General features: G+C 75.6%; 40 protein-coding genes and 4 pseudogenes (1 of these 44 running past the window's edge). 18 read left to right on the forward strand and 26 right to left on the reverse strand.

Translation table 11 applies throughout. The features are described 5' to 3' along the window. From LG943_RS17710 to mtrA, 4 genes and pseudogenes are all read right to left on the reverse strand, one after another. Window positions 1-310: pseudogene (locus LG943_RS17710) on the reverse strand (ComF family protein); the annotation flags it as partial. A 99-nt stretch (window positions 311-409) separates the two neighbouring features. Next, window positions 410-2,323: an LpqB family beta-propeller domain-containing protein gene (locus LG943_RS17715; protein ID WP_270073417.1), complete on the reverse strand. Its 1,914-nt coding sequence runs from the start codon at window positions 2,321-2,323 to the stop codon at window positions 410-412. Beyond that, on the reverse strand, window positions 2,320-3,981 hold the full coding sequence (mtrB, locus tag LG943_RS17720; protein ID WP_270073474.1) for an MtrAB system histidine kinase MtrB: 1,662 nt from the start codon (window positions 3,979-3,981) through the stop codon (window positions 2,320-2,322). Before mtrB ends, LG943_RS17715 begins: the two co-directional genes overlap by 4 nt. Before the next feature lie 96 nt (window positions 3,982-4,077). Beyond that, window positions 4,078-4,755, reverse strand: coding sequence for an MtrAB system response regulator MtrA (gene mtrA, locus LG943_RS17725; RefSeq protein WP_067963433.1), 678 nt, complete (start codon window positions 4,753-4,755; stop codon window positions 4,078-4,080). 448 nt (window positions 4,756-5,203) lie between these two features. Between mtrA and LG943_RS17730 the strand changes: the two genes are divergently transcribed. The 5 genes from LG943_RS17730 to LG943_RS17750 all read left to right on the forward strand — a co-directional run bounded on the left by LG943_RS17730 (window position 5,204) and on the right by LG943_RS17750 (window position 11,370). Beyond that, window positions 5,204-6,715 carry a glycerophosphoryl diester phosphodiesterase membrane domain-containing protein gene (locus LG943_RS17730; RefSeq protein ID WP_270073418.1) on the forward strand — a complete coding sequence of 504 codons (1,512 nt, stop codon included), beginning with the start codon at window positions 5,204-5,206 and terminating at the stop codon, window positions 6,713-6,715. Continuing rightward, window positions 6,712-7,371, forward strand: a complete 660-nt coding sequence (locus LG943_RS17735) for a DUF4129 domain-containing protein (protein ID WP_270073419.1) — start codon at window positions 6,712-6,714, stop codon at window positions 7,369-7,371. The genes LG943_RS17730 and LG943_RS17735 overlap by 4 nt, the downstream gene beginning before the upstream one ends. Further along, on the forward strand, window positions 7,368-8,573 hold the full coding sequence (locus LG943_RS17740; RefSeq protein WP_270073420.1) for a DUF4350 domain-containing protein: 1,206 nt from the start codon (window positions 7,368-7,370) through the stop codon (window positions 8,571-8,573). The genes LG943_RS17735 and LG943_RS17740 overlap by 4 nt, the downstream gene beginning before the upstream one ends. Window positions 8,574-8,688: 115 nt before the next feature. Continuing rightward, window positions 8,689-9,684, forward strand: a complete 996-nt coding sequence (locus LG943_RS17745; protein ID WP_270073421.1) for an AAA family ATPase — start codon at window positions 8,689-8,691, stop codon at window positions 9,682-9,684. Window positions 9,685-10,068: 384 nt separating this feature from the next. Further along, on the forward strand, window positions 10,069-11,370 hold the full coding sequence (locus LG943_RS17750; protein WP_270073422.1) for a DUF58 domain-containing protein: 1,302 nt from the start codon (window positions 10,069-10,071) through the stop codon (window positions 11,368-11,370). Window positions 11,371-11,483: 113 nt separating this feature from the next. On the opposite strand, the gene LG943_RS17755 is transcribed toward LG943_RS17750, so the two are convergent. After that, on the reverse strand, window positions 11,484-12,479 hold the full coding sequence (locus LG943_RS17755) for a stage II sporulation protein M (RefSeq protein WP_270073423.1): 996 nt from the start codon (window positions 12,477-12,479) through the stop codon (window positions 11,484-11,486). 219 nt (window positions 12,480-12,698) lie between these two features. Here LG943_RS17755 and LG943_RS17760 point away from each other — a divergent pair. After that, window positions 12,699-13,502, forward strand: a pseudogene (locus tag LG943_RS17760) (RDD family protein); the annotation flags it as partial. A 226-nt stretch (window positions 13,503-13,728) separates the two neighbouring features. Here the strand turns inward: LG943_RS17760 and ahcY (LG943_RS17765) are convergent. Both ahcY (LG943_RS17765) and ahcY (LG943_RS17770) read right to left on the reverse strand, forming a co-directional pair. Beyond that, window positions 13,729-14,991 (reverse strand): adenosylhomocysteinase, encoded by a 1,263-nt coding sequence (gene ahcY, locus LG943_RS17765; protein ID WP_270073424.1) that lies wholly within the window; start codon window positions 14,989-14,991, stop codon window positions 13,729-13,731. Window positions 14,992-15,037: 46 nt separating this feature from the next. Then, window positions 15,038-16,474, reverse strand: a complete 1,437-nt coding sequence (gene ahcY, locus LG943_RS17770) for an adenosylhomocysteinase (protein WP_270073425.1) — start codon at window positions 16,472-16,474, stop codon at window positions 15,038-15,040. Between the two features lie 140 nt (window positions 16,475-16,614). Between ahcY (LG943_RS17770) and LG943_RS17775 the strand changes: the two genes are divergently transcribed. Then, complete coding sequence (locus LG943_RS17775) at window positions 16,615-17,097, forward strand: MerR family transcriptional regulator (protein ID WP_270073426.1); 483 nt, start codon at window positions 16,615-16,617, stop codon at window positions 17,095-17,097. 67 nt (window positions 17,098-17,164) lie between these two features. Here the strand turns inward: LG943_RS17775 and LG943_RS17780 are convergent, their stop codons facing one another. Continuing rightward, on the reverse strand, window positions 17,165-19,255 hold the full coding sequence (locus LG943_RS17780) for an acyltransferase family protein (protein WP_270073427.1): 2,091 nt from the start codon (window positions 19,253-19,255) through the stop codon (window positions 17,165-17,167). Between the two features lie 466 nt (window positions 19,256-19,721). Here LG943_RS17780 and LG943_RS17785 point away from each other — a divergent pair, with 466 nt between their 5' ends. Beyond that, entirely contained in the window at window positions 19,722-21,359 is a 1,638-nt protein-coding gene (locus tag LG943_RS17785) for a hypothetical protein (protein WP_270073428.1), read from the forward strand. A gap of 106 nt (window positions 21,360-21,465) precedes the next feature. Here LG943_RS17785 and LG943_RS17790 read toward each other — a convergent pair whose 3' ends face one another. The 5 genes from LG943_RS17790 to LG943_RS17810 form a co-directional block, all read right to left on the reverse strand. Next, window positions 21,466-22,770, reverse strand: coding sequence for a serine/threonine-protein kinase (locus LG943_RS17790; RefSeq protein WP_270073429.1), 1,305 nt, complete (start codon window positions 22,768-22,770; stop codon window positions 21,466-21,468). Window positions 22,771-22,801: 31 nt separating this feature from the next. Beyond that, window positions 22,802-23,992: an SIS domain-containing protein gene (locus tag LG943_RS17795; protein WP_270073430.1), complete on the reverse strand. Its 1,191-nt coding sequence runs from the start codon at window positions 23,990-23,992 to the stop codon at window positions 22,802-22,804. A gap of 57 nt (window positions 23,993-24,049) precedes the next feature. Continuing rightward, window positions 24,050-24,226: a Trm112 family protein gene (locus LG943_RS17800; RefSeq protein WP_270073431.1), complete on the reverse strand. Its 177-nt coding sequence runs from the start codon at window positions 24,224-24,226 to the stop codon at window positions 24,050-24,052. A 33-nt stretch (window positions 24,227-24,259) separates the two neighbouring features. Beyond that, on the reverse strand, window positions 24,260-25,621 hold the full coding sequence (locus tag LG943_RS17805) for a phosphomannomutase/phosphoglucomutase (protein WP_270073432.1): 1,362 nt from the start codon (window positions 25,619-25,621) through the stop codon (window positions 24,260-24,262). 235 nt (window positions 25,622-25,856) lie between these two features. Continuing rightward, window positions 25,857-26,708, reverse strand: a complete 852-nt coding sequence (locus LG943_RS17810) for a TetR/AcrR family transcriptional regulator (protein ID WP_270073433.1) — start codon at window positions 26,706-26,708, stop codon at window positions 25,857-25,859. Window positions 26,709-26,817: 109 nt separating this feature from the next. Between LG943_RS17810 and LG943_RS17815 the strand changes: the two genes are divergently transcribed. Together LG943_RS17815 and LG943_RS17820 are read left to right on the forward strand one after the other, a co-directional pair. Next, window positions 26,818-28,077, forward strand: coding sequence for a DUF418 domain-containing protein (locus LG943_RS17815; protein WP_270073434.1), 1,260 nt, complete (start codon window positions 26,818-26,820; stop codon window positions 28,075-28,077). An 84-nt stretch (window positions 28,078-28,161) separates the two neighbouring features. Beyond that, a complete protein-coding gene (locus tag LG943_RS17820) occupies window positions 28,162-28,779 on the forward strand; it encodes a GNAT family N-acetyltransferase (RefSeq protein WP_270073435.1) in 618 nt (205 codons plus the stop codon). Here LG943_RS17820 and LG943_RS17825 read toward each other — a convergent pair. Further along, complete coding sequence (locus LG943_RS17825; protein ID WP_270073479.1) at window positions 28,776-29,036, reverse strand: hypothetical protein; 261 nt, start codon at window positions 29,034-29,036, stop codon at window positions 28,776-28,778. The genes LG943_RS17820 and LG943_RS17825 overlap by 4 nt on opposite strands. A 54-nt stretch (window positions 29,037-29,090) precedes the next feature. Beyond that, window positions 29,091-29,519 carry a DUF3499 domain-containing protein gene (locus tag LG943_RS17830; protein ID WP_270073436.1) on the reverse strand — a complete coding sequence of 143 codons (429 nt, stop codon included), beginning with the start codon at window positions 29,517-29,519 and terminating at the stop codon, window positions 29,091-29,093. A gap of 270 nt (window positions 29,520-29,789) precedes the next feature. On the opposite strand from LG943_RS17830, the gene LG943_RS17835 reads away from it, so the two are divergent. Then, window positions 29,790-30,215 (forward strand): metallopeptidase family protein, encoded by a 426-nt coding sequence (locus LG943_RS17835; RefSeq protein ID WP_270073437.1) that lies wholly within the window; start codon window positions 29,790-29,792, stop codon window positions 30,213-30,215. A gap of 53 nt (window positions 30,216-30,268) precedes the next feature. Here LG943_RS17835 and LG943_RS17840 read toward each other — a convergent pair whose 3' ends face one another. The 5 genes from LG943_RS17840 to LG943_RS17860 all read right to left on the reverse strand — a co-directional run bounded on the left by LG943_RS17840 (window position 30,269) and on the right by LG943_RS17860 (window position 38,156). Next, window positions 30,269-30,529 carry a hypothetical protein gene (locus LG943_RS17840; protein WP_270073438.1) on the reverse strand — a complete coding sequence of 87 codons (261 nt, stop codon included), beginning with the start codon at window positions 30,527-30,529 and terminating at the stop codon, window positions 30,269-30,271. 278 nt (window positions 30,530-30,807) lie between these two features. Next, entirely contained in the window at window positions 30,808-32,280 is a 1,473-nt protein-coding gene (locus LG943_RS17845; RefSeq protein WP_270073439.1) for a DUF5719 family protein, read from the reverse strand. Window positions 32,281-32,283: 3 nt separating this feature from the next. Further along, complete coding sequence (locus tag LG943_RS17850; RefSeq protein ID WP_270073440.1) at window positions 32,284-35,592, reverse strand: glycosyltransferase family 2 protein; 3,309 nt, start codon at window positions 35,590-35,592, stop codon at window positions 32,284-32,286. 329 nt (window positions 35,593-35,921) lie between these two features. Further along, entirely contained in the window at window positions 35,922-36,209 is a 288-nt protein-coding gene (locus LG943_RS17855) for a WhiB family transcriptional regulator (RefSeq protein WP_040272150.1), read from the reverse strand. A 273-nt stretch (window positions 36,210-36,482) separates the two neighbouring features. After that, window positions 36,483-38,156 carry a hypothetical protein gene (locus tag LG943_RS17860; RefSeq protein WP_270073441.1) on the reverse strand — a complete coding sequence of 558 codons (1,674 nt, stop codon included), beginning with the start codon at window positions 38,154-38,156 and terminating at the stop codon, window positions 36,483-36,485. A gap of 314 nt (window positions 38,157-38,470) precedes the next feature. On the opposite strand from LG943_RS17860, the gene cofD reads away from it, so the two are divergent. The 5 genes and pseudogenes from cofD to LG943_RS17885 form a co-directional block, all read left to right on the forward strand. Further along, window positions 38,471-39,445, forward strand: coding sequence for a 2-phospho-L-lactate transferase (gene cofD, locus LG943_RS17865; protein WP_270073442.1), 975 nt, complete (start codon window positions 38,471-38,473; stop codon window positions 39,443-39,445). Continuing rightward, window positions 39,442-40,758: a coenzyme F420-0:L-glutamate ligase gene (locus LG943_RS17870; protein WP_270073443.1), complete on the forward strand. Its 1,317-nt coding sequence runs from the start codon at window positions 39,442-39,444 to the stop codon at window positions 40,756-40,758. Before cofD ends, LG943_RS17870 begins: the two co-directional genes overlap by 4 nt. A gap of 272 nt (window positions 40,759-41,030) precedes the next feature. Beyond that, complete coding sequence (locus LG943_RS17875; protein ID WP_408648608.1) at window positions 41,031-41,708, forward strand: lytic polysaccharide monooxygenase auxiliary activity family 9 protein; 678 nt, start codon at window positions 41,031-41,033, stop codon at window positions 41,706-41,708. Between the two features lie 231 nt (window positions 41,709-41,939). Continuing rightward, window positions 41,940-42,698 carry a DUF1266 domain-containing protein gene (locus tag LG943_RS17880; RefSeq protein ID WP_270073444.1) on the forward strand — a complete coding sequence of 253 codons (759 nt, stop codon included), beginning with the start codon at window positions 41,940-41,942 and terminating at the stop codon, window positions 42,696-42,698. A gap of 433 nt (window positions 42,699-43,131) precedes the next feature. After that, window positions 43,132-44,136, forward strand: a pseudogene (locus LG943_RS17885) (chitinase); the annotation flags it as partial. Between the two features lie 226 nt (window positions 44,137-44,362). On the opposite strand, the pseudogene LG943_RS17890 reads toward LG943_RS17885, so the two are convergent. From LG943_RS17890 to LG943_RS17905, 4 genes and pseudogenes are all read right to left on the reverse strand, one after another. Further along, window positions 44,363-46,972: pseudogene (locus tag LG943_RS17890) on the reverse strand (bifunctional FO biosynthesis protein CofGH); the annotation flags it as partial. Window positions 46,973-47,105: 133 nt separating this feature from the next. Then, window positions 47,106-48,305: a glycosyltransferase gene (locus tag LG943_RS17895; RefSeq protein ID WP_270073447.1), complete on the reverse strand. Its 1,200-nt coding sequence runs from the start codon at window positions 48,303-48,305 to the stop codon at window positions 47,106-47,108. 1,727 nt (window positions 48,306-50,032) lie between these two features. After that, window positions 50,033-50,734: a class I SAM-dependent methyltransferase gene (locus LG943_RS17900; protein ID WP_270073476.1), complete on the reverse strand. Its 702-nt coding sequence runs from the start codon at window positions 50,732-50,734 to the stop codon at window positions 50,033-50,035. Window positions 50,735-51,002: 268 nt separating this feature from the next. After that, the gene (locus LG943_RS17905) at window positions 51,003-51,857 is read right to left on the reverse strand and encodes a hypothetical protein (protein ID WP_270073448.1); all 855 of its coding nucleotides are present in this window, start codon (window positions 51,855-51,857) and stop codon (window positions 51,003-51,005) included. A 175-nt stretch (window positions 51,858-52,032) separates the two neighbouring features. Here LG943_RS17905 and LG943_RS17910 point away from each other — a divergent pair, with 175 nt between their 5' ends. Continuing rightward, complete coding sequence (locus LG943_RS17910) at window positions 52,033-52,977, forward strand: alpha/beta fold hydrolase (RefSeq protein WP_270073449.1); 945 nt, start codon at window positions 52,033-52,035, stop codon at window positions 52,975-52,977. A gap of 163 nt (window positions 52,978-53,140) precedes the next feature. Then, window positions 53,141-54,091 carry a lysylphosphatidylglycerol synthase domain-containing protein gene (locus tag LG943_RS17915; RefSeq protein WP_270073450.1) on the forward strand — a complete coding sequence of 317 codons (951 nt, stop codon included), beginning with the start codon at window positions 53,141-53,143 and terminating at the stop codon, window positions 54,089-54,091. Window positions 54,092-54,339: 248 nt separating this feature from the next. On the opposite strand, the gene LG943_RS17920 is transcribed toward LG943_RS17915, so the two are convergent. Together LG943_RS17920 and LG943_RS17925 are read right to left on the reverse strand one after the other, a co-directional pair. After that, window positions 54,340-56,061: a hypothetical protein gene (locus LG943_RS17920; RefSeq protein WP_270073451.1), complete on the reverse strand. Its 1,722-nt coding sequence runs from the start codon at window positions 56,059-56,061 to the stop codon at window positions 54,340-54,342. 275 nt (window positions 56,062-56,336) lie between these two features. Next, on the reverse strand, window positions 56,337-57,671 hold the 3' portion of the coding sequence (locus tag LG943_RS17925) for a hypothetical protein (RefSeq protein WP_270073452.1). 510 nt of this gene lie beyond the right edge of the window; the window shows 1,335 of its 1,845 coding nt (coding positions 511-1,845); the start codon falls outside the window, past its right edge — the gene reads right to left on this strand; its stop codon occupies window positions 56,337-56,339.

The following is a 57,671-nucleotide window of genomic DNA, read 5'->3' on the forward strand; positions in this document are numbered from 1 at the left end:
CGGCCACGGCCGCGGCCAGCCGCGCGCCCAGCGGGGCGGCGAGCCCGCGCGCCCCGCGCTCCTTGAACTCCAGCAGCAGGGCGCGGTCCAGGCCGCGGTGGCAGCCGGCGGCCCACACGGGCGGGCAGCCGGCCCGCCGCCGGCAGCGGTGGGCGCGGGCGCCGACGGCGGCGGCGCAGGGCCGGCACAGCCGGGGGCCGGGCCGGGCGCACGCGGCGCAGCGGTCGCCCAGCAGCAGCGCGGCGAGGCCGGCCAGGGCGGTGCGCGGGTCGAGCGGGCGGGGCGGGTGCGGTGCGGTGGTCTGGTCCATGGCCCCAGGTTGGCCGCGCGGACAGGTGCGCCGCCACACCGATCGCGCGGCTGTGGAAAACCGGGCGGCCGGCGCGGTGCGGACGCGCCGCGCGCCCGCTCAGCCCGGGTAGACCGGGTTGGTGCCGTCGATGACCCGCTGCCAGGTGATCCGGTCGTTGGTCATCCAGATGTGGTCGTCCTCCACGCTGGACAGCAGCGGCAGCCCCGGCGCGGCGGTCACCGCCACCATGTCGGTGCCCGGCGGAGCCCCCGCGCTGGTGGTCTCGGTGCTGCCGTCCAGCGACACCAGGTACCCCTGGTCGGCGCCCCGGCCGTCGCGCCCCAGCACCACCAGTTGGTCGCCGCCGCGCCAGGAGACGTCGGAGACCTCGTCCAGCTCGGTGGCCAGCGGCAGCGCGCCGCCCAGGGTGACGCCGCCGCGCGAGTGGACCACCCGGCCCACCGCCAGCTCGGGGGCGCCGCCCCGGCCGTCCTCGCTGATCACCGCCGCCCGCGTGCCGTCGCGCGACATCCGCAGCCGGGTCACCGCCACGTCGGCCAGCTCGGGCGCGCTGACCTCGACGGGGTCGGTGCCGCCGCGCAGCATCCACAGCCGCGTGCCCGCGTCGTTCGAGCCGCCGCTGGGCGAGGGCGAGGCCGGCGGGTCGCCCGGCTCGGTGTCCTCCTCGACGGCCTGCTCGTCGTCCTCCTCGTCGGCGTCCGAGCCCCGCGAGACGTCCTCGGCGACCCACAGGTTGCCGTAGCCGTCCCAGGACAGCGCGGTGTAGTCGCCGCCGGACAGCACCGTGGCGTACTCGCTGTCCTGGCCGGTGCCGGCGACCACGACCGCGTCGTCCTCGGCGCTGATCCCGGCCACCTGGTCCTCGTCCAGCGACACCGCGTGCCGCTCCAGCGGGACGTCGCCGGACCCGGCGGCGCCCGCCACCCGCGACTCCTGCGGCAGGCTGTCCAGGGCGTCGCTCTCCAGCGCCCACATCTGGCCGTCGCGCACGAAGTAGGCGCGCAGGTTGCCGGTGACCCCGGAGGGGTTGACCGACTCCCAGTCGCCGCCGCCGGTGAGCAGGTTCTCGCCCTCCTCGCCGGGGATCTCGATCTCCTCGCCGCCCACGCGCAGGATCAGCTCCTCGACCTCGGGCAACTGGCGCAGCGTCCACACCAGTTGGGCGCCCATGCCGAAGCGCTCCTCGGCACCGCCCGCCGGGGTGTCGATCTCGACGGTGACCGTGCCGGAGTCGTAGGCGACGTCGGCGTCGGCGTCCTCGGGGAAGGCCGACTCCACCGCCGGGCGCAGCCAGCTCGTGGGGCCGTCGACCAGCATCTTCACCAGGCGCGGGGCCGAGCGGTCGCTGCTGACCGGCAGGAACACCGGGTCGGGCACCAGGGTGCTGCGGTCGCGGTTGAAGAAGTACAGGTTGAGCGGCCGGTAGGCGAGGTCGACGTCGCTGCGGCTGAGGATGAGCTGGTCGGGCGGGTTGGAGATGCGCCACTCGCCGTCGTCGTTGCGCACCAGGTCGAAGGTGACGTCGATCAGCTCGCCGTCGGCGGGCAGGTACTGGCCGCCGCTGTCGATGGTGGCCATGCGGGTGCTGAGCAGCCGCACCCGGGCGGTGTCGCCGCCGCCGTCGGTGAGCCGGTCGATGGTCAGCTCGTCGGCGTCCTCGTAGACCAGCACCGGCCCGCTGGGGTTCCACTCGCCGCTGGGGCGGGCCGCCAGGTACTCGCGGGCGGCCCCGTGGTTCTCCTCGAAGCTGCCCATGCCCTTGAGGAAGCCCCGGACCAGGCCCTCGGGGGTGATCCCGGGCTGGGGGCCGGGCGGCAACTGGCGGACGTAGCGGCCGTCGGAGGCGGTGGCGCCGGTGTCGCCGCCGGCGCCCTCGACCACCGGCCCGCCGCTGGGCACGGTCGCGCAGCCCGACAGCGCGGCCAGCGCCAGCGCGGCCGCGAGACCCGCGCGCACGCGCGGGCGGGCGGACCGGGTGGCGGGTGCGGGGTCGTGCCGGTCGGATCTCATGCGCCCTCCCCCGCTCCCGCGGCGGTGCCGGCCGTGCGCTCGCCCAGCGGCGCGGAGAACCCGCGGGCGCGGCCGATCGCCATCTCGGGCGGCGCCAGCGGCAGCGGCGAGCCGCGCAGCTCGGCGCCGGCCCGGCGCGGCAGCGACAGCCGGAACTGCGAGCCCTTGCCGGGCATGCCCCACGCCTGGAGCCAGCCGCCGTGCAACTGGGCGTCCTCCTTGGCGATGGACAGGCCCAGCCCGGTGCCGCCGGTGGTGCGCGCCCGCGCGGGGTCGGCGCGCCAGAAGCGGTCGAAGCACAGGTGCTCCTCGCCCTCCTTGAGGCCCACCCCGAAGTCGCGCACGGCCACGGCCACCGCGTCGCGGTCGCCGGCGGCGGTGACGATGACGTCGCGGCCCTCGCTGTGCTCGATCGCGTTGACGACGAGGTTGCGCAGGATGCGGTTGATGCGGCGCGGGTCGAACTCGGCCACGCACGGCTCGGCCGGCAGCCGCAGCACGACCTTGATGCCGCGCTTCTCGGCGATCTGCTCGGCGTCGCCGACGGCCTTCAGCACCGCGTCGCGGATGTCGACGGTCTCCAGCGACAGGGTGACGGCGCCGGCGTCGTGCCGGCTGATCTCCAACAGGTCGGTCAGCAACTCCTCGAACCGCTCCAACTGGCTCTGGAGCAGCTCCACCGAGCGGCCCATGGTGGGGTCGAGCTGGTGGCGGTCCTCATACAGCAGGTCGCCGGCCATGCGGATGGTGGTCAGCGGGGTGCGCAGCTCGTGGGAGACGTCGGAGGCGAACTGGCGCTGCACCTGGGACAGCTCCTCCAGCTCGCGGATCTTCTCCTGGAGGTTGCCGGCCATGTCGTTGAAGGAGATCGCCAGCCGGGCGAGGTCGTCCTCGCCGCGGACCTTCATGCGCTCGGTGAGGTCGCCCGAGGCCAGGCGCTCGGCCGAGCCCGCCGCCGCCCGCACCGGGATCACCACCTGGCGGGTCACCACGTAGGCGATCACCGCCAGCAGCAGGATCAGCGCGGTACCGACGAAGAAGACGGTGTTCTGCACCAGGTCGAGCATCTGCTGCTCGTGGTCCAGCGGGAACAGGTAGTACAGCTCGTAGGAGTTGGACAGCCGCGCCCCCACCGCCAGCCCCGGCTGGCGGGTGTCGCCGCGGATGATCTCGGTGAAGGTGACGTACTGCTTCTCCAGCTCCAGGCTCTGGCCGACCTCGTCGCGCAGCCGCTGGGGCACGCTGGCCTCGTCGACGGTGGCGTAGCCGCTGAGGCCGCCGATGTCGGGCAGGATCACCACCTCGTACAGCCCGGTGGCGCCGCTGTGGTTGGCCAGTTCGGCGGTGATCTCGGCGACCTGGCCGTCCTGGTCGGCGCTCTGGTCTCCGTCCTGCATCATGTTGACGGCGGTGGTCAGCCCGGCCTTGTGGTCGTTGAGGGCGGCCTCGCGCTTGGCGTCGAGCAGCCCGGTGAGCACCTGCTGCACCAGGAAGAACCCGAGCACGGCGGTGACCAGCGCCGAGATGAGCAGGGTGGTGGTGACCACCCGAAGTTGCAGCGAGCGCCGCCAGCGGTGGTGCACGCCGCGCACCAGCGCCCGCGCGGCCCGCTGGGCGGCGAGGTAGCAGCGGACGGGCAGCCCGGCGAACCGGTGCAGGGGCGAGCGCGCGGCGACCGCCCCCTCCGGGGGTCCGCCGCGTCGGCACCACCGCCGCCGCTCACCTGCCGCTCACCCGCGCCCTGATGTGTCGGCTCAGGCGGTCCCGGCCTTGTAGCCGACGCCGCGGACGGTCACCACGACCTCGGGGTGCTCGGGGTCCTTCTCGATCTTGGCGCGCAGCCGCTGCACGTGGACGTTGACCAGGCGGGTGTCGGCGGCGTGGCGGTAGCCCCAGACCTGCTCCAGCAGGACCTCGCGGGTGAAGACCTGGCGCGGCTTGCGGGCCAGGGCCACCAGGAGGTCGAACTCCAGCGGGGTGAGGCTGATGGGCTCGCCGTCGCGGCGCACGGAGTGGCCGGCGACGTCGATGGTGATGTCGCCGATCTGGAGGACCTCGGGCGCGGGCTCCTCGGTGCGGCGCAGCCGCACGCGGACCCGGGCCACCAGTTCCTTGGGCTTGAACGGCTTGACGATGTAGTCGTCGGCGCCGGACTCCAGGCCCAGCACGACGTCGACGGTGTCGCTCTTGGCCGTGAGCATGACGATGGGCACGCCGGACTCGGCGCGGATCTGGCGGCAGACGTCGATGCCGTCGGCCCCGGGCAGCATCAGGTCCAGCAGCACGAGGTCGGGCTTGGTCTCGCGGAACGCCTCCAGCGCCTTGTCGCCGTCGTGGACGAACGACGGCTCGAAGCCTTCGCCGCGAAGGACGATGCCCAACATCTCAGCGAGAGCGAGGTCGTCGTCGACGACCAGTACGCGTCCCTTCATAGGTGTATCCGGCGCGTAGCGCCCTGCGGCGCACGGTGTCGCGCCTTCTCCTTTCTGGACACTCAAGCGGCGGAAACTTCGGACACTTTCGCCGGGTCCCTCGTGGGAGCCGTCCTCCCCGTCAACCTTGCCATCCGCGGGGTCGACCGCGCTCTCCCCCGGCCGCCCCGTCTCCCCGGGCGGGCCGCCGCTCGACGGTGGAGGCGCCCACTACCCTGCCGCCCGCGCCGCCGCCGCGTCCAGAGTGGGTCCGGGCGGGCCGCGGCCGTGGTCGGCGCCGAGTTGGCCAGCAGATAACAGAAAGCATACAAAAAGAATGAACCGGAGCGGCGTTGCGAAAGCGTGCGGGACCAGGCCGCTCACCGGCACCGCCCGTGGTGTCCCCGATGTGGCATAACGTGGGTGTCAGCCACCCCCGGAGTACGACCGCCTCGGAGGACCGATACGGATGGATCACGACGACCCCCGCCGGCCCGTCCCAGGTCCCCCTGAGCAGCCCGAGCAGCCCGAGCAGCCCGGCGAACCCGCCGCCGGCCCCGCACCCGGCGGCCCCGGCGCCGGGGAGCGGCCGGCCCCGGGCTGGGCCGCGCCCGGCGCGCCGACCCCGGCCGCCGGATCGCCGTGGGCCGCACCCGGCCACACCCCGGGCCACCAGCCGCCACCGTACCCTCCGCCCGGCGGGGACGCTCCGCACTCCGGTGCGCCGGCCGGCGCACCCGGCTGGGCCGCGCCCGGCGGGCCGCCCCCGGCGGGCGGCGGCCCCTCCGCCCCCGGCCCCCACGCCTACGGCGCACCCGGCCACGCCCCCGCCCACCCCGGGCCGCCCGCCTGGGGCCGCCCGTGGGCGCCCCGCCCCGGCGTGGTGGCGCTGCGGCCCCTCACCCTGGGCGACCTCTTCAACGGCGCGTTCGGCTACGTGCGCGCCAACCCCCGCACCGCGCTGGGGCTGGCGCTGATCGTGTCGGCGGCGGCCAACGTCATCACCGCCATCGGCATGGGCGGCTACCTCTCCGACTACGGCCTGCTGGTCGAGGAGTCCCTCCAGGACCCCTACGCCGCGCCTTCCTCGGACTTCCCGATCGCGCCGTGGACCATCGTCACCATGTACGGCGGCGCCCTGTTCTCCTACGTCGGCCAGATCGTGCTCACCGGCCTGCTGGCGGCCGTGGTGGGCATGGCGGTGCTGGGCCGGCACGTGTCCATGTCCGAGGCTTACGCCCTGGTCCGGGGCCGCCTGGGCGCGGTGTTCGGCGTGGCCGGCCTGCTGTTCCTCATCGGCCTGGGCTGGAGCCTGCTGTTCCTGGGCGTCATCGTCGGCGCGGTGGTGCTGGGCATGGGCGTCGACCCCGTGGCCGGCGTGCTCACCGGGTTCGTCGGGGTGATCGCCGTGGTCGCGGTGGCCGTGTGGGTGTTCGTGCGCACCTCGCTGGCCATGCCGGTGGCGGTGCTGGAGCACGTCGGACCGGGGCGGTCGCTGGCCCGCTCCTGGGGGCTGACCCAGCGGAGCTGGTGGCGGGTCTTCGGCATCACGGTCCTCGCCCAGATCCTCGTCTCGATGGTGGCCAACCTGCTGGCCACGCCGTTCACGCTGGGCGGCACCGTGGTCGCGCTGCTGGGCGGCGGCGCCGCGTGGGCCACCGTGGTCGCCGCCATGCTGTCGTTCCTGGGCACCGTGCTGGCGATGACCCTGTCCTCGCCCTTCGTCATCGGCGTCACCACGCTGCTCTACATCGACCTGCGGATGCGCCGCGAGGGCCTCGACCTCCGGCTCCAGGCCGCCGCGCAGTCGGGGCAGCACACCGGCCCCGAGGTCTACCGCACCGACTACCAGCCCGCCCACGACCAGCCGGCGGCGCCGGGCGGCCCCTACGGCGGCGCGCCCGCCCCCCACGGCGGGTACCCCTCGGGCGGGTATCCCACGGGCGGGTACCCCTCCGGCGGCTACGGGGGTCCCGCTTGACCGGCGCCGCGCCGGTCCTCGCGGCGGCCGCCGCGGTCGACCGCGAGGAGGGCGCGCGCCTGGCCCGCGAGGAACTCGCCAAGCCCGCCTACCGCGAGGCCGAACCCAGCCTGCTGGAGCTGGTCCTCCAGTGGATCGACGACTGGATCGCCGACATCCTCGACATCGGCATGGACGTCCCCGGCGGCTGGTGGGTGCTCGCGCCGCTGCTGGCGCTCCTCGCCGTGCTGCTCGTGGGCCTGGTCGTGTACCTGCGCCCGTCCCTGCGGCGGCGCCGCGCCGGCGCCGCCGTCGACACCGGCGCCCCGCTGACCGCCGCCGACCACCGGGCCGCCGCCGAACGCCACGCCGCCGCCGGCGACTACGCCGCCGCCATCCGCGAACGGCTGCGCGCCATCAGCCGCGACCTGGAGGACCGGGCCGTGATCACCCCGCGCCCCGGCCGCACGGCCACCGAACTCGCGGCCGAGACCGCCGTGGAGCTGCCCCACCTGCGCGACCGCCTCTACGCCGCCGCCACCACGTTCAACGACTCCGCCTACGGCCAGCGCACCGCCACCGCCGAGGGCTACCGCCTGCTCAGCGACCTCGACGACCGCCTGCGCGAGGGCCGCCCCGCCGCCACCGCCGCCGCGACCGAGGGCGGTGCCGCGTGAGCGCCCCCGCCTCCCCCGCGACCCTGGCCCCGCCCACCCCGCCCGGCGAGAGCGGCGCGCCCGTCTCGGCGGGCGCCGCCGACCTGTGGCGCCGCGCGCGCGGGCCGCTGGCCTTCCTCGGCGGCCTGGTCGTGCTGGCCCTGCTGCTGTCGCTGGGCGCCCAGGGCAACCGCACGGGCCCGCTCGAACCCGAGGACCCCGCGCCCGAGGGCGCCCGCGCGCTGGTCCAGATCCTCGACTCCCACGCCGGCGGCGACGTCACCGTGGCCCGCAGCGCCGCCGACGCCGTCGAGGCCGCCGGCCCCGACACCGTCCTGGTCGTGGTGGGCTCCCACCGGCTGCCCGCCGACCAGCTCGCCGACCTCGCCCAGACCCCCGGCGACCGCGTCCTGGTGCGGCCCACCACCCTGGCGCTGGAGGCCCTGGCGCCGGGCGTGCGCGTGACCGGGCGCGTCGACGGCCGCGTGCTCGCGCCCGAGTGCCGCCTGCCGGCGGCCCGCGCCGCCGGCACCGCCGACCTGGGCGGCGAACTGTACGCCGCCGACGGCGCCCGCGCCTGCTACCCCGACCCCCAGGGCGAGGGCCACGGGCTGGTACAGGTCGCCACCGACCACGGCACCGCCACCGTGCTGGGCACGCCCGAGCCGCTGACCAACGCCCGCCTGGACCGCGAGGGCAACGCCGCGCTGCTGCTGTCGCTGGTGGGCGGGCGCGACGTGGTGTGGCTGCGGCCCGAGCCCGTCGCCGAGGGCGGGCAGGCCGACATCTGGTCCCTCACCGCGCCGTCGCTGCGCTACAGCCTGATCCCGCTGACCGCCGCCCTGCTGCTGCTCGCCTTCTGGCAGGGCCGCCGCCTGGGTCCGCTGGTGGTCGAGCGGCTGCCGGTGGTGGTCCGGGCGTCGGAGACCGCCGAGGGCCGCGCCGGGCTGTACGCCGCGCGGCGGGCGCGCGACCGGGCGGGCGCCGCGCTGCGCTCGGGCACCCTGCGCCGCCTGCGCCCGGCCCTGGGGCTGGCCGCCGACAGCGCACCCGAGGCCGTGGTCACCGCCGTGGCGGCCCGCAGCGGCGACGACCCCGCCGGGTTGCGCGTCCTGCTCTACGGCGCCGCCCCCGGCGGCGCGGCCGACCCCTACACCGCCGACGACCACGGCCTGGTGCGGCTGGGCGACGACCTGGACCGGTTGGAGGGCCGTCTGCGGTGAGCCCCGCACCCGCGCCCGTCCGCCGCCGCGGCCCCGCCCCGCCGCCGCGCCCCCCTGCCGCCGCGCCGCCGCGCGCACTGCCCAAGCCGACTTCGCTGATCGAGGGAGACCACCAGTGACCGCCTTCACCGCCGAGGGGCCGGGCGAGCCCGAGCAGGCCGCCGAGCAGGCCCGCGCCGCCCTGACCGCGCTGCGCGACGAGGTCGCCAAGGCCGTCGTCGGCCAGGAGGAGACCGTGACCGGCCTGGTCGTGGCCCTGCTGTGCCGGGGCCACGTGCTGCTGGAGGGCGTGCCGGGTGTCGCCAAGACCCTGCTGGTGCGGTCCGTGGCGGCGGCCCTGTCGCTGGACCACAAGCGCGTGCAGTTCACGCCCGACCTGATGCCGGGCGACGTCACGGGCTCGCAGGTCTTCGACTCCCGCACCACCAAGTTCGAGTTCCACGAGGGACCGGTCTTCACCAACCTGTTCCTGGCCGACGAGATCAACCGGACCCCGCCCAAGACGCAGGCGGCGCTGCTGGAGGCCATGGAGGAGCGGCAGGTCACCGTGGCGGGCGAGCCCGCGCCGCTGCCCGACCCGTTCGTGGTGGCCGCCACCCAGAACCCGGTGGAGTACGAGGGCACCTACCCGCTGCCCGAGGCGCAACTGGACCGGTTCCTGCTCAAGCTCGTGGTGCCGCTGCCCGAGCGCCACCACGAGGTGGACATGCTCGGCCGGCACGCGGGCGGGTTCGACCCGGGCGACCTGGAGGCCGCCGGGCTGCGGCCGGTCGCCGGCGCGGGCGAGCTGCGCACCGCGCGCGAGGCGGTGGCGCGCACCCGGGTGGCGCCCGAGGTGCTGGCCTACATCGTGGACATCTGCCGGGCCACCCGCAGCTCGCCGTCGCTGCAACTGGGCGCATCGCCGCGCGGTGCGACCGCGCTGCTGCGCACCAGCCGGGCGTGGGCGTGGCTGTCGGGCCGCGACTACGTGACCCCCGACGACGTCAAGGCGCTGGCGACGGCCACGCTGCGGCACCGCATCGCGCTGCGGCCCGAGGCGGAACTGGAGGGCGCCACCACCGCCGGGGTGCTCGACGGCGTGCTGGCCACGGTGCCGGTTCCGCGCTGAGCCGCCGGACGGGCCGCCGGCGCGTCCGCAGGGCGCGCCCGCCCCGCCCGAGGGGGCCGGCGGTCCGCCGGTCGGTCGGCGGTTGTCCACAGCCTCCGCAACGCGGTGGCGGGGGCGCGGCCGGCCCGGGTTGGATGGACATGCGCGCGGAAGCGGCGCCGGCCGGCGGGCCGCCCGCGGGGCCGGTGGCCGGTTCCGGCCGACGGCGCCGGTGTGCGGGGCGGTGGGACGGCGCGGCGGAGGGCGGTGCGCGCGGTGAGAGCGTGCGGAGCGGTGCGCCGTTCCGGGCGCGACGGACCGCCGGACCGCCGGGCTGGCGGTGGGGAACGAACAGACGGTTGGGGATCCGGCCTTCGGGCCGGGGTGAGGTGAAGGGAGGCCGCCATGGCGGTCACGGGCCGCGCGGTACTGGCCGGGTTCGCCGCCGTGCTGGTGGTGCTCGTCGCGGGCTCCCTGGGCCTGTGGGTGGCCTGGGCCGCGCTGGGGCTGCTGGCCGCGGCGCTGCTGCTGGACCTCCTGCTGGCGGCCAGCCCGCGCGCGGTGCGCTTCGAGCGCTCCGGCGACACCTCGGTGCGCCTGGGCGAGACCGCGCACGTCGCGCTGGTGCTGGCCAACCCGGGCCGGCGCCGGCTGCGCGCCCGGGTGCGCGACGCCTGGGCGCCCAGCGCCGGCGCCCAACCCCGCAGCACCACCGTGTCGGTTCCGGCGCGGGGGCGGCTGCGGCTGTCCACGGCGCTGACCCCGCGCCGCCGGGGCGACCAGTTCGCCGCCGGGGTCACCGTGCGCAGCGTCGGTCCGCTGGGCCTGGCGGCGCGGCAGTGCACCCACACCGTGCCGTGGACCGTGCGGGCGCTGCCGCCGTTCCACAGCCGCCGCCACCTGCCCGGCAAGCTGTCGCGGCTGCGCGAGCTGGACGGCCAGCACCTGGCGCTGGTGCGCGGCCAGGGCAGCGAGTTCGACTCCCTGCGCGAGTACGTGCCCGGCGACGACGTCCGCTCCATCGACTGGCGGGCCACCGCCCGGCGCGACGGCGTGGTGGTGCGCACCTGGCGGCCCGAACGCGACCGCCGCATCCTCATCGTGCTCGACACCGGCCGCACCTCGGCCGGGCGGGTGGGCGACGTCCCCCGGCTCGACCACGCCATGGACGCCGCGCTGCTGCTGGCGGCCCTGGCCGGGCGCGCCGGCGACCGGGTGGACCTGCTGGCCTACGACCGCCGGGTGCGCGCCCAGGTGCGCAGCCACGGCAGAGGCAGCCGGCTGCCGCAGCTCGTGCAGGCCATGGCGCCCCTCGAACCCGAACTCGTGGAGTCCGACCCCGCCGGGCTGGTGGCCACCATCCTGGGCGGGCACAGCCGCACCCGGCAACTGGTGGTGCTGCTGACCGACCTCAACGCCGCCGCGCTCGAAGAGGGCCTGCTGCCGAGGCTGCCCGCGCTCACCGCGCGCCACCTGCTGATGGTGGCGGCCGTGGGCGACCCCCGCGTCACCGAGATGGCGGCCGAACGCGGCACCGCGCGCGGCATCTACTCCGCCGCAGCGGCGGAGCGCACCCTGGGCGAACGCCACCGGGTCACCGCCGAACTCCGCCGCCACGGCGTGGAGGTCGTCGACGCCGACCCCGACCACATCGCCCCCGCGCTCGCCGACGCCTACATCGCCCTCAAGGCGCAGGGCAGACTGTAGGGCGGCTCAGGCGAGCGGGGCGCGACGAGAAGAAGCGGGCGAGGGCGGGCGGGTAAGCCGTCCAAAGTCCGGGATCCAGACGCCGGTCGTCGGGAGCGGAGCTGAGCGGCGCCCTAGCCGGCCACGGGGGCCGTCTGCGGGCGGGCGTCGATGTCGCCGGTCTCGCCCTCGGCGTGGGCGGCGCGGCCCAGCACGAACACGTAGGCCAGGAACAGCACCTCGGCGACCACCCCGATGGAGATCCGCAGCCAGGTGATGTGCACCCAGCCGGTGACCAGCCCCTCGATCAGACCCGACACGAACAGCACCACCACCAGCCCCAGCGCCACGGCGATCGCGGGCCGGGCCTCCTCGGCGAGCGCCTGGAGCCGGGGGCGGGCGCCGGGCGCGATCACCGTCCAGCCCAGCTTGATGCCCACCCCGGCGGCCACGAACACGGCGGTCATCTCCAGCAGGCCGTGCGGGAGGATCAGGCCGAGGAAGACGTCGCCCTTGCCGTGGGCGAACATCAGCCCGCCGGCCACCCCGATGTTGACGGAGTTGAGCAGCAGGACGTAGACGGCGGGCAGGCACAGGAACACGCCGAAGATGAGCGCCTGGGCGGCCACCCAGGCGTTGTTGGTCCACACCTGGGCGGCGAACGACGCGCCGGGGTGCTCCACGTAGTAGTTGGCGAAGTCGTTCTCGACGTAGGCCCGGATCTGCTCGGGCGGGCCGATGGCGCTCGTCACCTCGGGGTTGACGGCGATCCACACCGCCACGCCGACCGACACCGCGACCGCGCTCAGTGAGGTGGTGATCCACCACCAGCGCAGCCGGTACAGGATGGCGGGGAAGGTGCGCACGAAGAAGCGGACGACGTCGCGCCAGGCGGGCTCGTGGGCGCCGGTGACCGCTGAGCGCGCCCGCGCGACCAGGCCCGAGAGCCAGCCGACCAGGACGGGGTCCTGCCCCGAGGAGCGCACCACCGACAGGTGGGTGGAGACCCGCTGGTACAGCTCGACCAGTTCGTCCACCTCGGCCCCGGACAGCCTGCGGCGCCGGCGCACGAGGTGGTCGAGCCGCTCCCAGGAGGGGCGGTGGGCGGCGGCGAAGACGTCGAGATCCACGATGTGGACTCTACCGGCTCGCCCGTCCCGGCGGCCGGGGGCGGCCGCGCGCGTGTGGTGCCGGCGGTCGGGTCCGTCCCCGGCGCCTGACAGACTGGGAGGGACAGGAACGTGCGGCGCGGTCGCGGCCGCCCCCGCCGATCGGCCGGGCGGCGCGGCCGGCCGCGAGGCCCGGCCGGCACCCCGGTCGGCCCGCCACGACGCGGAAGGCAACGAACGGTGGCATACCCGGGCGCCCCACACCCCGGCGACCAGTCGCCTCTGGTCACCGGCGACGCCGTTGTGCTGGACCTTCGGCCGGCCGGCTTCGCCACGCGCATGGTCGCGCTGATCATCGACATGGTGGTGCAGGTCGTCGCGCTCGTCGGCGCGGTGCTGCTGGTGGTGGCCATCGGCACCGGCGTCGACCCGGCGGCCACGGCCGCCGTCAACGTGGCGCTGACCGTGCTGATCATGGTCGGCTACCCCACCGCCGTGGAGACCCTGACGCGCGGGCTGTCGCTGGGCAAGGTCGCCCTGGGGCTGCGCGTGGTGGGCGTCGACGGCTCGCCCGAGCGCTTCCGCCAGGCGCTGGCCCGCGCGCTGGCCGCCGCCGTGGAGATCTGGCTGATGCCGGTGGTGGCGCTGACCTGCTCGCTGGTCAACCGCGACGGCCGCCGCGTGGGCGACTTCATCGCCGGGACCCTGGTCGTCCACGAGCGCGCCGCGCGCCGCCCCGACGGCGCGCTGCCCATGCCGCCGCACCTGGAGGAGTGGGCGCGCAACGCGGAGCTGTCGCGGCTGTCGCCGGAGACCGCGAGCACGGCGCGGCAGTACCTGCTGCGGTTCGAGGAGCTGACCGAGGAGTCCCGCCGCGAGATGGGCAACCGCATCGCCGACCTGGTCGCCGCGTCGGTCAGCCCGCCCCCGCCGCCCTACACCACGCCCCCCGACTACCTCGCCGCCGTCCTGGCCGAACGCCGCCGCCGCGAGGAGGCCAAGCTGGCCGAACGCCGCGCGGCCGCCGGGCCGGGGGGCGCGGGGACCGGGGCTCTGGGGTCGTGGTCGGCCCCGGCACGGCCGACCGCGCCGGGTGCGGGCGGCACGGGCGGCGCCAACGGCTTCGGCGGCCTGCCCACTGGGCCGTCCGGGCAGACATCCGGCCAGGCGGCACCCTGGGCAGGCGGCCCCGGCCATCCGAGCGCGGGCCCGGGCGAAAGCCAGGGCCGCGAAGGCCACGGAAGCGACAGGACCACCGGCTGAGGCGACGTCAGGCGCGCCAGGAGTTGAGGTAGTCCTCCTGGCCCGCCGTCAGGGTGTCGATCCGCACGCCCAGCGCCGCCAGTTCCAGGCGGGCCACCTCGGTGTCGATGCGGCGCGGGACCTCCAGCACCCCCGGTTCCAGCTCCTCGTGGTTCTCCGCGAGCCAGGCCACCGTCAGCGCCTGCACGGAGAACGACATGTCCATCACCGCCGCCGGGTGGCCCTCGGCCGCGCCGAGGTTGACCAGGCGGCCCTCGGCCAGCAGGACGATGCGGCGGCCGTCGCCCAGGACGTACTCGTCGGCCTGCGGGCGCACCTCGCGGCGCACCTCCACGGCCATCGCCTCCAGCGCCGGGAGGTCGATCTCGACGTCGAAGTGGCCGGAGTTGGCCAGCACCGCGCCGTCCTTGAGGCTCGCCAGGTGCTCGGCGCGGACCACGTCGCGGTTGCCGGTCACCGTCACCAGCACGTCGCCGATGGGCGCGGCCTCCTCCATCGGCAGCACGGTGTAGCCCTGCATCACCGCGTCGAGCGCCTTGACCGGGTCGACCTCGGTGACCACGACGCGGGCGCCCATCCCGCGCGCCCGCTCGGCCAGGCCCCGCCCGCAGTAGCCGAACCCGGCCACCACCATGGTGCGCCCGGCCAGCATGGCGTTGGTGGCGCGCATGATGCCGTCGAGGGTGGACTGCCCGGTGCCGTACCGGTTGTCGAACATCCGCTTGGTGGCGGTGTCGTTGACGGCCACCATCGGCAGCCGCAGCGCGCCCTCCGCGCTCATCCGGTGCAGCCGGATGACCCCGGTGGTGGTCTGCTCGCAGCCCGCCACCGCCTCCTCCAGCAGCTCGGGCCGCTCCAGGTGGGCGAGGTTGACCAGGTCGCAGCCGTCGTCCAGGAGCAGGTGGGGGCGCCGCTCCAGCACCGTCGCGAGGTTGCGGTCGTAGGCGGCGGGGTCCATGCCCGCGCGCGCGAACACCGAGATCCCGTACTCGGCCACCAGCGCGGCGGCGGTGTCGTCCTGCGTGGACAGCGGGTTGGAGGCGGCCAGCGCGATCTCCGCGCCGCCCGCCTTCAGCGCCCGCAGCAGGTTGGCGGTCTCGGCCGTCACGTGCATGCACGCCGCGATGCGCCGCCCCGCGAGCGGCAGCTCGGCGGCGAAGCGGTCGCGCACCCGCCGCAGGGCGGGCATGGCGCGTTCGGCCCATTCGACGCGGCGGACCCCGGCCTGCGCCAGGCCGAGGTCCGCGACGTCATGCTCTGGTAGTGCCATCCGGCGGGTTTCCGGTCCTTCCGGTTCGTCCGGTCTGCGCGCCGGCTCAGTAGCGGTAGTGGTCGGGCTTGTAGGGCCCGGCCACGTCCACGCCGATGTAGGCGGCCTGCTCCTTGGTCAGCTCGGTGAGCTTGACGCCGAGGGCGTCCAGGTGCAGCCGGGCGACCTTCTCGTCGAGGATCTTGGGCAGCACGTAGACGTCGGTGGGGTACTCGGCGGTCTTGGTGAACAGCTCGATCTGCGCGATGACCTGGTTGGTGAAGCTGTTGGACATCACGAAGCTGGGGTGGCCGGTGGCGTTGCCCAGGTTGAGCAGGCGGCCCTCCGACAGCACGATGATGGTGTGGCCGTCGGGGAAGCGCCACTCGTGCACCTGCGGCTTGATCTCGGTGCGCACGATGCCCGGGGTCTTCGCCAGGCCGGCCATGTCGATCTCGTTGTCGAAGTGGCCGACGTTGCCGACGATGGCCTGGTGCTTCATCCGGGCCATGTGGTCGGCGGTGATGATGTTGAAGTTGCCGGTGGTGGTGATGAAGATGTCGGCGGTCTCGACCACGTCCTCCAGCACGGTCACCTGGAAGCCGTCCATGGCGGCCTGGAGGGCGTTGATCGGGTCGACCTCGGTGACGATGACGCGGGCGCCCTGGCCGCGCAGCGCCTCGGCCGAGCCCTTGCCGACGTCGCCGTAGCCGCAGACCACCGCGACCTTTCCGCCGATGAGCACGTCGGTGCCGCGCATGATGCCGTCAGGCAGGGAGTGGCGGATGCCGTACTTGTTGTCGAACTTGCTCTTGGTGACCGAGTCGTTGACGTTGATCGCCGGGAAGAGCAGCCGGCCGTCGCGCTGCATCTCGTAGAGGCGGTGCACGCCGGTGGTGGTCTCCTCGGTGACGCCCTTGATGCGCTCGGCGATCCGGGTCCACTTCTGCGGGTCGGCGGCCAGGCTCTTCTGGAGCAGCCGCAGGAAGACCTGGTACTCCTCGGAGTCGTCGTCGGTGGGGCTGGGGACCGTGCCGGCCTTCTCGAACTCCACGCCCTTGTGCACCAGCATCGTGGCGTCACCGCCGTCGTCGAGGATCATGTTGGGGCCCTCGCCGCCCGGCCAGGTGAGCGCCTGCTCGGTGCACCACCAGTACTCCTCCAGCGTCTCGCCCTTCCAGGCGTAGACGGGCACGCCCTGGGGGTCGTCGGGGGTGCCGTTGGGGCCGACGACGACCGCGGCGGCGGCGTGGTCCTGGGTGGAGAAGATGTTGCAGCTCACCCAGCGGACCTCGGCGCCCAGGGCGACCAGGGTCTCGATCAGCACGGCGGTCTGCACGGTCATGTGCAGCGACCCCATGATCTTGGCGCCCTTGAGCGGCTGGGAGGCGCCGTACTCGGCGCGGGTGGCCATCAGGCCCGGCATCTCGTGCTCGGCGAGCCGGATCTCCTTGCGCCCGAACTCGGCGAGGGACAGGTCGGCGACCTTGAAGTCGAGGGACATGCGTCTTTTCTCCTCCTGGGTGGATGCGCACCGAGTCTAAGCGGCTACACCCCCCTCCGGCACGGCCGAGCGGCCCAAATTGACACGCGATTGTCAGATTCACGCGGGAGGTGCGGTCGGGGCCGCTACAGTGGCTGCCCATGGCGCACACTGACGACCGCGCGGGCACGCCGCGCCCCTACCCGGCCGCCCACCGGCGCCCCGCGCCGGCCGACCCCGGCGGGCTCGGCCCCGCCGCCGGCCGCGCGGCCCCGGCCCTGCCGATCTCCGCCGCCGCCGAGCGCCTGGGCACCAGCCCGCGCATGCTGCGCTACCGCGAGGCGCTGGGGCTGGTGCCGCCCACCAAGGAGCAGCCCACGGGCCGGGGCCACCGGCACCGCCGCTTCAGCGAGGACGACCTGGGCGCGGTGGCCGCCGGGCTGGAACTGGAGCGCGCCTACGGCATCCCGCCGGCCGCGCTGGCGTTCGCGCTGCGGGTGCTGGCCGAGCCGGCGACCCTGGCGCGGGTGCGGTCCTTCGGCGAGCGGGTGGGCCGCCTGGCGCCCGCGCCGGCCCGCGCCATGGACTTCGAGAAGCAGAAGGCGCTGCGCCTGCTGCGCAGCCGCGAGCGCGGGGCGCCCTGAGGCGCGCCGCCGCCGGCGGTGGCCGCTGCGGGCTCCCGCGCCGCCGGGCGGCGGCGCGGGAGCGCCCTCACAGGTCGGTGGCCGCCGCGATGCGCTCCCCCAGCCCGGGGGCCAGCGTGCGCATGTAGGTGGTGGTGATGTGGCCGGTGTCCCAGTAGACGAGGATGTTGCCGATCACCGCCGGGCAGCGGTCGCCCTGGCACATGTGGTCGGTCATGTCGATGAAGGCGACGTTGTCGGGGACGTGCTCCAGCTTCTCCAGCGGCGACCGCTCGTCCATGGAGAAGCCCCGGTCGGCCACGCACGCCTCGGGGCCGTCCTCGGCGACGCACTCGGGGGCGTCGAAGGGCATGCGGGGGGTGTCGCGGACGGCGATGACGTCGATGTCCATGCGGTCCAGCTCGCGCCAGCGCTCCACGTAGCCGTCGACCACGACCTCGCCGCCGAACCCGGCCTCGCCGTCGATGCTGGTGCTGGTGGCGGTGGTGAACACCGCGTCGGGCCGCAGGTCGCGCAGCTCCTCCAGCACACCGGCGTTCCACTGGGCGCAGGAGTGGTACTCCTCGCCCCGGTAGACCTGCACGATGTCGGTGAACAGGCACGAGCCCTTGACGATGTTGACGACCCGCCAGTCGCGGTCCTCGGCGATCTCCATCAGCGCGGGGAACCAGTGCGCGGCGTGGGAGGCGCCCACCAGGGCCACGGTGTGCTCGGCGTCGTCGGGGCCGTAGGAGCAGGTGAGGACCTCGGACTTGCCGGTCTCCTGGTTGCAGCCGTCGGCGTAGGTGCGGGGGACGTCGTCGGCGGCGTCGGCGGGCGCGGGGTAGACCGGCACCGAGGCGTGGTCCTGCTGGGCGGCCGGCGCGGTGAGCGCCTGGGCGCCGGTGTAGGAGCCGGACTCCTGGACCGCCAACTCCTGCTGGCGCTGCTGCTCGGTGAGGTAGCCCGACCACAGGCCGGTGGCGGTCAGCACGGGCACCAGGAACGCCGCGCCCACCGCCAGCGACCACCGCCGCGCCGGGCGCACCCGGGTGAACGCGTCGACCCGGGTCTCGGTGATCCACCGGGTGGCCACGGCCAGCAGCATCGACAGCGCCAGGACGGCGAACCCGCCGGTGAGGCTGGGCAGGGTGCGGTCGGTGACCTGGAGGTAGCAGATGAGCACCGGCCAGTGCCACAGGTAGAGCGCGTAGGCGTGGTCGCCGACGTAGTGCATGGCGCGCAGGTTGAGCAGGCGGTCCACGGCCAGCGGCGACCCGGTGGTGCCGGCCACGATCACCAGCACCGCGGCCATGGTCGGCCACAGCGCGATGTAGCCGGGGAAGAGCGTGGAGACCTGCACCAGCAGGCCGCACAGCACCAGCGCGATCACCCCGGTCCAGCCCAGCAGGACGCGCAGCCACATGGGCGGGCGCAGGTGCGGCAGGGCCAGCGCGAGCAGGCCGCCCAGCGCGAACTCCCACAGCCGGGCGCCCAGGTCGAAGTAGGCCCACGCCTGCTGGGTGGCGGTGGTGACCACGGAGTAGGCCAGCGACGCGGTGAAGACCAGGCCCAGGCCGATCGCGACCGCACCGCGCGGGCCGGGCCGCTTGGCGCGGGCCGCGAGCCAGGCGGCGCCGCCGATGAGGAAGGGCCACAGCAGGTAGAACTGGCCCTGGATGGACAGCGACCAGAAGTGCTGGACGGGGCTGGCCACGCCGCTGCCCGCCAGGTAGTCGACCGAGTTGAGCGCCAGGTGCCAGTTCTCGTAGTACAGGGCGGCGGCGATGGACTCGGCGATGACGTCGCGCCAGCGGTCGGCGGGCAGGAACAGGTAGGTGGACACCAGGATGCCCGCCAGCACCACCGCCGCGCCGGGCACCAGGCGCTTGACCATGCGGGTCCAGAACGCGGTGAAGCCGATCGCGCCCTTGCGCTCCACCGACCGCAGCAGGGAGCCGGTGATGAGGAACCCGGTGAGCAGCAGGAAGACGTCGACGCCGCCGGAGACCCGGCCGAGCCAGATGTGGTAGACCGCCACCAGCAGCACCGCGACGGCGCGGAGCCCCTGGATCTCGGGGCGGTAGGTGGACCCCTTGCCCGGCGCGCGCCCGGCGGGGGCGGCCGGGGAGGCGGGCGGCGGGGGCGCCGCGGGGGCGGAGTCGGGGGTCGACTGCACGGGAACGACTACCTCACTTACGTTGCACACCGGGGGGTGCGGCCGGGACGCTGCGGGGGTCGTTCGCTGACCACTGCCGGTGGGTGGGGGTGCGCGAGCCATGGGGTGGCCCGGGGGCCGGGACACGGCGGGCGAGACCCACGGTCGGGCCGCTTGCGGGCAGGCGGAAACGGCCAATCCGTAGAGCAGCGGATCGGCGCCTGTGCGCAGGGGGGAACCCCTTATTCCAGTCAACCCGGTCGCGCTGCCCCAGCGCCACCCGGACCGACAGACTGTGCACAGCCGTAGGAACGGCTCGGCGCCACCGTGGGATGATCTCCCAGTCCCGTTACAGCCAAGAGTACGGGAGTTGAACCAACGACCACATTCTTCCCGGTCCCCGCGCATAGCGCGCATTCAGGGTCCTTCCACCACGGGATCGGACGAGGCGGGTTTTATCCACCCCTCCGCGGGCTACGGTGACACCGTGGACACCCGACGACGTGGTCGCACCCTGGTTCCCGACGGCTTCCCCGACGCCGTGCGCCGACGGCTGGAGGCCCTCGACCGGCTCCGTGAGCTGTGGGCGGAGCGCCGCCGCCACGGGATCAGCTCCGCCGACCCCGCCGCCGTGCGCGACGGGGTCCGCCGCCGCATCGAGGAGCTGCGCGCGCTGGCGGGCCGCCCGCCCCTGCCGCCCGAGCGGCTGCGCGCCGAGGAGGACGCCCTGGTCGCCCTGGCCGAGGACTCCCGCGCGGGGGTGCGCCTCAACGCCGACTACTTCGACACCCTCGCCCGCGCGGTCCCCGACTTCTCCCCGCCGCTGCCCGCGCCCGAGCGCGTGGGCGCGCTGCTGGCCGAGGCGGCGGCCGTGGAGACCCATCCGCTGGTCCGCGCCGCCCACCTCTTCCTGACCTGCGCCGACGCCCTCAACGGCGCGCCGGCGCCCCCGCCGCCCGATGCGGCCGGCCCCCGCCACGGGCGCGACGCCGCCGCCCCCCTGCCCGCCGGAGCGGTGGGCCACGGGGTCAACGGCGCCGTTCCGCACGGCGCGGGCGGGGCCGCGAGCAAAGCGGCGGAAACGCCCGGCGGCACCCCGGGCGGGGCGGCGGGCGCCGCCTCGGGGGTGCTCACCCTGCCCGGTGTCGGCGACATCCCGGTCAGCACCGCGGCCGCCGCGCCTGCCGCCGACGACCCCGCCGCGCCGCCCGCCGTGCGCTCGCCCGGCCCCGGCGCGGCCGAGGCCCCGCCCGGTCCCCCGGCGCCCCGCCGGGGCGACGGCCCGCCCGCCCACCTGCGGCCCCTGCCCTGGACCGTGGCGTCGCTGTCGCTGATGCGCTCGGACCTGCCGCCCCCGGCCATCGACCGGCGCGCCGCGCCTCCGGCGGCCGCCGCCGCGCCCGGCTCGCCCGCCGAGGGCACCGCCGGCCGTCCGCGCGATCCCCTTGAGCGGCTGGCCGCCATGGTGCTGCTGCTGGCCGACCTGGAGACCGCCGCGCTGCGCGCCGAACTGAGCCGCCCCGCGCGCCTGCCCGGCGCCCTGCGCCCCGACAGTTCCTGCCTGGGCCGGGCCGTGCACCGCCGCGTGGTCAACCACCTGCGGCTGCGCTGCGACTCCCTGCGCATGGTGCTGCGCGAACTCGATCCCGCCGCGCGCACCTCGGTGGGCTCCTCCACCGAGCCTCCGGCCGACCCCACCGCCGGACCCGGCACCGGTCCCGGCGCCGAGAACACCGCCGCCTCCCCCGGAGGCGCCGCCGCCGAGGCCCCCGGTGTGCCGCCGCTGGCCGAGCGCCGCGCGGCGGCGGCCCGGCGGGCGCTGTTCACGCCGGGACCCAACGAGTGGCGCGCCTCGGTCGACGTCGACCTCGCCGACGGCGCGCTGCGGCTCGTGGTGTTCGTGCAGGAGGTGGGCGACCCCGCCTCGGGGGTGCTGGCGGTGACCGCCGACGGCTGGCTCACCAGCGACGAGGGCGCGGTGGACGTGCTCGACCTCGGCTGCGCCGACTGCGTGACCCTGGTGCCGGCCGACGCCGCCGATGACCGCTGGCCCGAGGTCGAGGCGTTCACCGACGACGTGCTGGCGCGGGCGGTGGGCCACCTCACCCGGGCGGCCCGCTACTGAAGCACCGGCACCCGGTGCGACCGGTGTGCCCGGCGCCCGGTGCGCCGCCGCGCGGCGGCGGGCCGGGCGCGGCGTCGGGCGGCCGCACCGCGCGGCTCGCCGGGGATCAGGTGCTCAGCGCCGCCAGGAACAGCACGAGCACCAGGATGATGATCGCGATGAGCACCGCCGGGACCACCCAGCCGTGCGACAGGATGGGGTCCTCGACCCGCTGGGGCGGCCGGTTCTGCGGCGGAAGCTGCGGCCGCGGCTGCTGGGTGGGCATGGCCCGCCCGCCGTACATGGTGTTGGGGCCGGTGGGCGGCGGCCCGCCGGGGCCGGGCCGCACCCCGGTGACGTTGGGGCCGTGCGGCTGCGGCCCGCGCGGCGGCTGGTGGTGGAACCCGGCCTGGGGACCGGAGTTGGGCGCCGGGCCGGGGCCGTACCCGGGGAAGGGGGTCTGCGGCCCGCTGGGGGTGTGCGCGCCCGGCCCCATGCCGCCCATCGGCCCGTAGCCGCCGACCTGGTTGGCCGGGGGGATCGGGGTCTGCGGCCCGCTCAGCGGCGGACCGGACTCCGCGATGCGCTCGCCCTCCTTGAGGGCGTCGTCGGTGGAGACCGCGGACTCGTGGCCCAGCAGCCGCATCAGCAGCTCCTGGGCGGTGGGCCGGCGGGCGGGGTCCTTGTCCAGGCAGGTGCGCACGATCGGCAGCAGGGAGTCGGGCACGCCGTCGAGGTTGGGCGGCGCGCTGACCACCCGGTGCACCACGGCGGGCACGCTGTCCTGGCCGAAGGGTGCGTTGCCGGTGGAGGCGAAGGCCACCACGCAGCCCCAGGCGAAGATGTCGACCTTGTCGGTGATCCCCCGGCCCTCGATCTGCTCGGGCGCCATGTAGGAGGGCGTGCCCACGATCGAGTTGGTGAGGGTGGCGGTGCCGTCGGCGACGCGGGCGATGCCGAAGTCGATCACCCGGGGGCCGTCGGGGCCCAGCAGCACGTTGCCCGGCTTGAAGTCGCGGTGCACGATCCCGGCCTGGTGGATGGCCACCAGCGCGGTGGCCGTGGAGACCGCCAGCCGCTGGAGCGCCGCGCCCTTGTGCGGCCCCTTGGTGGCCACCGCCTCCTGGAGCGACTGGCCCGGCACGTACTCCGACACCACGTAGGGCGGGTCCTTGTCGAGCTGGGCCTCGTGGATTGCGGCGGTGCAGAACGACGCGACCTTCTGCGCCGCGCGCACCTCCTTCTCGAACCGCTTGCGGAGATCGTCGTCCTGCGACCACTGGTCGTTGAGGACCTTGATCGCGACCTCTTCACCCTCGGGGTTGCGCCCGAGGTACACGACGCCCTGCCCGCCCTTTCCCAGGCGGCCGACCACGCTGTAGTCGCCGAAGGACTTCGGGTCGTTCGGCGACAGCGACTCGGGACCGGGCATCGATCTCCTCCAGGTGCGGTCGTGGCTGGAGTCAGCGCACGACCAGCGTATGGTCTAGCGGGTCTGTGCCATAGGCAACGGCTACATACACAGTGGCGTAATCGGTTAGAGCGATCAAACCGGCTGCGCGTTCCAGTGGACCGCCCTCGTCCGCTGTGTACTCACTCACCTCGACGCCCTGTTCACGGGCCGTGTCGGCCGCGAGGGCGAGGTCGCGGGCGGCCTCGGGGACCTCCTCCGGATCGCGCAGCAGGACCAGCCGGAGGCCGACGGCGCCGTCCTCGACGGGGTCGTCGAAGATCGACCGCGGCCCGGAACCGCCGAACGGGCCGCCGACCAGGGAGACGTGGTCACCCAGCAACTCCGGCGAACCGCCGCGGACCGCAGGATACCGGGCGACGGCCGCCAGCCTCGACACCCAGTGCTCGGCGGCGGCCAGGGCGGTGGGTGTTCCCCCGCCGATGACCGGGATGCGCCCGGCGATCTCGACCGCGGCCGACTTGGCGGGGTTGTCCCAGGTCTCCACGGAGGGGCCGTAGGCCATGGCGGCCCGGTCCAACCGCTCGGCCAGCGCGTCGTAGGCGCCCTCGGGCGGCCCGGCCACCCCCGCCCGCGACACCGCCGTCAGTAGGGCCGCCACCGCGCCCCACGGCGTCTCCGCAGGTCCGCCGACCTGCGCGAGCGCGATCGAGGGCGCCCGGAACTGCTCGGCGACGGCGGCCGGCGCGCCGCCGGCGGGGCCGATCGCCAGGAACCGGCAGCCGCGCCGCGCCGCCTCGGCGGCGCAGGCGGCGACGGCGTCGTGTGAGGGGCGGATTTGGCCGATTGTGGACGCAGGCGCAGGCGCAGGCGCGGGCGGACCCGGCGGTTCCTCCCCCGCCGGCACCGGCGGCGCCGCGCCGGCGGTCGGCGGCTCCACCGCCACCACGAGGTCGGGGCCGCCCACCCAGCCCGGCAGCCGGTACCCGCGCACCGGCACCACCGGCACCGGGCAGCCCGGCCCCAGCGCCGCCGCGCAGATGTCGCCCACCGTGGCGGCCGCTCCGGCGCCCAGCACCACCACGGCGCGCGGGCGGCCGTCGCGGGCCAGGACCTCCAGGTCGGCCTCCGCGGCGGCCGTGCGCGCGGCGCGCACCCGCGCCGCCGCCGAGGCCAGCCCGCGCAGGGCCTCCTCGCCCGCCCGCGGGTCCTCCAGCCGGGACTCGTCGAACTCCAGGGGCACGGCACTTCCTTCCCGGCCGGCGGCCGGCACCGCCGGCGGCGGCGCGGGCGCCCGGCGTCAGTTGATGCGGCGCGCCTCGTCCACGAGCAGCACCGGGATCCCGTCGCGGATGGGGTAGGCCAGCCCGCTCTCGTCGCAGACCAACTCGCCGGCCTCCTCGTCCAGGCGCAGCGGCGCCTTGCTCTGGGGGCAGGCCAGGATCTCCAGCAGCCAGTCGTCGATCTTCGCGGTCATTGCGGTGGTCTCCTCGCGGGGTGGTGCGTGCGGTCAGGCCCGCACGATGGCCAGGACTTCGTCGCGCAGCCGCTCCATGGCGGCGGTGTCGGGCGCCTCGACGTTGAGCCGCAGCAGCGGCTCGGTGTTGGAGGCCCGCAGGTTGAACCAGGAGCCGTCGGGCAGCGACACGGTGAGGCCGTCGAGGTGGTCGGTCGTGACGCCCTCGCGGCCGGCGAACGCCTCCTCGACCGCGGCCGCGCGGCCGGCCTGGTCGGTGACCTCGGAGTTGATCTCACCGGAGCCGGCGTAGCGGGAGTACTCGGCGGTGACCTCCGACAGCGGCCGGGAGTCGGCGCCCAGCACCCGCAGCACGTGCATGGCCGCGAGCATGCCGGTGTCGGCGCGCCAGAAGTCGCGGAAGTAGTAGTGGGCGGAGTGCTCGCCGCCGAAGATCGCCCCGGTCTCGGCCATGGTGGCCTTGATGAACGAGTGGCCCACCCGGGTGCGCACCGGGGTGCCGCCGCGCTCGCGCACGATCTCGGGCACCGCGTTGGAGGTGATCAGGTTGTGGATCACGGTGGCGCCGGGCTCGCGGGCCAACTCCTGGGCGGCGACCATGGCGGTGATGGCGGAGGGCGGCACGGGCTCGCCCCGCTCGTCCACCACGAAGCAGCGGTCGGCGTCGCCGTCGAAGGCCAGGCCGATGTCGGCGCCGGTCTCGCGCACCTTGGCCTGGAGGTCGACCAGGTTGGCGTAGTCCAGCGGGTTGGCCGGATGGTTGGGGAACGTGCCGTCCAGCTCGAAGTACAGCGGCTCGATGCGCAGCGGCAGCGCCTCCAGCCGGTCGCCGCCCAGCACGGCCGGGACGGTGTAGCCGCCCATGCCGTTGCCGGCGTCGACCACGACGCTCAGCGTGCGCGCGCCGGACAGGTCGACCAGGGAGCGCAGGTAGCGCGCGTACTCGGTGAGCAGGTCGCGCTCGCTGACCGTGCCGGTGGTGGCGGCGGGCGCCACACCCTCCTCGGCCAGGCGGCGGATGTCGGCCAGGCCGCTGTCGGAGCCGATGGGCGCCGCACCGGCCCGGCACATCTTGATGCCGTTGTACTGGGCAGGGTTGTGGCTGGCGGTGAACATCGCGCCGGGCATGTCCAGGTGGCCCGAGGCGAAGTAGAGCATGTCGGTGGAGCCCAGCCCGGCCATCACCACGTCGACGCCCTGTCCGGTGACGCCCTCGGCGAAGGCCGCCGCCAGCTCCGGCGAGGAGGGGCGCATGTCGTAGGCCACGACCACCGAGGGGGCGTCGGCTACCCGCGCGAACGCCGCCCCGATGGAGCGGGCCGTGTCGGCGTCGAGTGTGTCGGGGACGATGCCCCGGATGTCGTATGCCTTGAAGATCTGGCCGAGGTCACCCACACGCTGCTCCGGATCGGGTCGTGGACAGGGCTCTTCGCGCGCGGCGCGAGCGCCCGTGCCGCGCCGGAGGCCCCACTGGGGCGGCTGCGGGCGGACGCCGTCCACGCACGGGACAACGCTATCAACCCCCCGGCGCACCACGGCGGACGCGGTGCACGGCACGAAACGGCGCGCCCGGGGGTGGTGGGGACGGTGCGGGCGGTCACCGGGACGCGGGGCGGGTGGCCGGGGTGGGCTACGGGGGCGCCTGAATGTGCTGTCCCGGGACGTTGGTGACACGCGCGCCGGGTGCTTGGACAGGTGAGGGCCCGGCGGGCGCGGAGCGGGCCTGAGCGGCGGCGATGGTGGCGGCCACGCCATCGAGGATGAGTTCGAGGCCGAAGACGAAGTCGTGGTCGACGGGCGGCCCGCCCTCCAGCGGCTCGGGCGGGGCCTCGAAGACGCCGGAGGCGAAGAGCGCCGCCGCGTCGGGGAAGCGGCCGGGGTCGACCAGCCGGGCGAGCGCGCGCCCGTAGTCCCGCTCCACCTGGGCCTGGTCTCGGCCGGAGGCCCGGCGGCCCTCCTCCATCTGCCGCGCCATCGAACCGGCCTGGCGCACGTAGCTGGAGACGACCAGCACGATCCCCACCTTTTGCCCCCAGTCGAGCCCGGTGTCGCGCAGCGTTCGCAGGCCCGCGTCCAGCCACGCGACGGCGTTGGGACCGCTCGGCGGCCCCTGGACGGGCAGCTCGGCCAGCCAAGGGCGGCGGGCGGCCAACTCGGCGAGGGCGGCGGCCCACCGCCGGACGCCCTCGCGCCAGTCCGTCGATCCGCCCGGGACGTCGGGGGGCGGTCCCTGGGCGGCGTCGCCCATAAGCACGAACAGCTCGTCCTTGGACCCCACATGCCGGTAGAGGGACATCGCCGTGTAGCCCAGTTCCTTGGCGACCCGCGCCAGGGTCACCGCCCCCAGTCCCTCGCGGTCAGCCAGGCGCACGGCGGCGTCGACGATCCGCTCGACTCCAAGCTCGGCGGGCCGCCCGGTGGGCGCCGCGGTCGGCAGTCGCCAGAGCCGCCCCAGCCCCGGGGGCACGTCCTCCTCGGCCATGGGTACACGCTACCCCGGTACGGCACCGCGCCGAAGGCGGCCGACCGATTTGCCAATTGTTAGTTTCGCTCATAAATTATGGCCGCTACCCCACCGCTGAGGAGGATCTGTGCCGTCCGACGTCCCCACTCCGCCTGCCGCCGCGCGCGACCGCCCGCCACTGGGGCCCGTTCCGCCCTCGCAGCGGGCACTGGCCCCCGACCTCGCCCGGGGCACCGTTCTGCTGCTCATCGCGCTGGCCAACGGCGCCGGCGCGTTCTTCCTGGCCGCGCCCGGCCTCGAATCCGCCCCCCAGGGCGCCGAGCGCCTCTACAACGTCGCCATGGTCGCCTTCGTCCACGCCCGCGCCTATCCGATGTTCGCCTTCCTGCTGGGCTACGGCATGGTCCAACTCGCCCGCCGCCAGGAAGCGGCGGCCTCCCCCGGCGCCGGGCGCGCGGTCCTGCTGCGCCGCAGCGCATGGCTGCTGGCCTTCGGCGCGCTCCACGGGATCCTGCTGTTCTCCGGAGACATCCTCGGCGCCTACGGGATCGTCGGGATCGCGGTCGCGCTCCTGCTGCTCGGCCGCGGGGACCGCTTCCACCGCCTGGCGCTGTGGCTGTGGGCCGCCTCGATCGTCTCCGTCGCAGTCCTCGCAGCCCGGGCCGCATGGCTGGTCGCCACCGCCTCCGGAACCCCGGCGTCGATGCCCATCCGCGAGATGGACGTCGGCTGGCCCTCCATGGAGGCGCCCACCTACGCCGCCTCCGTCCTCGCCCGGCTCACCGAGTGGCCGACGCAGACGCTCTACCTGCTCGGTGTCGTCTTTGTCGTCTGGCTGGGCGTGTGGGCGGCGCGGCACCGCGTGCTGGAGGAGCCCGCCCGCCACCGCCGCCTCCTCGCCTGGACCGCCGGGGTCGGCCTGACTGCCGGCGTCGCGGGCGGACTGCCGATGGGCCTGTTCAGCGCCGGGTGGCTGCACGCCGACGCGCCCGCCGCCGGTGCGCTCAAGGCGCTCTACGAGGCATCGGGCCAACTCGGCGGTATCGGCTACGTCGCCCTCTTCGGACTCATCGCCCTGGCCCTGGAGAACCGGCGCCCCGCGGCCCGGCGGCCGAAGGCGGTCGGCGCGGTCGTCGACGCGCTCACCGCCCTGGGGCAGCGGTCGCTGAGCGGCTACCTCATCCAGTCGGTCGCGTGGCTGGTCCTGGTGCCGCCGTTCGCGCTCGGTCTGGGAACGGCTTCCGGCAGCACCGCGTTCACCGCGACCGCGTGCGCGGCGGGCGTGTGGCTGGCGACGGTCGTCGCCGCCGACCAACTGCGGCGCCGGTCCCTGCCGGGCCCCGCCGAGGTTCTGCTGCGGCGGCTGGTCTACGGCCGCCGGAACTGAGCCCCATGCCCCGCCCATCGCCCCCGTGGCGAGGGCGGGGCCCGGTTTCACCACCTCATCCCGCGCACGGAACGGAGCAGTGAGATGAACACGCCTTCCCCGCATGGAAGGCCGCCGGTCACAGTCGTCCCGGCGGCAGAGCTCGGCGAGGGCCACCGGCGGGCGATCACCGAGGTCTTCGTCGGGGGGTTCGCCGCCGACTTCGCCGGACTGTCCTCGGACCCGCGCCGCCTCGTCGACGCCTTCGAGCACATGCTCGTCCTCGACGTGTTCCACGTGGGACTGGTCGACGGCCGTCCCGCCGGAATCGCCGCGTGCACCGACGGTGTCCGCCCCTCGGTGCGCCATCGGGGCGCGCAACTGCGCCGCCACCTGGGCCTGGTGCGCGGCACGATCGGCGACCTCGTGCTCCGGTCGGAGTTCGGCGGCTCGGTGGCCGGCGCCCGCGAGGGCACCGCCTCGATCGAGTTCGTCGCGACGGCTCCCGCCTACCAGGGCAGAGGCGTCGCGACGGCGATCCTGCGGCATCTGCTCGAACTGCCCGGGTACACCGAGTTCGTGCTGGAGGACGTCGCCGACACCAACACCGCCGCCCTAGCCCTCTACGCCAAGCTCGGCTTCACGGAGTACCGGCGCCGCAAGGTCTCCCACACCCGCTGGAGCGGCATCAACGCCTACGTCTCCCTGCGGCGTGGGCGCTAGGTGGGGTGCCGGAAAAAGGCGAGGTCACGCAGCCGGATACGGGTCGAGGCCGTCTGGACGCTGCCTTCTCGGATCACTGCCCGCTTGTCATAGCGGGTGGCCACCACCCGGTTCCGCTTGAGCGGGTTGACCGCGCGCTCGACGGTGTTGCGCGGGCGGTAGGCCTCCCGAAGGCCGGGGGCCTGCCGCCCGCCGAGGCACGTCGCCGCCGGTCGGCCGGCCCGCTGGGCGGCGGGCTGGTCGCCGTGGTCTCGCACCGGCGCAGGCACCGGCCCGCCCGCAGGCGCTTCGCAAAACAGGACCTGGCCGACCTAGACGTCGCGGCGCGGGCGCGGGCGGGCCGACTGGGGGGAAGGGGGTGTCCGCTGGGCGGGGTCGGCTCCGGTCTGGGGGTCGGACTTGACCACGCGCAGGTGGCCCCGCCGATGGGTCTCGACGCCCTGGCCGACCGGGTTGCCCACGGCGGGCGGGCGGGCGGCCTCGCGCACGGCGTTGGCCAGGGCCTCCAGGTCGTCGCTGCCGGGGCCGCCGCCGGAGGAGTCGGCGGGCAGGCGCACGACCTCCCAGCCGCGCGGGGCGGTGAGGCGTTCGGCGTGCATGGCGCACAGGTCGTAGCAGTGGGGCTCGGCGTAGGCCGCGAGCGGGCCGAGGACCGCCGTGGAATCGGCGTAGACATAAGTGAGCGTGAAGACGGCGGGCTGCCGGCACGCGGTGCGCGAGCAGCGTCGGACAACGCTCACGGGCACCGACTTTATGCCTTTCCCCGGCCCGGCGCCAGCATCGCCCCGCTGTGTCCGCCACCGGGTTGCCCGCTTTGTCCGCAATGAGGCCACCCCTGTGCCGCCACCACGTCCACCCCGGTGCCCGCCCCAGGTCCGCCGCCCGTTCCCCCCGGCACGTGCCCGCTCCTCCCCCCGCTCCTCCCCCCGGTCAGCCCCCGGGTCCGCCCGTGCGGGCGGGCCGGGGCTGCATGTCGGCCGCGGATGGCATAGTCTCGGAGCGTGCGACGAGTGCACCTTCACAGGGCTCAAGCCGACCGAGTACGACGCCGAGACCGCCGCGGGCGCGGCGTGCGCGGCCCGCTGGCGCCGCCGGAACTCCCCATGGCGCGGAGCCGGGCCCACATCTTCGACGACCTGGTCCTCGACGCCGTCGAGCGTCTGGAGCGGGTGTGGGCGCGGGAACTCGCCAACGTGGAGTTCCTGGTCGAGGACGTCCCCCGGGTCCCGCGCGGTGTGACCGCCGAGGACGGCATCCCCTTCTCGCGTCTGGAGACCGGCAGAGCGGGACAGGCGAAGATCATCGTCTACCGGCGGCCGGTCGAGATCCGTACCCGCGAGCCGGAGGAGATGGCCATGCTCGTCTACGACACCGTGGTCGAAGAGGTCGCCAACCTCCTGGGGCTCGAACCCGAGACCGTCGACCCCGAAACTTGACACAGCCGCCGCCCGCGCGGCGCGGCCCGCGTGCCGTGCCGCGCGGGCCGTCCTCAGGAATCCGCGGCGGGGACCACCGACAGCGACACCCGCCGCCCGTCCGCCATGCTCGCCTCCCACACCACGCCGCCGCCGGCGCGCAGCCGCTCCTCGGCGAACCACTCCCGCACGGCGGGCACCGACTGCGAGGCGACGCCCCGCTGGTAGTCGGCGAACCGCGACCGCAGCCAGTGCGCGGCCGCCCGCGCGTCCTCCCACGTCCCCGCGTAGCGTTCGCGGGTGTCGCCGACCTGCTCGTAGCCATGGAACTGCACGGGGGACTCCTTGCGCCTGCGCGGCCGCCCGCAACGCCCGATGCGCCCGGGTCCGCAGCAGCATGATGGCAGGCTCTCGGGCCGCCCGCGCCGGACCTCCGGCCTTACCTCCCGCCCTCGCCCGGAGCCTCCTCCGGACCTTCCTCGCCGCCCTCCTCCGGCCTCACCTCCCGCCCTTCCCCGACCCTCCTCCGGCCCGCCCGCGCCGGCGATCCGGCCACCCGGGCGCCGACCGGGCCACCCGGTCGGCACCGGCTCGGCACAGGCGGGGAACGGCCCTAGGGAACGACGCTGGTGAGGCTGTCCTCGACGCCGGGCAGGACGATCCGGGCGGGCGCGGGCAGCAGCGGCAGGGCCGACGTCGCGGCGTCGCCGCCCGACCCCTGGGTGAGCACCCGGCCGGCGTAGACGGGGGCGCCCTCGGAAACCCGCACCACGAATCCGGCGCCCTCGGGCGCCTCGATCTCGGGGGCGGTGGTGCGCCCCGCCGGGATCTCCACGTCCACCGGGTCGCCCGCGCGCCCGTCGGCGTCCACGGGGGTGACCACGGCCGCCGCGTCCTCCTCCAGGGCGGCGAACACCAGCAGGCTCTCGGTGCCCTCGGGCGCGGCCGGCACCACGGCGGTGCCGTTCAGCGGGCCGGCCAGCGGCGGCGCGGCGGGAGCGTAGGCGGTGTCCTGCCCGTCCTCGCGCTCCATGGCCACGCCCACCACCACCGGCTGGTCGGAGCGCACCACCGCCGTGCCCGGCTGCTCGGCCAGCGGTCCCTCCAGGCTGAGGAAGGTGCCGGCGGCCGGGGGCACGCCCAGGCCGGTCAGGTTCTCGTGCTCGGCGCGCCCCTCGGGGGTGTAGACCGCGACGTCGGCCGTCGCGGGGGTGTCGCCCACCGTCGCGACGATGAGCCGGCGGCTGCCGCCCCCGCCGGGGATCCCGGGGACGACGTGGCTGCGGGCGGGCGCCGTCGTGGGCGGCACCCAGTCCTCGCCGGCGCCGTCGCGCTCGGCGAACAGCGAGGCCGCCACCCGCCCGGCGTTGGTGCGCACGTGCACGACGGCGGCGGGGCTGCCCTGGATCAGCTCGGTGAGGTCGACCTCGGTGTGGCCGCGGCCCTCGACGGCGATGCCGCGGGTGTCGTCGGAGTAGGACGGGCCGTCGCTGAGGTAGATGTCGACGTTGGCGGTGGCGGGTTCGCCGTCGGGGTTGGCCAAGAACAGCCGCAGCCCCTCCAGGGTGGTGCCGCCGGGCGCGGCGAACCAGGTGCTGGTGGTGGGCGCCGGGCAGCGCACCTCGGTGGCGTAGGGGTCGTCCTCGCCGACGGTGGTCTGGGCGACCTCCAGGCCGGCGGCCATGGCGCCGCGCGCGGTGACGGCCGTGGCCGCCTCGGCGCCGGAGGTGTCGGCGCTCCACACGTGCCCGGTCCGGGTGAACGGCGATTCGCCCACGGGCGCGGCCTCGGCGGTGTTCTCCGCGACGGTCAGCCGGCCCTCGCCGCCCTCGCCGCCCTCGCCGCCGTCTCCACCGCTCTCCCCGCCGCCGGGGGCGCCGGTGGCCAGCGCGGCGGTGGTGGTGGCGCGGTCCTCGCCCTGCGGCGGGGGGCACAGGCGCAGGTCGGACTCCACCGGCGCGGTGGCAGCCTCCTCCGCACCGCCCGGATCCACGCCCTGGGTCACCGCCGCGACCCCGAACAGCGCGGTCAGCGCGATGGCCACGAGCACCAGCAGCGCGAAGCGGTTCTCCACGATCAGCCGCACGGCCTACTCCCCTTCCCGGTCACGGGTGTCCAGGCCGCCGGGCGGGGTGGCCGCCGGGCCGTCGCCGTGCCCGCCACCGCGCGCGCGGGTGCCGCGCGCTCCCCGGCCGCCCCGGCGGGCGCCGGGCGCGCGGTGGCCCTGCCCGGCCGCGCGGGTGCCCGTGGAGCGCGCGCGGGCGCCCGCCAGCAAGGGCCGGCGCGGCCGGGGCGCGGGCTGGGCGCGCTGCTCGCGCAGGTCCTCCTCGGTGCGCACGCCGGGCAGCGCCAGCACGCCCACCGCCACCAGCAGCGCGGCCTGCACGGCCAGCCACGCCTGGCGCAGCGGGTCGAACTTGGCGATCTCCAGCCGCCCGCCGGAGGCCGGCAGGTCGAACGCCTGGAGCCCGCCCTGACCCGGCCGCGCCGCCAGCTCCTGCCCGTCGAGGGTGGCGCCCCATCCGGTGCCGGCGGGTTCGGCCAGGACCAGCCGCCGCCCGGCCGGCCCGGCGGGCACCCGGTAGACGGTGCCGGGGTCCTCGCCCGCCTGGGCGCGCAGCACCACGGGGCCGCCCTCACCCAGGACGCGCACCCGCCCGGTGGGGGCGTCCAGCGACCACAGGCCGAAGCGCTCGCCGAGCTGCACGCGGGTGAGGCCGGGAGCGCCGTCGAGGATGTCGACCAGGGTGACGTCGGGGCCCTCGGCGCCGGGCGGGCGCGGCATGAGCACGTAGCCGATGCCCAGGTCGGCCAGCCGGTCGGCCTCGTCGCCGCCCCGGCCGCCGGCGAGCCCGGCCACCACCTCGTCCAGCACGGCGCGGGTGGGCTCGCTGGTGGGGATCTGCGCCTCGCCCAGGCGCGGCGCGCGTCCGCGCAGCACGCTGTAGCGCACCGAGCCGTCGTCCTGGGGCGCCACCACCAGGGTGCGGGCGCCGCGGCCGTCGTCGCTGACCCCGCCCAGCAGACCCGGCACCAGGGGTTCGGCGTGCCCGCTGAGCGGCCCTTGGGCGCCCTGCCACATCCACACCCCGGCGGCCGACAGCGGCGTGGTGAGGGCCAGCGCGGCGGCGAAGGCGGCGAACGCGCGGCGCGCGCCGCCCAACCGCCACATCAGGCCGAAGGACTGCGCGGCGTTGGCCGCCGACAGCAGCATGGCCGTCGCGGCGAACGCCAGCGCCACCCCGGGCCACGCCGGGGCGGCGGGTCCGCCGTACCAGGGCTCCACCGGCACGCGGCTGATGAGGATAGCCACCAGGATCCCGAACAGGGCCACGCTCCAGCCCACCGCGATCAGCATGCGGCTGCGCAGGAGCAGCAGCGCCGACAGCGCGGCGGCCAGGAACCCGGCGGTGACCCACACCGGCGGCATGCCGGGGCCGCCGGGCGAGAGCATCAGCAGGGACACCGCGCCGGGCGCCGGGGCCGACAGCTCGGGCCGGTGCAGCCCGGCCTCCAGCAGCCACAGCGACGGGTGCAGCAGCAGTTCCAGCGACCACGGCAGCAGCAGGACCAGCGGCACGCCCAGGGCGATGGCGACGCTGACGTAGAGGCGGCGCCCGACGTGGCCGAAGGCGACGACCACCAGCACACCGGTGACCAGCGCCAGCAGCCACAGCAGCGGCACGAACGCGGTGCCCGCCGCCAGGAACAGCGCCAGCGCCCAGGCGGTGCGCCGGGACTGGCGGGGCGGCTGGGTGAGCAGCCGGGTCAGCAGGATGCCCAGCACCGGCAGCAGGGCGTGCACCAGGGCGGTGCCCAGCCGGCCCTGGGCCACGGCGCCGGTGGCCATGGGCAGCAGGGCGTAGGAGCCCGCCATCCACACCTGGGCGGCCGTTGCGGTGAGCACCCGGCGGGCCAGCAGGTAGGCGGTGAGCCCGGCCAGCGGCACGCAGCCCAGCAGCAGCACGGTGACGGCCAGCCACGGCTTGCCCAGCAGCAGCGTGGACAGCAGCGCCAGCAGGCCCACGTAGGGCGGCGCGGGCGCGCCGGTGCCCGCGCCGATGTCGGGGCGGCCGGTGAGGTAGAGCGCCCACAGGTCCGACGCGCCGCCCGCCACCGGCGGCAGGGCGCCGCCGGCGAGTTCGGCGCCGAACAACAGGTGCCGCTCGGCCACCAGGGTCACCGCGGTCAGCGCCAGGACCAGCAGCGGGCCGGGGCGGGTGAGCACGCGGCGCAGCAGGGTGAGGTCGTCGCGCAGCGGGTCGTCCTCCTCGGCCGGCGGCGCGACGACCGCCTGGTGGCGGCCTGCGGTGTCCAGCCCGGCCGAGCCGGAGAACAGGTCGGCCACGGCGTCGGTGAACTGGCGCAGCGCCACCCCGCGCGCCAGGAACGGCCGGATGGCGCTGTAGGTGCGGCGGCGGTTGCGCCGCCGGCGGAAGCGGGCGCGGATCAGCCGGCCGGGCATGAGGTAGACCGACGTGATGGCCACGGCCTCGTCGAAGGCGTTGGCGGGCTGCTTGGCCACGATGTACATCAGCACGCGCAGCAGCGAGGCGAAGGAGTTGCGCACGAACGCCGCGAGCATGCCGCCCACCGGCAGGTTGGCCAGCAGCACGAAGATGGCGTGGCGGCGGTCCAGGCGGCGCGGGTGGTCGCCGGCGGCGGCGATGCGCCGGCGGCGGCGGGCGGCGGCCTCGGCGTGGTAGGCCACGGCGTCGGTCACCACCAGCACGCGGTGGCCGGCGCCGCCGGCGCGCCAGCAGAAGTCGATGTCGTCGCGGAAGATCGGCAGCGCGGGGTCGAACCCGCCCAGTTCGTCCCACACGTCGCGGCGCACCAGCATCCCGGCGCTGGAGACGGCGAGGACCTGGCGGGTGCCGTCGTGCTGGCCGTGGTCGAGTTCGCGCGGCTCCAGCCCGGTCTCGCGGCGGCCGGCGCCGTCGATGGTGACCCCGCACTCCACCAGCACCCGCCGGTCGAACCAGTCGCGCAGCTTGGGGCCGAGCACGGCGGCGCGCGGGTCGTCGTTGGCGGCCATCAGCAGGCGCTGCAACGCCTCGGGGTCGGGGGTGCAGTCGTCGTGGACCAGCCAGATCCACTCGGTGGCGTCGGGCGCGGCGCCGGGGAACGCGGCGCGGGCGCGCGGGGAGTCCAGGGCGGCGCGCACGGCGTCGCCGAACCCGGTGGCGCGGTCCAGCGTGGTGATGGCGTCGGAGGCGATGTACTCGGCGAGGATGCGGCCGCTGCGGTCGCGGCTGCCGACGTCGACGCCGACGACGCGCTGCACCGGCCGGGTCTGCTCGCGGACGGCCTCCAGGGTCTCCGGCAGCCATCGGGCGCCGTCGTGGGTGACGATGACGGCTGTGACGATGTGGCGAGCCGGATCCAGGGGTAGCACGGCTGGTGATCGCTCTCGACAGGGGTGCGGGCGGGGTGGGGACGACCCTGGCGGCGGGGCGGTGGGACGCGGGCGCGGGGTGTCGGCAGAACACCCTACGCCACCCGCCGGAGCCTTCGTGCTGGTTCGGGGCCGCGCGGCCGGCCCCGGAGTCGGCCCTGGAGTCGGCCCCGCCACCCGGCCGCGCGAGGACGCGGACCGGGCGGACCCGGGCGGCCGCCGGCGCGCGCGGGCGCCCGCCCGCCATTACCAGTGGCAGCGTAAAGCGCCGCTAAAAAAACGCGCGGCCCGGGTTAAAACCCGGGCCGCGCTCGACCTTGAGCACGCGGTCACAGCATGTCGGCGAGGAAATCGAAATCCTGTCCGGCCGCTTTCTTCAGCCGCCGCCGCTCGCGTTCGGAGAGTCCCCCCCAGATGCCGAAGCGCTCATCGTGCTCCAGCGCGTATTCCAGACACTCCGCCCGGACCTCGCATGACAGGCAGACCTTCTTCGCCTCGCGGGTCGAGCCGCCCTTCTCGGGGAAGAACGCCTCGGGGTCGGTCTGCGCGCAGAGTGCGCGCTCCTGCCAGCCCAGATCTTCATCTGCGCCGTGCGCCAGCGGGATGACCTCGCTCATGCGCACCTCCTATTGCCCCCCTAGATGAACCCTCCCATTCTGACCCCCGGGAGGGTGGAATCACACGGTGAATTACACGCGGGTCGCCTGGTATACGTCAAGCGCGCTGCGTGGTAATCCCCTGAATATCATGTAACAAACCAACACCGGGAGTCCACCCGGCGCGATCGGTTCAGCGGATTACCACGCAATTTGCCGCGCGTAAGCCGCGCGACCATTGGGTCGGCGGGGTCGGCCAGGGGGCCGGCGGGGGGTCGCGCCGCAGGTCGCGCCTTAGCGGCGGTCGCCGTCGCGGTACCAGCCGGGCGGCGTGTCGGCGTCCTTGCCCTGCTGCTGGTCGGTGCCGTAGCCGGTGCCCTGGCCGTATCCGGCCCCGTAGTTGGGGTCGACCTGCTGCAACTGGTCGGTGCTGGTCTTGTCGTCGTGGAAGAAGGAGTCCAGCGGCGTGTCGCGGCGCTGGTCGGCGGGCGGCTGCTGCTCCTGGGGCGGCTGCGGCTGCTCGCCGGGCTGCTGGTACCAGCCGTACTGGATGGCGTTCTGCGCCGCCTGCTCGCCCTCGCTGCCGGGCTGGGGGGCGTACTGGGGGTCGTAGGGCGAGCCGTAGCCGCCCTGCTGGCCGCCGGTGCCGTAGCCGCCGCCCTGGTCGCCCGAGCCGTAGGCGGGCTGGCCGCCGCTGGGGTAGCCGCCGCCCTGGGCGCCGCCGTAGGACTGCTGGCCGCCGGAGCCGTAGCCGGAGGGGTCTCCCGCGCCGTAGGCCGGCTGGCCGCCGGAACCGTAGGGCTGCTGCTCCCCGGTGCCGTAGGCGGGCTGGGGGTTCTGGGCGTAGGGGTCGTAGCCGCCGGACTGCTGGGGCCAGTCCTGGCCGTAGCCCTGCTGGCGGGCGGCCGGGTCGGCGGGGTCGGGCTGGCCGGCGGGGGCCTGCTGGTTGCCCCAGTCCTGGCCGTAGGCGCTCTGCTGGCCGCCGGTGCCGTAGCCCTGCTGGTAGGGGTCCTGGCCGCCGCCGGCGGGCGGGAAGGGGTCCTGGCCGGGCTGCTGGCCCCAGCCCTGCACCATGGTCTGCTGGTTGGGGTCGGCGTAGCCGGGGGACTGCCAGTCGGCCTGCGGCGGCTGCTGGGTGGCGGCGGGGTCGTAGCCGGCCTGCCGGGAGTCGGCGGAGGGGTAGCCCGGCTGCTGCTGGGCCGCCTCGGTGCCGTAGGACTGCTGGGCCTGCTCGGCGCCGTAGGACTGCTGGGCGGGGTCGGCGGAGTACTGCGGCTGCGCGGGTTCGGCGTAGGCGGGCTGCGCGCCGCTCCAGTCGCCCTGCTGCGGCTGCTGGGTCTGCTGCGGCTGCTGCTGGAAGGACTGCTGGCCGCCGGTGGGGAACCCGCCGGTCTGCGGCGCGAAGGACTGCTGGGCGCCGGTCTGGGGCGCGAACGAAGGCTGGCCGCCGGTGGGAGCGGGGTACCCCGGCTGACCGCCCATGGGGGCGCCCGAGTGCCCAGGAGCCGAGCGCGGCACGAGCGACTGGTCGTTGAAGACGCGCAGCAGGAACAGCCCGGCGAAGACGATGATGGCGAGCTGGCCGCCGATCGACAGGAACGAGGAGAACCCGTCGGCGAGCTGGGCGGTCTCGTTGGCCGCCACGAAGCCCATGATGAGCCCGATGACGCCCATGAGCGCGGCGAAGCCGAGCAGGATCAGCCCCACCAGCGCGATGGGGAAGTTCACCGACGTCCGGTGCGGCGCGGTGACCGCCAGCAGCACGGCGGCCACGATCAGCGCGACGATGACGGGCCCGTGGAACATGGCGGAGCCGACGTCGGTGAAGTTGCCCGCGACCGTGGTCTCATAGCCCACCCCGCCGTGGCCGAACAGGTAGATGAGGCCGCCGAGCATGTGCGCGATCACGGCGCCGAGCAGCGCCCATGCCGCGGGCACCCGCAGGCGGTTCAATGCTTCGTTGTTCAAGAGAGGTTCCCCTCCGCTGCTTCGCCGTCGCGTCGGTGGAAGCTTGGCATATCAACCGGTTGTCAATGGAATCGGCCGGGGAGGCGGCGCATTCGCGCGGTAGGGCGCGGTGCGGCCATCGGCGCGGTCGCGTGTGAGGGACGCCACCGCGTCGGCGGACGGCCGGGAGCCGCTCGCGGCGGCCGATGGCAGCGCGGCGCGCCCCGCCTCAGCGCGTCACCGTGGCGCACCCGCGGGGCCGGCCGGGATGCCGCTCTCCCCAAGCCGGGAAGAGCATGGCACATACACCACCTCAGCCTGCCAGACTTGAGCCCATGCGGATAGTCGTACCGGCTGGCGGTATCGGGGGCGCGCGCTTCCTGCGCGGCCTCAAGGCGGCGCTCGGAACCGGAGCCGACCTCACAGGAGACGACCCCACCATCACCGTCATCGGCAACACCGGTGACGACATCACCCTGTTCGGGCTGCGGATCTGTCCGGATCTGGACACCGTGATGTACACCCTGGGCGGCGGCATCAACGAGTCCCAGGGCTGGGGCCGGGCCGAGGAGTCCTTCGCGGTCAAGGAGGAGCTGGCGGCCTACGGCATGCAGCCCACCTGGTTCGGCCTGGGCGACCGCGACGTCGCCACCCACATCGTGCGCACCCAGATGATGGCGGCGGGCTACCCCCTCTCCGCCGTCACCGAGGCGCTGTGCGACCGCTGGCGGCCGGGGGTGCGGCTGCTGCCCATGACCGACGACCGGGTCGAGACCCACGTGGTGGTCGCCGACGCCGACGGCGGCCGGCGCGCCATCCACTTCCAGGAGTGGTGGATCCGCCACCGCGCCGCGCTTCCGGCGCTGGAGATCGTGAGCGTGGGCGCCGAGGACGCCGCGCCCGCGCCCGGGGTCGTCGAGGCCGTCGAGGCGGCCGATGTCGTGCTGCTGCCGCCCTCCAACCCGGTGGTCAGCATCGGGTCGATCCTGGGCGTCCCGGGGGTGCGCGCCGCCCTGGAGCGCGCCACCGTGGTGGGGGTCTCCCCGATCATCGGCGGCGCGCCGGTGCGCGGCATGGCCGACGCCTGCCTGACCGCCATCGGGGTCGAGACCAGCGCCGCGGCGGTGGCCGCGCACTTCGGCCCCGAGCTTCTCGACGGCTGGCTGGTCGACACCGCCGACGCCGGCGCCGCGGTCGAGGGCGTCACCGTGCGCGCCCGCCCCCTGTACATGAGCGACCCCGACTCCACCGCCGCCATCGCCCGAGCGACGCTGGACCTCGCCCTGGAACTGAAGGGAGGCCGGTCGTGAGCGAGCCCACCGCGCCCGCCGCCGCGCCCGCGCCCGTCCCCGCCGTCGAGGTCACCGGCGTGGCCGGGCTGCCCGAGATCGGCGCGGGCGACGACCTCGCCGCGCTGATCGCCGGCGCGGCCGACCTCCGCGACGGCGACATCCTCGTCGTCACCTCCAAGATCGTCAGCAAGGCCGAGGGCCGCCTGCGGCGCATGGACCGCGAGGCCGCCGTCGACTCCGAGACCGACCGGGTGGTGGCCCGGCGCGGCTCCCTGCGGATCGTGCAGGACCGCCGCGGCCTGGTGATGGCGGCCGCCGGGGTGGACTCCTCCAACGTCCCGGCCGGGCACGTGCTGCTGCTGCCCGAGGATCCCGACTCCTCGGCGCGGCGCCTGCGCGCGGGCCTGCGCGAGCGGCTGGGGGTGCGGGTGGCGGTGCTGGTCAGCGACACCTTCGGCCGGCCCTGGCGCGCGGGCCAGACCGACGTCGCCATCGGCGCGGCGGGCATCGAGCCGCTGCACGACCTGCGCGGGGTGGCCGACTCCCACGGAAACGTGCTGGAGGTCACCGTGGCCGCCGTCGCCGACGAGATCGCGGCGGCCGGCGAACTCGTCAAGGGCAAGGTGTCGGGCACCCCCGTGGCGGTGGTGCGGGGCCTGGGCCACCTGGTCACCGACTCCGACGGCCCGGGCGCGGCGGCGCTGGTGCGCGGGGCCGACTCCGACCTGTTCCGCTACGGTTCGCGCGACGTCGTGCCGGCGCGGCGCACCGTCCGCGAGTTCACCGCCGACCCGGTCGACCCCGAGGCGGTGCGCCGGGCGGTGGCGGCGGCGGTCACCGCGCCCGCCCCGCACCACACCACGCCCTGGCGGTTCGTGCTGGTGGAGTCCGCGGCCGCCCGCACCGAACTGCTCGACGCCATGCTGGCGGCCTGGGTGGCCGACCTGCGCGCCGACGGTTTCGGCGACGACGCGATCGCGCGCCGCACCCGGCGCGGCGACGTCCTGCGCCGGGCGCCCTACCTGGTGGTGCCGTGCCTGGTGGCCGACGGCGCCCACCCCTACCCCGACCCCCGGCGGGCCGCCGCCGAGCGGTCGATGTTCCTGGTGGCCATGGGCGCGGGGGTGCAGAACCTGCTGGTGGCGCTGGCCATGGAGGGCCTTGGGTCGGCGTGGGTGTCCTCCACCATGTTCTGCCCCGACGTGGTGCGGCGGGTGCTGGACCTGCCCGAGGACTGGCAGCCGATGGGGTCGGTGGCGGTGGGCCACGCCGCCGAGCGGCCCAAGGAGCGGCCGCCGCGCAAGCCGGACACGTTCATCGAGGTGCGGTAGCCCCGGCCGTCCGCCCCGGCCGTCCGCCGGTCGCCCACCACCGCCGCGCGCGCGGCGGTGGTGGGCGACCGGTTTTTTTCGGTTTTTTCCGGGTGCCCGGCGGCGGCTCGGGTGCCCGCGACCGGCGTGTTCGTCCGTGCCGGTTCGTCCGGTTCGGAAATCCCCCCGCAAACCGTCTGTTGCTCGGCGATTCCATCCGGTAACGTGACGGGAAACACGTTGGGAGCGCTCCCAACTCCGGCTACCCCCAACCGGAAGGCGGAGATCGCACAATGCAATCTCGCGAGCACGCAAAAGCCCCCCGCTTGGCGCTTCGCGCCCTCACCCTTCTGTCCGCGGCCGCCATGGCGCTGGTCGGCACCGTCCCGCTGGCGGGGTCGGCATCGGCGCACGGCTCGGTGATCAACCCGGCCAGCCGCAACTACGGCTGCTGGGAGCGGTGGGGCGACGACCACCTCAACCCGGCCATGGCCCAGGAAGACCCCATGTGCTGGCAGGCGTGGCAGGACGACCCCAACGCCATGTGGAACTGGAACGGGCTCTACAAGAACAACGTGGGCGGGCAGCACCAGCAGCACGTGCCCAACGGCACGCTGTGCAGCGGCGGCAACGCCGAAGGCGGGCGCTACGACTCGCTCGACGCCGTGGGTGCGTGGAAGACCACGAACATCACGAGCAACTTCACCATCAACCTGTACGACCAGGCGTCCCACGGTGCCGACTACTTCCTGGTCTACGTCACCAAGCAGGGCTTCGACCCCACGCGCGAGTCGATGGGCTGGGACGACCTCGACCTGGTCGCCGAGACCGGCCGCTACGCGCCGTCGCAGAACTACCGGATCGACGTGAGCACGTCGGGCTACAGCGGTCGCCACGTCGTCTACACGGTGTGGAAGGCGTCCCACATGGACCAGACCTACTACATCTGTAGCGACGTGAACTTCACCTGATCCCCGGCCCCCGCGCGCTCCCGCGGCGCCCGCCGGTTCCACCGGCCGCCGCGGCCCCTCGCAGCCGGTCGGCCCGCGGCCCCGCCGGACCCCGTGTCCGGCGGGGCCGCCCCGTGCCGCCGGCCGTCCGGACTGTGCGGGACACGCCCGAAGTGGTATACCGTTCCCCGCACATCGCTCATTCGCCGCCGCGCCCCTCGCGGCGGCGCGCGCGGACAGGGGGTGGGGCGGGTGGTGCGCCAGAGTCTGGGGCTGAAGGCGGATCCCTACGGGCCGTTCCACGGACCGGTGGCCCACGGCTACGCCTGCGGCGTGCACATCGCCGTGATGAACGGCGCGCCCTGGAACAGCGAGACCGGCTGCACCTGCTGCACGCCCGAGGAGAAGCGCGGCGACCTCAGCCGGGACTGGGGCATCGAGAACCCCGACGACTGGCGCAACCAGGCCGAGACCCTGCTCGACGACCGGGGCAGCAACCCGGTGGCCGGCACCCTGCTCGCGCTGCGCCGCCAGGCCGCCCAGTACCTCAACGGCCGCCCGGTCGACCCCGGCACCTGGCGCAACGCCATCGGCGACTGGTGCCGGCACAACGGCATCGACGCCGGTACCTACCAGCAGTTGGTGGGCCTGGCGGGCATGGTCCTGGACTACGAGAAGCGGTTCGTCGCCGACGGCCTGCTGCCGCCCGGCGGGTACGTCACCGCCATCCAGGCGTGGGACTTCGGGCGCGGCGCCAACATGGCGCGCTGGGGCGTTCAGTGCGGCTACACCGTGCTCCAGACCGCCCAGTGGTACGTGGTGCGGGCCAGCGAGCAGGCGCGGCGCCACTACGCCTCGTGGGCCGACTTCTCGGCGGGCTACGTGCTGGGCCGCTGCCTGCACTTCGACAACGGCGAGTTCGGTCCGCGCTACACCGAGCCGCTGGAGGTGCACCACGTGATGATGACGCACCCGCAGAGCCCGTGGCTGAACATGCCCTTCCACATCTGACCCGGCGGGCGCGGCGCGGCCGGCCTCTCCGGCCCGCGATCGTCCGCACCCCCGAAGAACCGCAGGTCATCCGGCCCCCGGCGCCCCGCGCCGGGGGCCGCCGCGTGCGCGCGGGGCGCCCCCGCCGGCGGGCACGCGCCACCGGGTGGCCCGGTCTCGGCCGGCCGCCCGCACGCCCACCGCGGGCCGGCGCGCCGGTCGCACACGGTGACACGCGGGTGACCTGCGCGAGTGCGGCGCGTGGCCGCCAGGGAACGCACCGTTTTTGGAAATAAGCCTTTCAGATCTTGACGCGCCGCGAACACAGCTCTTAGGTTTCTTAACAATTCACTCCGGTCCGGATCCGACCCCCACAGCGAACCCGGCCCCGCGCGCACCCCGGGTCCGCGTCCCTTCCCCGCTCACGGACGCACGGACACCAAAGGAGCCCCCCGTGACCGCTCCCCGCACCCCCCGCCGCCCGCGCCTGGCGGCGGCCCTCACCGCCGCGGCCGCGGCCTGCGCCCTCGCCCTGACCGGCGCCGGCCCCGCCGCCGCCGACGACCAGGCCGACGCCGCCGCCACCGGCCCCTGGCTCACCGGGTACTGGCACAACTTCGACAACGGCTCGACCACCCTGCCCATCAGCGAGGTCCCCGCCGCCTACAACCTGATCGCGGTGGCCTTCGCCGACAACCTCGCCGGCGTGCCCGGCGGGATCACCTTCAACCTGGCCTCCGCCGAACTCGGCGGGTACACCGAGCAGCGGTTCAAGGACGACATCGCCGCCGCACAGGCCCAGGGCCGCAAGGTGGTGCTGTCGGTCGGCGGGCAGAACGGCCACGTCAGCGTCACCAACGCCACCGAGGCCGCCAACTTCGCCGACTCCGCGCACGACCTGATGGTGGAGTACGGGTTCGACGGGATCGACATCGACCTCGAACACGGCATCAACGCCCAGTACATGGAGGAGGCGCTGCGCTCCCTGCGGTCCCAGGCCGGCGCCGACCTCATCATCACCATGGCGCCGCAGACGATCGACTTCCAGGCGCCCAGCTACGCCTACTACCAACTCGCCCAGAACATCGGCGACATCCTGACCATCGTCAACATGCAGTACTACAACTCCGGCAGCATGCTGGGCTGCGACGGCCAGGTCTACTCCCAGGGCACGGTGGACTTCCTCACCGCCCAGGCGTGCATCCAGCTCGAAATGGGCCTGCGCCCCGACCAGGTCGGCCTGGGCCTGCCCGCCACCCCGCAGGCCGCCGGCGGCGGCCACCAGTCCACCGGCAACGTGATCGCCGCGCTGGACTGCCTGGAGTCGGGCCGCTCCTGCGGCGCGTTCACCCCGGCGCAGCCCTACGGCCCCATCGGCGGCGCCATGACCTGGTCCATCAACTGGGACGCCACCAACGGCTACGCCTTCGCCAACGCCATCGGCGCGCGGCTGGGCACCGCCTGACCACGGCGCCGGGGCCGGTCCCCGCCGCGCCCCGCCCTGCCCCGCGGGCGCGGCCGCGGCCCCGGCGCCCCCGTCCGGCCCTGCCCCCGCCGGACGACCGGGCGGCCCCGCGCATCCCCTACGCGGGGCCGCCCGCCCGCTCTCCCGCCAGGGCGGGCGGGCGGCGGGGGCGGGGGGGGGGCCCCCCCCCCCCCCCCCCGCGGCGGCCCCCCCCCCCCCCCGGGCGCCGCCGGGGGGGGGCGGGGGGGGCCACGCCGTCACCCGCCTCGGCCGCCGCGCGGCGCTCGGCCGGCACCTCGCCGTAGAGGGTGGTGCGCTGGCGCAGCGGCCGGCCGGTGGGCGCCACCAGCGCGCGGATGTCGCTGATGGTCTTGTAGGACCCGTTGTCGCTGCCGGCCATGCGGCTGATGGTCTCCTCCATCAGCGTGCCGCCGACGTCGTTGGCCCCGCCGGTGAGCAACTGCCGGCAGGTGTCGTCGGCCAGCTTCACCCACGAGCACTGGATGTTGTCGATCGCGCCGTGCAGCAGCAGCCGCGCCAACGCGTGCACGGCGCGGTTCTCGCGCACGGTGGGGCCGGTGCGGGCCAGGCCCGCCAGGTAGATCGGCGCGTTGGTGTGCACGAACGGCAGCGGCACGAACTCGGTGAACCCGGGGCGGCCGGTGCGCTCCAGCGCCCGCAGTTGCAGGGACCGCAGCAGCTTCAGGTGGGCGACCCAGTGCCGCGGGGTGTCGACGTGGCCGTACATCATCGTGGAGGTGGTGGGGATCCCCAGCTCGTGCGCCGTGGTGACGACCTCGATCCACGCGGCGGCGGGCAGCTTGCCCTTGGTCAGCACCCAGCGGACGTCGTCGTCGAGGATCTCGGCGGCGGTGCCGGGCAGGGAGTCCACCCCGGCCTCGCGCGCCCGCTCCAGCCAGGCGCGCACCGGCAGGCCGGTGCGCGCGGCGCCGTTGACGACCTCCATCGGGCTGTAGGCGTGCACGTGCATGCCGGGCACGCGCTCCTTGACGGCGCGGGCCAGGTCGAAGTAGGCGGTGCCGGGCAGGTCGGGGTGGATGCCGCCCTGCATGCACACCTCGGTCGCGCCGGCCTGCCACGCCTCCTCAGCGCGGTCGGCCACCTGCTCCAGCGACAGGGTGAACGCGTCGGCGTCGGTGCGGCGCTGGGCGAAGGCGCAGAAGCGGCACCCGGTGTAGCAGACGTTGGTGAAGTTGATGTTGCGGGTGACCACGAAGGTGACGTCGTCGCCGACCGCATCGCGCCGCAGACCGTCGGCGAGCGCGGTCAGCTCCTCCAGTTCGGGGCCGTCGGCGTGCAGCAGCGCCAGCGCCTCCTCGTCGCCGAGCCCGGCGGGGTCGGCCTCGGCGCGGCGCAGGGCGGCGCGCACCTGGGGGTCGAAGCGGCGCGGCGCGCCCGCGCCCGGCGCGGGCTCCGCCAGGCGCGCGCGGACCTCGTCCCAGTCGCCGTAGACGGCGTCGAAGTCGCCGCGCCGGTCGCCGGTGCGGCCCTGGGTGTCGACGGCGGTGTGCAGGTCGGTGCGCCCGGCGGCGCGGAGCTGGGGTTCGGGCTCCTGCCAGGGCCGGCCGCGCACCTCGGCGTCCTCGCGGGCCAGGCCGGTGGCGGGGTCGGCGAGCGCGTCGACGTGGGCGCGCACGCGCGGGTCCAGCCACGGCTCGCCCTGAAGCACGTACTCGGGGTAGACCGTGAGGCGTTCGCGCAGGGTGAACCCGGCGGCGGCGGTGTGCTCGGCCAGGGCGTCGATCTGCGGCCAGGGGCGCTCGGGGTTGACGTGGTCGGGGGTCAGCGGCGAGACCCCGCCCCAGTCGTCGATGCCGGCGCGCAGCATGAGGGCGTACTGGTCGCCGATGAGGTTGGGCGGCGCCTGCACGCGCGCCTTGGGGCCCAGGACCAGGCGGGTGACGGCGATGGTGGCCGCGAGGTCGGCGAGTTCGGCGTCGGGGCGGTGCATCATCGCGGTGTCGGGTTTGGCCCGGAAGTTCTGCACGATGACCTCCTGGACCGCGCCGTACTCGCGGGCGGCGCGGCGGATGGCGAAGACGGAGTCGACGCGCTCGGCGAGGGTCTCGCCGATCCCGATGAGGATGCCGGTGGTGAAGGGGACCGAGCACCGCCCGGCGTCGTCGAGGACGCGCAGCCGCACGGCCGGGTCCTTGTCGGGGCTGCAGTAGTGGGGGCCGCCGCGCTCGGTGAACAGCCGCTCGGAGGTGGTCTCCAGCATCATGCCCATGGACGGCGCGACGGGCTTGAGGCGCTGGAAGTCGGCCCAGCCCAGGACGCCGGGGTTGAGGTGGGGCAGCAGGCCGGTCTCCTCCAGCACCAGGACCGCCATGGCGCGCACGTAGGAGAGGGTGTCCTCGTAGCCGCGCTCGTCGAGCCACCGCGCGGCCTGCTGCCAGCGGTCCTCGGGGCGGTCGCCGAGGGTGAACAGCGCCTCCTTGCAGCCCAGGGCGGCGCCGCGGCGGGCGATGTCGAGCACCTCGTCGGGCGAGAGGTAGGGCGCGGGCAGGCGGCCGGGGGTGGTGGCGAAGGTGCAGTAGTGGCAGCGGTCGCGGCACAGCCGGGTGAGCGGGATGAACACCTTGCGGCTGTAGGTGACGGTCCCGGGGCGGCCGGCGGCGGCCAGGCCGGCGTCGCGGACGCGGCCGGCGTGGTCGAGCAGGGCGTCGAGGTCGTCGCCGCGCGCGTGCAGCAGGACCTCCGCCTCGGCGGGGTCCAGGGGCTTGCCGTCGCGGGCGCGGGCCAGGGCGCGGCGCATGGCCGAGGGAGCGGGGGCGGGTGCGCTGGTCTCGGATCCGGCAGAAGTCATACCGGCGACGATACGGCGGAGGCCCTGGGCCGCACGGCGCGCCCCGCCGTGGTGCGGCGGGGCGCGGGCGGGGCGTGCGTCACGTGGCGGGGGGTGCGTCACGTGGAGGGTGCGTCATGTGGAGGGGCGTGCGTCACGTGGCGGGGCTGAGGCCGCGCCGCTTGGCGGCCGCGCGGTCGGCCAGGAAGTCCGCCCAGCGCCGGGTGATGGTGTCGAGGTCGTAGGCGGCGGCCGCGCGGCGCGCCTCGGCGCCCATGCGGCGGCGCAGCGCGGGGTCGCGGGCCAGCCGCAGCAGCGCGTCGGCGAGTGCGCCGGGGTCCTGCGGCGGCACGAGCAGGCCGGTGCGGCCGTGGTCGATGATCTCGCGGGGGCCGTGCGGGCAGTCGAAGCTGACGACGGGCAGGCCCACGGAGAACGCCTCGATGATGGTCATGCCGAAGCCCTCGGAGCGGGAGCTGACGGCGAGCACGGAGGCGGTGGCGAGTTCGGCGGTGAGGTCGCGGGTGCGGCCCATGAGCGCGACGCGGTCGGCCAGGCCGTGGGCGGCGATGAGCGCGCGCAGCGCTTCGTCGTTCTTGGCGGTGCCGTAGACGCGCAGCCGCCAGTCGGGTTCCTGGCGGGCGAACCGGGCGAACGCGTCGAGGAGGAGGGGGTACTGCTTGACGGGGTCGGCGCGGCCGGCGGCGGCGACCACGGGCGCCTCCAGCGCGGCGGGCGGGCGGGGGCCGGGCGGCAGCGGGTTGGGCATGACGGCCAGCCAGTCGGGCGGGGGCGAGCGCAGCAGGCGGTGGTAGCGGGCGCGGTCGGCCTCGGTGAGGACGGTGAGGCCGTCGAGGCGGCGGTAGCGGCGGGCGATGGCGAACCGGATGTCGGGGGCGTGCCGGTCGAGGTGGACGTGCTCCTGGCCGATGCGCAGCAGCCGGGGCGGCGCCCACCGGGCCAGGAGGAGGTTGAGGCCGGGCCGGGTGCCGATGGCGGCGTCGGCGTCGGTGCCGCGCAGGTAGGCGGCGAGGGCGTGCATGCGGCGCGCGTCGAAGACGCGATGGTTGCGGACCTCGGTGAGCGGGACGGTGCCGCCGTGGCGCCGGTGCCGCCACCGGTCCAGCCCCCGGGGCTCGGGCGGTCCCGCGTCGGGCGGCTCGCCGGGGCCGGGGCTGAGGGCGCGCAGGGCCACCCCGTCGGGGAGGGTGAAGAACGGCCGCTCGCGGTGCCGGGCGAGGCTGACGATCTCGACGTCGTGCCCGGCGGCGGTCAGCCCCTCGGAGAGGGTGAAGACGGTACGGATGGTGCCGCCCATGCCGTAGGCGTTGGCGATCAGGAACGCGATCTTCACGGGGCCTGGGCCTCCTCGGCTGCGAGTTCGGCGGATCGGGGGATCGAGGGATCGAGGGATCGGCTGCGAGTGGGGAGGGGGCCGCGAGCGGGACGGCGCGGATGGCGGTCGTGCGGGGTGGGGCGGGTGCGGTGGCGGTGCGGGTGGTGGTGTGGGTGGCGGTGTGGGTGGTGGCGGTGGTGCGATTGGGGACCGGGATGTCTCTGTTACTCAAGGGCTACGGTGAGTGAACCCGGCACCAACAAAGCAGAAACCGACGGCCAAGACAAGGCCGGAGACCCAACCCGCACGCGAGGCGGAACGCAATGCCCGGTTCACCCAAAAAGCCCAGGTCATAGCGATGGAGCGGGAGGCGACCACCGACCAACGGGTCGGGCGATCAGGGAGGTGACGAGGCACCGAGGCCGAGCGGGGACCGGACGCGCTGTCACCGATCAGCAGGCGGATGGTCGGGGCGGCGACGAAGCACCGAGGCCAAGCGGGAGTCCGGCCGGGCGCCATCGGTCAGCATGGCGGATGGTCAAGGTCGCAACGGGGCAGCGAAGACGGGCGCGGGTCCAGGTACGCGACCACCGACCCTCAGGGCGGAGGGCGAGGGTGGCGAGAGGGCGCCGAGGCCGAGTGGAAGTCCGGGCGCGCGGCCACCGATCAGCAGGGCGAATGGCGGGGTGGCGACGAAGCACCGAGGCCAAGTGGGAGTCCGGGCGGGCGGTTACCGGCGCTCAAAGCGGATGGTCAAGGTCGCGACGGCGCGCCGAGGCGAGATGGGGGTCCGGGCGGGCGGTTCGACGGAGGGGCGGGTGAACGGAACCCGCATCTCGTCGGCGCGCGGCGCGGAACTTTCTTTCGGTTTGTCCCCTTTTGCTCTTACACATCGCTGCCACAGTGAGGCCAGACAAGCCCCCAGGAGGCTCGAGCATCCGAATGGTGAGACACCCGGGGCGCTCGTGGCGCTCTTTTGTCTTCTATGCCCGATTTCAAGGGCGACGGAAGTGCTCTTTCCTTCGACGCGGCGACGCGTAGCCGCATCTCGTGGTGAGAGAGGCCGTATTCGTCTCACCATGTGAGATCTCAGGCCGCTGGTGACCGACTCGTCCGGTTTGGGAGCGAGGCGGTCTCGGCCAAGCGCGCACCAGTGGCCAGACGAGCGGCGACAAGCCCCCCGAGCCCCGCGCCCAACCGCCGTGCTCGCCCGAGGCGCCCCCACCAAGCCGAGCCGGACCCGCCCACCCGGGCCATCCGCCACCCTCCGTGCCCCCGTCGCCCACCCCAACCGGCCGCACCGAAGACCGATGGCCGCGTACCCGGACCCGCCCCTGCCTTTGCTGCCCTCGTCGCGGCCTCGACCATCCGCCCCGCCGCGCGGAGACCGCTTGCCCGAGCGCCCGCCGCCTTCGGCGCCCCGTTGCCTTCATCAGCCACCCGCGCGCGACCCGGCGACCGCCCGCCCCCACCACCCGCCGTCGTCGCCGCCCCGTCGCCCACCTCGGGCATCCGCCCCGCGACCCGGCGACCGCGCACCCCAACCCTCCGCCGCCGTCGCCGCCTCGTCGGATACGCCAAGCGCTGGAGCGCGAGCCGATGTCCGCCTGCCCGGGCCATGCGCCGCCCTCGGTGACCGTCGCGCGCCTCGACCACTGACGGGCGGTCCGATGACCGCCTACCCGGGTCTCCGGCTGCCGCTGCCGACGCCGACGCCCTCGCTGTCGCCTTGGCAGTCGTCGCCGCTAGGCGCGCTTGCGGGCGCGGATCAGGACGATGCTGCCGCGCGTGTTGGGCTGGCGGGCGTCGTCCAGGGCGATCAGCGGCACCAGCGGGGCGGCGGCGTTGAAGCCCACTCGGCCGCCGTGGGCCGACAGGGACAGGTAGGTGCGTTCGGCCAGCGCGCTGCGGAACTGGTAGCTGTGGCCGAGCACGTCCAGGCCGCAGTCGTCGAGGAGTTCGGCCAGCACCGTGTGGGTGTAGGTGCGCTGCACGTGGTAGCGCCGACTGTGCGCGGCGAACAGGTGGGGCCAGCGGTCGCGGCGGGACAGGCAGTCGGCCGACATCACCAGTTCGCCGCCGGGCTTGAGCACGCGTGCCATCTCGCGCAGCGCGGCCGGGCCGTCGTCGAAGTGCTCGATGGCGCAGATGGACAGCACCTTGTCCACCGCGCCGTCGCGCACCGGAAGACGCAGGGCGTCGGCCTCCAGCAGGGCGGGGGCGTGCCGCAGGCGCGCGCCGCGCACCATCTTGTGGCGGGCGAGGTCGACGCAGATGGCGTTGGCGCCGCGTCGGCGCGCCTGGCCCGCCCAGTAGCCGTCGCCGCCCGCGACGTCGAGCACGGTCTGGCCGCGCAGGTCGGTGCCCAGCCAGCGCAGCAGCGTGCCCGCCTCGCGGTAGCGGCAGACATGGACCTGGTGACCGGCGAAGGCGACGACGTCAGGCATTCCCACGCGGCACAGCCTACGGCCTACGGGATGGCGGCGGCGCCGGGCACGGAGTGCCGGAGGACTGGCGTGAGGCGCCGGGATCAAGGTGCCGAAGGTGCCGGGTGACCGGGCACCGGCTGTCCGGGCGTCATGCGGCCGGAGCGGTGCCCCACGTTCCCGGGCGCCGCGATGCCGGAGGGGCGCTCCGCATTCCACGGCGGCGCCATGCGCCGCAGTCCCATGCCCCGGACTCGGGGCACTGCGGAGCGGGAACGCTGCCCGGACCTCACGGCGCCGACGGGCCGGAGCGGTGGGGCGGGTCGGGGCGGTGCTGGGCGGGCTCGGTGGGGTGCGGGGTGGCCCCCGGGCGCGCGGGGGTGGCCCCGCCCGGGCGTGGGAATACGGAGGCGCCGCGCCGGCCCGGGGGGACGTCCCTGCGGACGGCCTCGATCCCGGGTGCGCTGCGGCCGGGCGGCCTGGCCTCGGGCGGGTCCCAGGGCTCCTCGGGGAGCCCGAGGTAGTCGGCGCCGGCGCCCAGCAGCGTGCAGAAATTGCGGTGTCCGGCGCCACGCATCCGGTGGTCGGCCGGCCGGTCCAGAAACGAGTAGCCGCTGCTGGGATCGGCGATGCTCTCGAACGCCGCCTGAACGGCGCCGTGGAAATCCTCGGCGTCGCGCGGCCGCCACCAGTATTCGCCGTCCTCCTTGGCGAAAAAGGACCGGCAGTCGACGCCCACGCCGTTTTCCTGCCATTCGACCATGGTGCCCGCGTTGTCGTATGCGGCCTGCCGGTGTTCGCCCCACTGGTCGCGCGGGACGCCCGCCGCCTTCATGATCCGCTCGGCCTCGATCTGGAAGGACTCCAGGTCCCAGCGTCGGCGGCCAGGGTCGCGCACGGCCGCGCGGCGGGCCTCGCCGCCGGGCGGCACGACCAGGGCGTCGGGCGCGCCGGGGCGGTAGAGCACGCGGAATTCCGCCGGGCCTTCGCCGCCCGCGACAAAGAACGGAACGAAGGGGATATCTCCCTGCCCCTGTCCCATAGCGGGCCCCATTTCGTCATCGCCGCCGCACCGGACCGTCAACGGGGTGCGGTGTCCGCACAGGCGAACGCCGGTCCGCGACCGGTCGAACACTTTCTGCAATTCACAATGAGATCCGACAAATCAAGCACTTATATCACGCGTCGAAGATCCGGGGGTAGGGGCTCGGCGGGCATCAGCGGTCTGTCAGGGGCGCGGCAGCGGGCGGCGTTAACGTCAGCGTCATCCGCCGTCCAGCGCGCCACGGGCGCCGCGGCGGGAGGTGAAGGAGTGGCCGATGCCGAGTGCGACAGGCGCCGCGGTGCCGCCCCGCGACGCGCAGGTGGCGGGCGCCCCCGAACTGGCCGTGCGCCACCGCGAGCACGCCGGCGCGCGCGGCGCGCCGGTCGTCCTGGTGCACGGGCTGGGCGGCACCCTGGAGGAGTGGGAGCCGGTGGCCGCGCTGCTCGCCGACCACCACCCCGTCTACTCCGTGGACCTGCGCGGGCACGGCCGCTCGGGGGGCGCAGCGCACGCCGAGTACACCGTTGAGGGCTGCGCGGCCGACATCGGGCGCGTCGTGGACCACTTCGGCCTGCGCCGCCCGGTGGTGGTCGGCCACGAACTGGGCGGGGTCGCCGCGCTGGCCTGCGCCGAGCGCCGCGCCGACCTGGCGGCGGTGGTCAACCTCGGCGGTTTCGGCCGGCCCGATCCCGGGGTCCTGGCCGAGCGCCTGGGCATGGCGCCCGGCGAGGCCGCCGTGCACGCCGCCGCCGTGCACCGCTTCACCGTGGAGCAGACCGCCGAACTGTTCGCGCCGGTGCCGGCGGCCACCTTCGAGCGCGCTCTGGCCGCCTGCCGCGGCGACCCCCTCGGGCTGCCCGGTGCCGTGCTCGTCGCGTCGGCCCGGCGCGCCGCCGCGACCGCCGACCAGCTCGTCTACACCCGCCCCGGGTCGCGGGCGGTGCGGGCGCTGCTGGCCGGGCTCGCCGAGCGCGACCCCCTCGCTCTGGCCGAACGCGTGGCCGCACCCGCGCTCACCCTGGTCGCCGCCGACCCGCCGCCCCCGATGCCCGGCGCGCCCGCCCGCTTCGCCGACGTCGTCGCCGCGCACACCGCCCACGCCCTGGCGCGGTCGCGCCCCGGTTCGCGGGTGGCCGCGGTCGCGGGCACGCACCTCCCGCACCTGGGCCGGCCCGACACGGTCGCGGAACTCCTCCGGGAGTTCCTGGCCGAGCACTGAGGAGGCCGCGACGGTCTTCTTTCGAGAGGGCCGTGGGGAACGCCGCTGGCAGTCCTGTCGGAAGCGCCTCCGGCAGCCCGCCGGCAACGCGGGACACCGCCCCGCGCGCGTTCGGGCGCGCGCGGGACCGCCGGTGCGCGGGACCGCCGACTACGCTGACGACGTGCTGAGCCGCCTCCGCGCCAACCGATGGGTGCGCCTGTCCGTCGTCGCGCTCGTCCTCGCCTTCGCCGGCGCCGCCCTCTACAGCCGCTGGGACGAGGCGCGCGACGCGCTGAGCGCGCTGTCGCCCTGGGTCCTGGCGGCCTCGGCGCTGGCGGCCATGGCCGGGCTGGGCGCGCAGATGATGGCCTGGCGGGCGATCCTGGCCGGCCTGGGCTCGCGGCTGCCCGTGGCGGCGGCGGCGCGCGTGATGTTCCTCGGCCAGCTCGGCAAGTACCTGCCCGGGTCGGTGTGGGCGTTCGTCGCCCAGGTGGAGCTGGCGCGCGACCACCGCGTGGAGCGGCCGCGCGGCCTGAGCGCGACGCTGCTGGCGGTGGCGGTGACGCTGACCGTGAACCTCGCCGTGGCCGCCGCGACCCTGCCGTTCGTCTCCGAGGCCGCGGCGCGCCGCTGGTGGTGGGTGCTGGTGTGCGCGCCCCTGCTGCTGGCCGCCCTGCACCCCCGGGTGGTCACGGCGGCCGTCCGCGCGGCGACGCGGCTGGTGCCGCGCGCGCGGCGGCCGGCCGGCGCCGCGCCGGACCGGATCGGCGGGCGGGCGATGGCGGCGGCGGTGGCGTGGTCGCTGGCCGCGTGGGTACCGCTGGCCGTGCACGTGTGGGCGCTGACGGCCGCCGCCGGCGCGGGCGGCGACCCCCGCGCCCTGCCGGCCGCCGCCGGGGCCTACGCGCTGGCGTGGACGCTGGGCGTCCTGGTGGTGTTCGCGCCCGCCGGCCTGGGGGTGCGGGAGGTGGTGCTGGTGGTGGGCCTGGCCCCGGTACTCGACCCGGGGTCGGCGCTGGTGGTGGCCGCGCTGTCGCGGTTGATCATGACCGTGGCCGACCTGGCGTGCGCGGGGCTGGCCATGCTCGCGACCCGCTCCCCGGTGGCACCCGGCCGACCGGAAGCCTCCTGAGCGGCGCGCCTCGCGGGTGCGGGCCGCCCCGGCGGGCCTCATCGGGCGCCGCCCGGCCGTACCGGACGCAAGCCGCCCTTTTCCGGCCACCGGTCACCGGCCCGGCGCCCGGGAAGTGCCATGGAGGGCGCACGGCAGCCACCCGGACAGGCGGGGTCAGGGGGCACCGCCCCTCCACATCCCCGCGAAGCTTGGCGAGCCCGGCCGACCGGTGACCGGTCATGCGCGAACACGGTTCACCGGCCCGGTCATCGGCCCAGTGTTCTCCCCGCGCCTGGGTGCTGCCACGGCGGGCGCAGGGCGGACCGTCCGGACAGGCGGGGATCAGGGAACACCGCCGCTCCACGTGCTTGGAGTTTGGCGAGGGCGGCCGACCGGTGGGCGGCCGGCGCGGCGCCTCTGAGGGCGGTCGGCCCGACCGCGTCGTTCTTCCTCGCGAGGACCTCGGCGCCGCGTGTGCGCAGATCCTGCAACCGCTGGGCGCTGGTGACGGTGCGGGTGGACAGCGGGAGAGGGTCGGCGCCGGCTGTGCCGGCCGGGGCGGCTGTGCCCGCCGTCCCGGTGGCGGCGGCCCTGCCTCCCGCATCCGCCCCGCCGGCCGCGCGTCGGGCCGCCGCTTCCGCGCGTACGGCGAACAACTGGTGCCCCTCGGCGGCGCGCAGCAGGGCCGCGGCCTCCCGCAGGCCGACGCCGGGGGCCTCGGCGCGGCGGGCGCTCATGTCCGCCAGCGCCTCGGCGGCGTCGCGGACCCGGGGGTCGTGTGCGCCGAAGTGCCGGGCCAGCTCCCGGGGCAGCCGGTGGAACATCACCTCGGCGTCGGCCCAGTTCCGGCGCTGCTCGCCCGCCTCCTCCCCCGGCTCGGTCTCGGGGCCGTCGGCCAGTGCCCGCAGCAGCAGGTAGGAGTCTGCCGCGCGCCGGGCGGGGTTGTCGGCCTCCACCTCCTGGCTGATCCCCCACGCCTCGCGCAGCAGGTCGCGGCGCTCCCGCGCCTCGCCGCGGCGCGCCTCGCCGTCGCGCACCGCCTCGCCGAGCCGGGTGGGGCCCTCCTCCCACAGGGCCAGGTCCGCCAGCCACTGGGCGTGCGCCTGCGCGGTGTCGCGCAGGGCCAGGTACGTCTCGGCGGTCTCCGAACTGCGTTCACCCACCGCATCGCCCCGCTCCAGATACCGCACCGTGCCGCGCAGCCTGTCGGCGAGGTCGATCAGGTCGTCCTCGGCGGTGAAGGCGCCCGCGGCCAGCCGCCGCCGCGCCAGTTCGGCGTAGGTGTGGGCCACGGGCCGCATCCCGGGTCCGGCCAGGTCGAGGTCGACGCCGTCCAGGAGGTCGGCGGCGCTCCGCATCGCGGTGTACTCGACGGCTGCCCGCTGGGGCGAGTCCGGCAGGCTCTCCGCCCACTCCGTCTGCCGGTGCAGCAGCTCGGTGCGCAGCTCGCGGAGCCGCTGCCCCGTGCCGGGGCGCAGCCGTTCGATGGCCTCGGCGTTGCGCAGGTGGGCGACGGCGTCGGCCGGCGGGGCCGTGCGCGCGGCCTCCTCGAAGTGGGTCTGGAGGCGTTTGAGGTCGGCGTGGACGGTGTCGGCGAGCATGCGGCGCTCGGCGTCGGGCAGGGGTACCGGACCTTCGGTCAGGTGGGTGTACGCCCGGGACAGCCCGTGGTGGGCGAGGTGCGGGTCGCCCATCGCCATCGAGCTGCGCCCGGCGATGAGGGCCGCCTCGACGGCGTAGGCCGCCAGCCGGCTGTCGTCATAGGCCGACGTGGCGAACTCGGCGCCGGCGGCCCACTGGCGCGCGTTGGCGTAGTCGCCCCGCGCGTACAGCTCGGCCGCCTGCTGCACCCGCCGGTGCAGGTCGTCTTCGAGGGCGGCCCGGTGCGCCTCCGTCGCGGGGTAGCGCTGACCCGGCTGCCGCCCGCCCTCGACGTGGTTGACCGGGTCTCTGTTCCCCTGCTTCGGCCCGGCCGCGTCCTCCGCCATGTGCTGCCCCTCCCCCGAACTCGCGTGGTGCGCTCCCCCGCGCACGGCGCTCCATCGCCAAGCGCCGTCCTGTCCGACCGGCGGCGGCACTCGGCGGTTCCCCTGGTCAGCGCCGTATGGGCGTGATCGTCACCACCGGCGCCCGGGAGCCGGGGCGGCGGAGGGCTGCTGGAGCGGGGCCACAGGCGCGCAGCGCGACGGCGCGCGGCACCGGCGCGGAAATGTTCAAGGCACCGGGGCGGCAGATCACCCGGGCGCCGAGGCGGCGGAGCCGCTCAGGCGTGACCTCGGCCGCGCAGGCGGGCGGCTCGGGCCGCCGACGCGGGGGTGGTGCGGGCGGCGGACGCCGTGGTGGTGCCCATCCGGCCCAGCCGGTCTTTCGCGGGGAGGAAGCTGTCGGCCGTCACGCCGCTCCGGGGAGCGCCCAGTCCCCGCGACCGAGCGCTCCAGCCGCGCGCCGCGCCTTCGCGCTCCCGGCTCGCGGCCACCGCCCGGCGCACGCCCGGGGGCGTGTACCGCCCCTTCTCCAGGCGGTCGGCCCGGGCGCGCAGCTCGGCGAGTTCGGCGCTCCGCTGCTCGGCGGCCCGGTCCGCCGGCCGGTCGGGCGGCACGGCGAGCTGGGCGGCGGGATCGAGCGGTCCGTCCGCCGGGCGGGCGGAAGGCCGTCCGGCGCCGGGCGCGGCGGCGCGCGGGGCGGTGCCGACCTGGGCGTGGTAGCGCTCGGCGTTGGCGATCAGCTCCCGCGCCGCGCCGGCGGCGTCCTTGGCCGTCGCGGCGGTGGCGGCCTGCTCACCCTCGGCGAGGTGGCCGCGGGCGCGCTCGGCCGCGATGGCGTACAGCACCTCGGCCGTCTGACCGGGCCGCCGGTCGCCGGGCGGCAGGACCTCGCGTAGCGCCTGGGGCAGGTCCGCGAACTCGCGCTCCGCCGCCGACCAATCGGCGCGGGTGCCGCTCTCGGCGAGCGCCATCAGGTAGGCGAAGGAGTCGGTGAGCAGCCGTGTCGAGTTGGCGGGCTCGTAGGCACGGCTCAACTCCCACACCTGCCGCAGGTGGTCGCGTCGGCTGCGCATGCCGTTCAGGTGCGCGCGGTCGCCGTCGGGGGAAGCGGTCTCCGTCTCCTCGGCCTGGCGCTCCTTGGACGGCTCGGCCTCCTGCCCGCCGGCGGCACGCAGGGCCGCTTCAGCGCCGGCGGCGCGCGCCGTGTGCACCTCGCGCAGCGTGAGCCCCACCTCCCGGGCGTACTCCCTGTCGCTCGCGTCCTTGCTTGCCGCGAGCGCGCCGTGCGCGTCGCCCAACTCCTCTGTCAGCTCGGTGAGCAGGACACCGGGAAGCTCCCTCCCCGTCTCCCGCACCGCCTCCAGCCACATCCGCACGGCCCGCGTGTGCGAGATCCGGCGCGAGTGCTCCTCGTGGAGGAACCGGAGGTCGTCGAAGTCCGTGGTGAGGTCCTTGACCGTCACCGCGAGATCGTGGCGGGCGTGCGGGTCGGCGAAACCCTCTGCCCGGTCGAGCAGCGCTTTGGCCAGGTAGAGCCGCCCTGCGGGACCCGTGGAGGCGCGCCGCTCGGCCTCCGTGATGGCGCCCAGCAGCTTCCGCGAGATCATTCGGAA

This window comes from Streptomonospora mangrovi, assembly GCF_027604915.1.
Lineage (GTDB): Bacteria > Actinomycetota > Actinomycetes > Streptosporangiales > Streptosporangiaceae > Streptomonospora > Streptomonospora mangrovi.

Coding starts and splice junctions, on each gene's coding strand:
- LG943_RS17900 (WP_270073476.1), bottom strand. CDS start 50,734: ATGCCTGACGTCGTCGCCTTCGCCGGTCACCAGGTCCATGTCTGCCGC.
- ahcY (WP_270073424.1), bottom strand. CDS start 14,991: ATGGCACTACCAGAGCATGACGTCGCGGACCTCGGCCTGGCGCAGGCC.
- mtrA (WP_067963433.1), bottom strand. CDS start 4,755: ATGAAGGGACGCGTACTGGTCGTCGACGACGACCTCGCTCTCGCTGAG.
- LG943_RS17875 (WP_408648608.1), top strand. CDS start 41,031: ATGCAATCTCGCGAGCACGCAAAAGCCCCCCGCTTGGCGCTTCGCGCC.
- ahcY (WP_270073425.1), bottom strand. CDS start 16,474: ATGTCCCTCGACTTCAAGGTCGCCGACCTGTCCCTCGCCGAGTTCGGG.
- LG943_RS17750 (WP_270073422.1), top strand. CDS start 10,069: ATGGCGGTCACGGGCCGCGCGGTACTGGCCGGGTTCGCCGCCGTGCTG.
- LG943_RS17730 (WP_270073418.1), top strand. CDS start 5,204: ATGGATCACGACGACCCCCGCCGGCCCGTCCCAGGTCCCCCTGAGCAG.
- LG943_RS17775 (WP_270073426.1), top strand. CDS start 16,615: ATGGCGCACACTGACGACCGCGCGGGCACGCCGCGCCCCTACCCGGCC.
- LG943_RS17800 (WP_270073431.1), bottom strand. CDS start 24,226: ATGACCGCGAAGATCGACGACTGGCTGCTGGAGATCCTGGCCTGCCCC.
- LG943_RS17820 (WP_270073435.1), top strand. CDS start 28,162: ATGAACACGCCTTCCCCGCATGGAAGGCCGCCGGTCACAGTCGTCCCG.
- LG943_RS17910 (WP_270073449.1), top strand. CDS start 52,033: ATGCCGAGTGCGACAGGCGCCGCGGTGCCGCCCCGCGACGCGCAGGTG.
- LG943_RS17855 (WP_040272150.1), bottom strand. CDS start 36,209: ATGAGCGAGGTCATCCCGCTGGCGCACGGCGCAGATGAAGATCTGGGC.
- LG943_RS17920 (WP_270073451.1), bottom strand. CDS start 56,061: ATGGCGGAGGACGCGGCCGGGCCGAAGCAGGGGAACAGAGACCCGGTC.
- LG943_RS17790 (WP_270073429.1), bottom strand. CDS start 22,770: ATGCCCGGTCCCGAGTCGCTGTCGCCGAACGACCCGAAGTCCTTCGGC.
- LG943_RS17715 (WP_270073417.1), bottom strand. CDS start 2,323: ATGAGATCCGACCGGCACGACCCCGCACCCGCCACCCGGTCCGCCCGC.
- cofD (WP_270073442.1), top strand. CDS start 38,471: ATGCGGATAGTCGTACCGGCTGGCGGTATCGGGGGCGCGCGCTTCCTG.
- LG943_RS17810 (WP_270073433.1), bottom strand. CDS start 26,708: ATGGCCGAGGAGGACGTGCCCCCGGGGCTGGGGCGGCTCTGGCGACTG.